The following is a 45,947-nucleotide window of genomic DNA, read 5'->3' on the forward strand; positions in this document are numbered from 1 at the left end:
AATTTTCATAAATTGTCAAGCCGAAATTATTCAATACGGTATAATTCTTAACATTATCAGGGTAGTCATAGAATGGAATGCATTTGGAGCTAATTATGTAGGAGATGAAGGGAGCGAAGAGTTTGTTTCAATAAAAAAGCTCCGAGGCATGTATCACCTCGGAGCTTTTTTATTAACGGATCAGGACCATCTTGCCTGATTTAACAAGGCCGTCAACTTGGAGTGAATAGATATAGACGCCGCTGCTTACCGGTTTGCCGGTCTCGTCTCTGCCGTCCCACTTTATTTCGTACCTGCCGGCCTCGAGCGGTCTGTTCATAAGCGTAGCCACTTTTTTACCCGAAAGGTTATAGACGCTCAACAGCACTTGGCTTCGATTCGGCACCTTAAAAACGATGACGGTTTCCGGATTGAACGGATTGGGATAATTACCCAACAGCTGGAACTCTTGAGGTGTAGATTCTTTCTCTTCGACCACCTCCGTTTTAAGAGCAAGTATGAAATTCACCTGTATCCGATTTGCTCCCAAAGTGATCGGCTTGGCGTCTTCGAAAGATTCTGCGTTGTTATTAAAGATCGATTTATATCCAAAACGTCCCGCCCGCAAAATGTAATTTCCGAACGGCAGGCCGCTTAATTCATAGTTGCCTTGGCTGTCGGTGAGGGCATCCGCAACAGGCTGGCGGCTTTCGTTAAATGCGATAATCCGCGCCCCTGCAATTGGCTCGCCGTCGCCGTCCGTCACGCGGCCGACCACTTGTCCGGTCATTACATTTCTGCCCCCGTCTTCCGGACCATTCCACAGCCATCGATACACGGGCAGCTCGATGTCTTTGAGCAGAGTTGCTTCGGGATAACCGGCACGCACCAGCGTCGCCTCTTCGGGGTCATAGACATTATTATAGTACTCGCCTATTGTCCATATCGAAAAAGCGTAGATTAAAAACTTTGTATTTTCCGGTAGTCCTGATAATATAAAGTTTCCGTTGGTATCGGCAACCGCAGTATAGAACATTTCGGATTGCGGCCATATCTGGGCGCGAATTGCCGGTTGAGCCGTTACAACAGCAATTTCGAACGGGGTCTGCGTTCCCTCCATCAGCACACGGCCTTGTATCATACCTTTGCCGTCGCGTCTGGGCGCAATTTTGACGGCGATTTCGCTTTTTTCGCCGCCGATCACTTTAACCCGCTTGGCCAACTCGACAACCGGTGCATTTTCATAGTACTCGAAAGCGCCGTTCGCATAAACCGAAACATGATAGTCGCCTTCATAGAGCCAATCTATTGCAAAACGACCGTTTTCATCGGTAATTGCCGCCATGCGTCGCCAATAAAAGCGGTGTGCAGCCGCAATGTTGTTACCCCACACCTCGTCTCTTTGGGCAGCGGTAATTTGCACAAGCGCCCTCTGCACCGGCATGCCGGTTAGCGAATCAAAAACGGCTCCGACGATTGCGCCGAAAACAGGTTTCACGGTCAAAGAAAAATCTATGTCGTTCCGCTCCTCTTCTGCTCCCAATACCAGAACATCTGCTTTTTCCTGGCTGTCTTTGTGGTTCCACCACTGTTCGCCGAATTTTTGGTCTTCCCAATAGCTGCAGTAAATCTGATAGCGGCCGCCCGGCAATTGCTTGACGCGATAATAGCCTTCGGAATCCGTAGTGGCCCAGGCCCAGACCGCATTGATCACTCCTTCGGGATTGTCACCGGAAGCCGGTATAATGGAAAGACTTGCACCTACCAAAGGGCGTCCGCTTGTATCGGTAACGCGGCCTGCGATCGAAGAACGGCCGACGATCAGCGGCAGCGTAAAATCCGCCGTTGCCGGTGCCGTTTTGCTCACAAAAATGGGCTGAGCTTCCTCGAATCGCTCCACTCCCGGCCACCAGCGGTAGATATATTGCCATCCGTTCTGCACTCCGACGGAAACGTAATAGCGGCCGTCCGGCAGCTCTTCAACGAGATACCTCCCCTCTTCATCAGTCGAGGCATAAGCATAAATCCATTGATTCGGATCGGCGGACTGCACGCCGATATAGGCGCTGAAAATCGGATTCCCCTCCGTATCTTGGACAATGCCTCTGATGCTGCCGGCTGCTTCCTGAATCGGCACGATAAAATTAATGTCGCCGGTATCCTCACCAATGACAACCCGCACCTTGTCCGCCTCGTCAGGGTTCGTTTTTTGGTTATACCAAAGAGTAAACCACTGCCATTTTGTGCGCGCCTGAAGTTCGACGATATAGTCGCCGCTGCGGAGGCCTTCAATGATGTAATTGCCGTTTTCATCCGTAAGGGCCTTGCCGAAAGTCGGTTCGGTTTCAGGGTCAAAATTGCCTACGGGCGTAGCAGTTAAATACGCTTCTACGACAGGGCGGCCGCTTTCATAGGTTACCCGACCGCTAATCGAGCCGCCGCGTTGCAGACGAAAATTGAAATTTTTGAGCACAACCGAGTCGCCTACGGCAATCTGATCGGCTTCAAGAAAGGAGCTTTTGTTATTATAGTATTGCTGAAGGTAGCCTTGGGCCCACGCGACGAGATAATAGGTGCCCGCTTTGAGTTTCGTCAAAGAATAGTTGCCGTTCTCATCGGTTTCAGCCCATCCGATTTCTCCGCTCACCACTCCGAAAGCACTGACGATTGCGCCGGCAATGCTTTTTCCGGTTGATGCATCCGTAACGCGACCGGTGATGGTCGATTTTCCCTCCTGAATTCGCCGCATGTAAAAATCAATGCCCTCGGTATCACGGTTAGCTGAAACCACTACCGGCAGGGCTAGAATGATATCCGTCGCATCGCGGTAAAAAAGCGGCTCATATCCTTCTGCATAGGCCAGCACATAATAGTTGCCTTCCGGCAGATCGGTGATGCGATAAAGCCCAGACTTATCCACCAAAGAAAGTCCCTTGGCAAAACCTTCCTGATCGGAGGAAAAGTCCGCCGAAAAGGCCTCCACCCAGGCATTCGCCAGAGCTTCAGGTTCTACATTGTATAATCGTCCGCTGATGCTTCCGACGCCCTGGTTCTGAAAAAAACCCAAAAGCTTTGCGTTGGATACGACATTCGTGGAATTGTCGTGGCCGGACTGCATTCGCCGAATCACTTCGGCCTGAAATCTCGCCTTTTGCCAGGCAAGGGAATTCTGCTCGGTCCGCGCCAAAGCACCTATCGACATGAGCAGTAAAAGAAAACTCAAACGAACTTTCATATGGACCTCCGCTCATTAGCGCTTTTTCGGGCAAGTTACAACAAAAATCAAAAAAAGAATATTCGCAAGGCGTTAATCTAAGCGCATTGATTTTAAGTTGCAATTTATTAAATTAATGCTATCACAACAAGTTCCCGAACCAGCCGTCAACCTAGAAAATTTTGAGGGATTATGGCGCTCTACGAAGAGTTCATCCGTACAGGCAACCGTTTGTTCAAACTGCGCGGTTATTTACCGCCCCTTCTGTTCTTTTTGATATTAGCAGGCCTTCCGCTCTTTAATTATCCCGGCAAAACGCAAAAAGAGAATTTAACTTGGGAGGTGGTTTGCGCTTCCATCGCGTTTTTAGGGCTTCTTATCCGCTTTTTTACCATCGGCTTTACGCCGGCAGGCACGTCCGGTACAAACCGCGGAAAGCAGGTGGCCGAATCTCTCAACACCACAGGCTTTTACTCGATCGTGCGGCATCCGCTCTATCTCGGTAATTTTCTCATGTGGTTCGGGTTATTTCTATATTTCCGCACCTGGTGGTTGAGCCTAACGATCGTTTTGATCTTTTGGCTTTATTATGAGCGGATTATGTTCGCGGAAGAAGAATTTCTGCGGGGCAAGTTCGGCCGACAATTTACCGAATGGGCATCCCATACGCGCTCTTTCTTCCCGACTTTTAGTCAATGGCGCAAGCCGGAACTCTCGTTTTCTCTGCGCAAAGCTATTCGTAACGAATACCAGAGCGCTTATTCCTTAGTGGTCAGCTTTAGCCTTGTCAACCTAATGATCGATTCCTATATCAATCGCAGGCTGACTCTCGGCAAATTCTGGCGGACGCTTTTGATTGTCGGCGGTATCCTCTTTCTCGTTCTTCGTACGATCAAGAAAAAAACCAATCTGCTTAAACAGGAAGGACGATGAACCGTCACTCAACGTCCAAAACTTGATATTGTCGTATGATCAAGTCAATGAATAGAAAACGCAGAATTGATTTTGCGGGCATCATTGCGCCGGCGGGACTGACTTTTTTGGTGCTGCTTTGGGTTTCCTGCGGCAAAAAGCCGGAGGCGCAAAAGCCGAGTCAACCGTTTACGCTGCGCTCAGTCGCCGGCTACAAATCCTCTCCTCTCAAAATACAGTTCAGTTATTACAGCGCGCTCTATTGGCATGGCGTACGCAGGCTTGGTATGTGGAACAGCACCCTCGATCCGAAAATGGAACCATGGTACCGACAATTATCGCCCCTTTTGATGGAATGCGGATCGACCAAGGCACTGTTCAACCAACCGCTGCAAAAGTTCCTCTACCATATGCCCGCTTATCTCGATCCTGAAAATCCGGAAGAGCTGCATCAACAGTTCAAAGTGATCCAAGAGTTTGTCGGCACCGGCTCGCTGGATGTGTTTACCCGCAATTATTCGGAGACGAAAAATTGGCAGCGATGGTATTGCGAGCCGTCTCTCCGTCTCCTCAAATCCTCCTATGCCGGACGCGAGGAAGTCGTGATCCGCATCATCGACGTTTGGGATGCCTACATGCGCGAATTATGGCCGCAATATCGTGATGAATACAAGAAAAAGATCTCGTCTATTGACATCGACGATTATCGAAAAGATTTGGAAGCGCTGCGCGTATTCGATTATTGGCAAAAAGCGTTCGAAACGACCTATCCGTACAACGAATTCTTGGTGATGCTCTGTCCGGAAACGCCGGCTTTGGCTGCACGCATCGGGCCTGAAAAGGTCATTCTGGGAGCTCAGCAGGACCGCCTCAGTCTCTATAACGGCTTTGTCCAGGAAGTCGGTATGCGCTATTTCGAGCCTGCCAAATTGGCCGAAGATAAAAACATCAAACCATTACTGCAATCAGACTATACAAATGTAATGAAATTAATTGAAGCCGAAGTCTGTCGCTTGAAAATGGAAAAACTTCCCGATCTGAAGGATGACCCCTATGTCACTGCTTTTCAGATACAAAAGTTGATCAATTTGCGGCCGCAGGTTTTCTTTGACACCACATTTGTCGGCGCCATCCCCAAGCTCTATCAGACCGCCAAGGAAAGATCCTGCTTTTAAAAAAAACGGCGCGTCGTGAACGCGCCGTTTTTCAAAGTTTATTGCATCATATCGAATCCGGAATAACCGTTCTCCTCTTCGCTTCCATTACGCTGCTGACGCTGTTGTTTGTAGTTGTTCAGAATATAGTTCAGCGTAAGACTGACCATCGGCGCTTCGCGCTTGAATCTGTTGTAACGATAAAAATCCGGTCCCTGGGCATAGAATTCAAACTTGCCGGTGCGCAGCAAGTCGTTGACCTGCAGAATCACCTCCAATTTATCGTTGAGAAATCCCCTTCTAACAGCTGCCGAGGCGATGAAAAAGCCTTCCCTCCGGCCTTGAGCCGAGACCGAAGGACTATTGTACATCAAGTTAACCTGCATACGAGTGGATTGGGACAAACGCAGCGTGTTGTTCATCCGCACATTCCAGTTAAAACTGTTGCGCTCAAAATTTTCGCCCCGCATGACGCCCTTGATGGTATAGTCGAAAAGGTTGGCCATCAAGTTGACGTTCCACAGGCGCTTCATATCAAAATTGAGCATGAGTTCTCCGCCGAGCATTTCATCGGTGCCGATGTTGGCCATGGTGGTCAACATGACGTTTTCCGCATAGACGCTCTGAATGCGGTCGATACGGTTTTCCGTAGTGCGATAATAGACCTCAGCCGAGAACAGGTTCCTCCCCAAGCTCTTTTGATAGCTAAGCTCATAAGAGTTGATGTACTCCGGCAATAGCGACGGATTGCCCCTTCGCACGTTATAGGCATCGATCCACACCAGGAAAGGCTCAAGGAAAAAGTCTCGAGGACGTTCGATTCTTCGCGTATAGCTGGCCATCACCTGTTGACCGGCCGGCAGTTCATAGGAAAAATGCAGCGTCGGGAAGTAATCCAAGCGATTGATGGTGTAACGCTCAGCCTGGTCTTTGGAGGCCAGAATGCGATAGGTATATTCACCGCGCAGCCCCGCCTGATAGCCGAGCTTTCCCAGCTTGTTTGCGTACATCAGATATGCGGCATGAATATCGTGGGTAAAATCCATGGCATAGCTGAATTGCGGCGCATACACATACTGCTGCAATGTCGGGGTATACTCATAAAGATCATTTCTCTCCTCCGACCGCGCAATGCGGCTCTGAAGGCCGGCTTCCAGGCGCGCGGCACCTCTCAAAGGCCGCACATAATCTGCCTTGAGACGAAGATCGTTCTGCGGTCCCTTTTCAGTTGCGCGGCGCCCGCTTTCCAGTTCGCCGATGGCATTCAGCAGCTCGTCCTTCGATTCTTCATCACTTGTCTCGTTTTCATAATTCGTCTCAAATGTAAGCTCATGTCCCTGATTGTCGAATTTGTGCTTGAAGCTTAGATTAACCTGTCCGCTCATGCCGCCGCGCTTTTCAAGTCCGGAGCTGGTGTAGCGAAACACATCGACGCCCGGAGTCGTCCACGAGGCATAGTTCGAGGTCTGATTGTTCTTCATCCCGCGATTGCCGAGGCGGATACCGAGCGTAAACAGATCCTGCTTGGTGATGTCCCAATCCAAACCGCCGCGCAGCCCGTAACCGCCGAAATTACGATTGCCGCTGCCGTCGGCAGTGATGAATGAAATCGTATCCGCCGCAAAGGTTTGATTGCGTTGGATCATCGTTCCAGGATTGTAGCGCCGCATATAATTGACGCCGAGATAAACGTTCACCCCGCCGGTTCGGCGGTTGAGAAGAATGTCGCTGCCGTAGCGGTCATTGATGCCTCCATTAAGGCTGATCATGCCGTTGATGCCCTGCAGCGCATTCTTTTTGAGAACCAGGTTGATGATTCCGGCTGTGCCGTCCGGGTCGAACTTGGCCGACGGGTTGGTGATGATTTCGATGTTTTCGATGCTGCTGGCGGGAATCTGCCGCAGCGCATCGGCAGCCTCCATAATCGTCGGCCGCCCGTCGATCAGCAGCCGAAAGTTCGAGCTTCCCCGCAAAGCGACGTTGCCTTCAAGATCCACCGTGACGGACGGAACATTTTCCAGCACATCGATCGCCGTTCCGGAGGCGGCCGTATACTGCTTGCTGACGTTGATGACCTTTTTGTCGATCTGATATTCGATGGGCGCCTTTTCCGCCGTCGTCTCCACGCCTTGGAGCATGATCACGGCCTGCATCAGCTCGATTTTACCGAGATCGATTTCCGGACTGTTCGATGCGACGCGGATATTCGGCAGCACTTTTTCATAGTAGCCGATGAATTTGACGTGCAGCTCATAGTTGCCGGGCTTGACATTGTTCAGCAGAAACGTACCGTCTTTGCGGCTGACCGTACCGTCTACCTGTTGTCCGCCGTTTGCGGTCATTAGCACGACGTTGGCATACTCGATCGGAACGGCCAACAAGGAATCCATGATTACACCCTTGATTACCGCCCCTTTTGCCGCTGCAGGCGGAGCCGGCATTTCCGGTGCGGGGGAGGCTTTTGTAATGACGGGTCCCAATAGAGTTAACGCCAGTGCTAATTTATAGATTACTTTTGCCGTTTTCATAATTTAAACTCCCTTTAATTGTAAAATTCACCCTTAAAAACGGAAGAGCCGAAATGAATGTTCGTCATTAAAAGCAAACAACTTGCACAATCGGCAATCCTTCATCACGTTTGAAAAATACGATTGAAATCGATAAATTGATTCATGAGCACAAGAGGCATCGTTTTCGACATTCAAAGATTTTCGCTCCATGACGGCCCTGGAATTCGGACGACAGTTTTTCTCAAAGGTTGTCCATTGCATTGCACCTGGTGCAGCAACCCCGAATCCCAGTCACCCTCGCCTCAATTAGCATTTGCCGAGCACAAGTGCTCGCACTGTCTGGCCTGCGTTGGCGAATGTCCGCATGGGGCTCATGTTACGGTTCGGGGAAAGCATCTTTGGGACGTCGACCGCTGTAAACGCTGCTTTGCCTGCATAGAGGCTTGCCCAAACGGAGCATTGCGGCGAATCGGAAAAGAGCTTTCGGTTGAACAAGTCATGGACGTTGTCAAGCGTGACTTTCCTTATTACGAAAAATCCGGCGGCGGCATAACGCTTTCCGGCGGCGAGCCGCTGATGCAGGCGCAGTTTGCCGAAGCGCTGCTCCGCTCTGCTCGCCGGCTCGGCATAAACACAGCCGTTGAGACGGCCGGAATAATGCATGATCCTCTTGTACAAATTGCCGATGCGGTAGACCTTTTCTTATTAGATTACAAAGCATCGGAAGAGATGCAACACCTAAATCATGTCGGAACTTCCCTTTCGCGGGTATTGGAAGGGCTTGAACGTTTGGCAACGATTGGAGCAAGAATACGGCTGCGCTGTCCCATTATTCCGAGCCTCAATGACACCGATGCGCATTTTTACCGCATTGCCGAGCTTTGCAGGGACTACGCCTGCATAGAAGCCGTCGACGTCCTGCCCTATCATGATTACGGCAGATCAAAAGCCAAAGAGATCGGAAAATCCTGGCCGCTTGTACAGACAAGCGTCGATGAAGAAACGGCAGCAAGGTGGATTGCCCGCATGGCCGCATTGGGCTGTCGAAACGTCGGCCTTGGATGAGCAGGAATCCTTACAGATAACTCGAATTTTTTTCGAATAAATTTGTAAAACCAGGCATTGCATGACACTTGAACACGCCGTCGATATTACCTTTGCGGCGAAAAACCGCGCAGAAAAAATTGCGCAACAAATTTTCGAGTTCACCCGCACCTATCTGGCGTTTAGTGAGGACGCTCCGCTTGAACGGGAACTCGCCTGCCTGCACGCTCAATATCCTGCCGTATTACTACCGCCGCAGTCCGGGGATCGGTTCGTCGGCCGCGTGCTGCATGCGCCGGTCGGCTTTTCGCCGCAGATGGGCAACGGTTTCGGCTATTACCTGAAAGAAGAGGAATTCCTTGCTTTGCTGCGCGAACCGGAGCTTTCTGAGGAACTGCGTTTTCGATTGACGGTTGTACTTGAATTTTGGCGGGAAAATCATACCGCTGCCAAAACGCGGCGAGCCTACTCGGGCGAACTAGCCAAACTCCTGCCCAGCGACAATTGGAACGGCGAATCGGGCATTGCTTTCCCTTTGTACCGCATGGCAGGTTCGACGTTGGATTACGCGAAATTGATGCGACTCGGCATCGGCGGCCTGCGTCGCGAGCTGGAGGAGCATATGCGGCGCAAACCTGCAGGGGCTGCGCTCTATCGTGGACTCATCGGCAGCATCAACCTGCTCGCCGAGGTCTGCCTTTGGTATGCTGAAAAAGCGCAGCAGTCCGATTTGCCCGCCGAGGTGCGCGCCGAGCTCGTCAGCTGCCTCCTGCACATTTCAGAAAAACCGCCGGAAACTCTGCATCAAGGACTCCAGCTGTTTTGGCTTTATGCTCTGCTCTCCGGCAATGCCAACTATGGCCGCTTTGATCGAACTTTTACCGATTTATTTGCTGCAGACACCGCGGCGGGCGTAACCGAAGAGAATGTCATTGAGCTGCTGAGCTCTCTCTGGCGCCTGATGGCCGAGCGCGAGGGCGGCGTTTGGATGTTCGACTCGCGCGTGATCATCGGCGGCAAAGATCGCCCGAATGAAGCGGCTGCAGATCGTTTCGCCCTCTTGTGCATTGAGACCACTCGGCGCATGCGCTTGATTATGCCGCAATTGTCGCTGCGCTTTTTTAATGGCCAGAACCCGCTGCTCTATCAACTTGCGCTCGACTGCATTTCCGGCAATAACCCTTACCCGATTCTTTATAACGACGACGTGAACATTCCGGCCGTTGCCGCGGCCTTTACTGTATCGGAAGACGAAGCGACGAACTATGTGCCGTTCGGTTGCGGCGAATATGTGATCGAGCATAAAAGTTTCGGCACGCCGAGCGGCGTCATCAATCTTTTGCAGGCTCTTCTCGTGACGCTGAATCACGGCATCGACCCCACGCGGCGGATTCCCATGGGAATCCCTGCCGATGAGCTGCCGAAAATTGACACCTTTGATTCACTTTGGGATGCTTATCGGCGCCAAGTGGAGCGGCATGTTGAAGCTCTGGCCGAACAGGAAGCGCTCGAATATCGCGTTGCCGCGCAAACGGCGCCTTTCCTCTTTTTTACGCTGCTTATGGACGATTGTCTTGAACGCGGCAAGGCGCTTTTCGACGGCGGCCTTCGATATTTAGGGGGCACATTGGAAACGTACGGCAACAGCAACACGGCCGACAGCCTGACGGCAATTCGGAAATTCGTGTTCCGAGAAAAACGTTTTTCGCTTGCTCAACTGCAAAAGATGCTTGAAACAAATTTTGTCGGTTATGCCCGAGAGAGACGACTTTTAGCGGAGGCGCCCAAATACGGCAACGATTTAATGGAAGCAGATGAAATGCTTGTTGCGGTAGATCGTCACGTTTTTACAACTACCCGCAATCAGGCACAGCGTGTGGGGCTTCATTCATACCTGGTGGTCGTCATTAACAACAATGCCAATACGGTCATGGGGAGATACACGGCGGCTTCGCCGGACGGTCGTCTTGCCTTTACGCCTATGAACAATGGTAACGCGCCGTCGAGCGGCGCTGACACGCACGGCATAACCGCCTTTCTCAACTCGATCGTCAAGCCGCCGGTCGATTTGCACGCCGGGGCGGTGCAGAATATCAAGCTGTCGCGTGAACTGTTCGCGCGCAATCGCCGCCAGGTGGAACAATTGCTCGAGGTTTACTGGGAACAGGGAGGCGCGCAGGCGATGCTCAACGTCGTAGGCCGCAACGAACTCGAAGAGGCGCTCGTTCATCCCGAAAAATATGCCAACCTCATTGTCCGCGTCGGCGGCTACAGCGCCCGCTTTATCGACTTGGCACCGGACATTCAGCAGGAAATTCTTGCACGAACTCTTTATTGAGGCAAGTCATGAAAATTTTTGTAGTTCTTTTTGCTCTTTCAGGTATTGTCGTCGCCGGAGAAAACGAATTTTTTCACTGGTTCGAAGACAAAACGCTGCGCGTCGATTACGTTCACTGTGGTGACGGCCGAGAAGAAGAGATCGGCCTGGCGGCGCTCATCGAAGAGGGAGCCTGGCCGGGCCGAACCGCGAGATTGACCGAAACGCTCGATCTCGGTCAGTATTGCGTGCAGGTGTATGATCAGGAAAGCGGTCAGCTCCTTTATGCACACGGTTTTTGCTCGGTATTCGGCGAATGGCAGACTACGGAAGAAGCCCTAAACGGACTACGGCGAGCCATGCATGAATCGGTGCGCATTCCGTTCCCGCGCAGGCCGGTGCGGCTGGAATTACTAAAGCGGAATCGCCGCAACGAGTTTATGCCGCTGTGGTCGCTGACCATTGATCCCGCCTCTACCGATATTCGTCGCGAGCTTCCTGTCGCCGGCCGCGTCCGCAATCTGATAATCAACGGGGATCCCAAGCATAAGGTGGATTTAGTGATTCTCGGCGACGGTTACCGACGCAACGAGACGGCCAAGCTGCGTCGCGATGCGCACCGATTCGTCGATGTCCTGTTTTCGGTTCAGCCGTTCAAAGAACGCCGTTCCGATTTTAACGTTCGCCTTATCGAAACGCCTTCGCAAGATTCAGGAATCGACGATCCTCGTTCGGGCGTCTGGAAACGAACAACTCTCGGCTGCCGCTACAACACGTTCAACGTCCAGCGCTACGTTCTTTGTCCGGACAATCAGGCCCTTCTCGACATCGCCGCAGCTGCACCTTATGACGCCATTTATGTGCTCATCAACTCGTCTCAGTACGGCGGAGGCGGTATTTTTAATCAATTCGCCGTGTGCTATGCAGGCGGAAAAACAAAGGAGCCGGAATGGTGGGCCGAGTATGTGTTTGTCCATGAATTCGGCCATTCCTTTGCCGGCCTGGCCGATGAGTATTATAATTCGGAAGTTGCTTACAATGACCTTTATCCCCTTGATGTCGAACCTTTGGAGCCGAACATAACGACGCTGAACAATGACGGCAGCTGCAAATGGCGTAACCTGCTTTCCCCGAACGTTCCGGTCCCCACGCCTTGGAACAAGAGTGCGTTCGATTCTCTCGCCCGGTTGCCGGTGAGAGAAAAAGACCCGAAAAGGCGTGCGGAACTGCAAGAGCAGCTTGATGCAATACTCAACGATCCTAATCTCACCGGAGTTGTCGGTTGTTTCGAAGGTGCAGGGTATGCCTCTACCGGAATTTACCGACCGGCATTGAATTGCCGTATGTTCAGCAAATCCCAAACAGATTTTTGTCCTGTTTGCCGACAAGCGATTTTGCAAATGATAGATTTAACCTGCGGAAGATAAAAGGAGCTAATTGACCTTTTCGTGGGGAAGCGTCACCAGCGAGTGCGAATTTTGATGCCTCGCATCGGCATAGGCTCTGCATGGCCGCTCGATGCGGTCGAATTCCAATCCCCGATACTCCTCATGTTGTGACAGGGGCAGGCGAATGGTAAAGCAGGCGCCGCCCGATTCTGCGTTTGCGGCTTGAATGCTGCCGCCGTGTTTTTCGATGATGTCGCGGCAGATTGCCAATCCCAGGCCGTGCCCGTTTGCCTTATCCGTAAATGGTTCTGCAAACAGGCGCTGCAGCTTTTCCGGCGAAAATCCTGGGCCGTTATCCTGGATGGTTAAAAGGATGCATCTTTCGCAGGCATCGATCCGGGTTGAGAGGAAAATTTGGGCGTCCTGGCGTGCCTCAACGGCGTTTTTGCAGAGGTTGAACAAAACCTGACTCAGCAAGCGTGGGTCAAGCCGCAACAGGGGCAGATTAGGCTGCAGCTGACAGAGAAATTTGACGCCGGAGCGCTGATAAATCGGCTTGATATACTCAATAAAGTCCTTAACGACATCATTAATACTCATCATTTCAAAAGCCGGCTGCATCATGCAGCTGCACATTAGGCCGCCGGTCAGCGGTGTGATCCGCATCAAAAGTTGCTGTGCCTTGAGTATCCTCTCTTGTATTTCGCCGGTTTCTCCGTCATTGTTGAGCAAATCCAATGCAAGCTCAAGGTTGGCGTTCACAGCAGCGACGAAATTATTAATTTCGTGACCGATTTTCGCTGCAGCAACGCCTTTATCCCCGGCCGATTGCATTTGCCGGGTAGGTTGAGTTATGTTCTTCTGATTATCCTTCGCTTTTGTAACCGACCGTTGACGGTTGCGAATGGTTCTGGCGGATAATTCGGCAAATGCATTCATTTGATCTGCCAAGCCGCGCTCAAAAGGCAGGGGCAGACAATCAATCAGATACAAAAGACCGATACATTCCTTATCGCAGCATAACGGAATCCACAGACATGGGCGGACACCCTCAGGAGTTGTCCGATCTGTTTGCACCCATTTACGATAACGAACGCATTCTTTGGCAGCGGCAAAGTCGAAAAGCTCCGCTTTCGGTGTAAAGGTCTCTCCCGCCCGAGTGGCGGCGTACGCAACTGTATATTTTTTTCCCCCCTCATCTTTGAGGAAAAGAATAACGTCCTCAGCCTGCAAAAATTCCATTGCCCTGAAGGTAATTCTCTTCAGGAGCATAGAGAGGCTATTGGTATTGGGCAAATAGAAACTGTTCGAATTCGAATTGTTCATGTGCATTGGCTGCAGGAGCAAACTGTTCTTTTGATGCAAGACAGCAAATTTAAAAGCTGCGTCGTTTATATTTATTTGCAATCATTATGCCTTATTTTATTGATTAAAGCTAAATTTAGCTTAAAAATAGCGCCAAGGAAACTCCAAAGTGTTTACATCAAGTTTTCTGATTCAAATATTTGTTTCATTATTGTATTTCAGTTTCAACTTTGTTATATTAGCATACTAAATTTTTAATTTTTCTTCATCGTTCAAAGGGCATATTAATCTTGCGTTTTCAAAATATTAAAGTTATTATTCCGTGCCTGCTTTTTCAGCAAGTTTTTCTCTAAATTTATCATCATTAGTCAAGTCGTCATAGTGTTTTTTGACAAATTCAAGGAAATGACCCTAATTTGTTTAGCGTATTGAGGGTCTTAAATTATGAAAAACGATATTTCGTGCATCACTCGATATATCGTGTCTAATTTTTAATTATTTTATTCAGCAAATATAAATATCGTTTTTCCTGCAATTTCTTAAGTTACTTTTTTTCAATATGTTATAACATCTTCTCATTCGATGGATTTAGAAATGATCAGTTTGGCATTAGCATTGCTAAAGTATTTAACCGAGAGCAATCAACAAGGGTTCAGGAGGCTTCGGTTGATTTTTTAAAGGTGTCAATTTGGAGCCGAAAACTTTAAACTAAAAAAGAAGGAGAGACGACCATGTTGCAGCTCAGAAACTTGTTTGTGAAGGAAGAGGGCCAGACGCTGTCTGAGTACGCCTTGGTTCTGGTGTTGATCGCCGTTGTTGCCATTGCCGCGGTTACGCTGCTCGGCAACCAGATCAGCCAGGTTCTGAACGACATCGCTGCCGCCCTGTAAGAGCCGAAAAGGAACAGGATCATTAAACTAAAAGGAAGGGGTATAAGCCATGTTGAAGAGCCTGTTTGTTCGTGAGGAAGGGCAGACGCTGTCCGAGTACGCGTTGATTCTGGTACTGATCGCCGTTGTTGCCATTGCCGCGGTTACGCTGCTCGGCAACCAGATCAGCCAGGTTTTGAACGACATTGCAGCTGCCCTGTAAGAGTTCCCTCCTACCCCATCCGTGTCCGCCCAAGTGCGGGCGCGGATGGGCAGGAGCCTACAAATGCAAAAACGGAAGAATTTGCTCAACAAAAGCAGGAAAGCGAACGAGCGAAGCCGTAAGGTGTTACATATGAATTCGGGTGGAGGTTAAAGTATGTTTGCGGCTTTTACAGCATGAGCGTAAATTCTTCCGCTTCTCAGCTTCTTATCTCTCCATCCCTTATCTTTCAATCCCCATAACAACCCTCGCGCTTCGCCGTTTTGGTCTATCGGTTTGATGATAGATGCTTTCATTCGCATTTTCAGAAAAAGAGCAATTTTTGATCTTTATGATTTGTAAGTCGAAAAAATCTGTTCTGAAAATTGGACATTCCTTTGTCTAAATTATCGGACATGCGCCGTCCAAGAATTACGACAAGCAAAAAGGACAATTTTGCATAAGGAGAGATGAAACCATGCAATCGTTATGGAAAAATCTGAAAGCAAGATGCGCTGTTTCCTTGATGTCGTTTCGGCTGCATCGGCGGAATGAAAAAGCACAGACATTGGGCGAGTATGGTCTTCTTCTGCTTTTAATTGCTTTGATTGCGATTGTCGGCTTGATGTTGATCGGCAATACAAATTCGGACCTCATTACCAGTATTGCAAATGCACTCTAAGCAATAAAACAGACAAAAAGTTTATATTGCAATATTAAAATATTCAATTTATATTCTTTTAAACAGCATTATTTTTTAGAAACTTATGCTTCTCATTACGCCGGTTCTCATTACTATTCCGATATTGACGGCCGCATATTTCGATTATTGTGAACGCCGGATACCCAACGCTATCACTTTACCGTTGTTCACTGCGGGATTGGTTCTTCAAGGAATCTTTTGCGGAATGAACGGTCTATTCAATTCTATTTTGGGAGCGATTGTGGGAGGCGGCCTTTTTATGTTGCTCTATTATTTCGATGCAATGGGTGCCGGTGACGTGAAATTGGGAGCCGCAGTCGGCTGTTGGCTGGGCATTCGCTTTGCTGCATTTGCACTGTTTTATACTATACTATTAGGCGGTCTCATGGCCATTGTTCAATTATCCTTTAAAAGAGGCCGGAAAAATTCGATGAAAACGAAATCGATTGATTCAAAAACAAGCGATGAGACGTCGATTTTTGAAGGCAAGTGTGAACCTAATGCAGCGACTCTCCCATATGGAATCGCCATATCGGGAGGCGTTTTTGCTCTTTTCATAAAAATTTTATGGGAAACCAGGCCATGAACAGATTGCGTAAAATTATTCGAGGCACAAAAGGCCAATCCGTGGTCGAATTTGCTCTTGTTGTGCCGATTCTTATGCTCATTATGGTCGCCATCTTTGAATTCGGCCGCATGTGGATGACCATGAACGTCATCACCAGTGCGGCGTACGAGGGAGCACGGGTAGCGGCGATAACGGCGCCTTCAGTTTCCCAAGCGACGGCGGCGGCTCAGAATGTACTCAATGCTGCACGCATTACCGGCGCCGTCATCACCATCAGCGGACCGAATGCCAATGGCGAAGTATCCTGCCAAGTAAGATTGAACTATGTTCCGCTCACACAGGGCATAATACCCGGATTCGGGCCTCGAGTACTTTCGCAAACCGCCACCATGCATTGGGAAAATTAAGGCAGCGGAGATGGTTGCATGCGCTTTTTCCAGCAAAAGATCCTCATCCCTTTAGCATTGGTGCTCAGTTTGTTTACCACCGTGCTGGTTATGCGCTTTATTCAAAAACAACAAGAGGCGGCACAAAAACCAAAGGTTGTGCTTACCTCGGCGGTGGTAGCGACAATGGATTTGGCCCCGGGAACCAAAATCACCCCGCAAAATGTCAAGGTCGCGGAATTTCCGGCCGAACTGGTTCCGATGGGTTCTTTCAGCGACCCGGCCGTTTTGAACGATCGCGTCGTAAAGACCTCCATTTTTACTGGCGAAATTATTTTGGAGGGTAAACTGGCGCCGCTCGGTTCAAGCGGCGGGGTCTCCGGTCTCATTCCTCTCGGCATGCGGGCCATGTCGGTTGCCATCGATCCGGTTTCCGGAGTCAGCGGGTTCATCTTCCCCAACTCGCGGGTCGATGTACTGGTCACAGTCTCCTCATCGATGGAAAAAGAAGCCGCCGCGACCAAAATCATCCTTGAGGATGTTCTGGTATTGGCAATTGATCAGCGGTTCGGACAAAGCGGCGGCGAAGCTCCTGCCGAAGGTCAGCACGCTACTCTCCTGGTGACTCCCGAGCAGGCGGAAAAACTGGCGCTGGCGGAAACGGAAGGTAGAATTCGGCTGGCGCTGCGGAATTCCGCCGATCACGACCAGGCTGCTACCCCAGGGGTCCGTCTCGGTCAGCTGATGCCTGCCGGCTATTTTGCTTCTACCGGCGGCAGCCTCAAAACGTCAGAACCGAGTTCCCCACCGGCAGCCAAACCCCCGGCACCTTCACCTTCATCCTCTGCAAAGCAGTCCCCTTCTAATACATCTGCCAAAGTAGAACCTGTCGTTGCCGGAAAAACAGTGGAGATTCTCTACGCAAATAAGCGGGAACGGATCACCTTCGGTGCGGATTAATAGGACTTTAATCAGCCGGTCATTACTACGGGAGCAGAAGCAGCATGGTTGGTCATCGACATTGCATCGGCATCTTGAGGGTTTTCGCAGCAGCGCTCCTACTCCCTTTATTCAGTTTAGGCGCGCAAGTTCAATCGCAGACCGTCACCGTAACCGTCGGTCAATCATTGATATTGGATTTTCCGACTTCCATTAAACGGATATCGTTGGCCAATCCTGAACTCATCGAGGCAACTGTGGTTTCACCTCGCCAGGTGCTCATAAACGGTAAAGCTTTGGGAAGCACCAGCGTCATTGTTTGGGATGAGGGTGAAATTTATAAAATTTATAAAGTGATGGTTGCTGAGCCCAGCTCGGGCAAGCAAATCATGTTGTATGTGCGGTTTGCCGAAGTAGATCGTAAAGCGCTGCGTGAATTCGGCATCAATATCTGGGCAAAGAACATTAAAACCTCGCAATCAGCCGGCAGTTCGGCAGATGTCGGCATATTTTCCGGCAAAGTCAATACGCCGAATGATCCTTTTATCTTGAATGAAATGGTGGATCTGTTTTTCAAAGTTCCGCAAAACAATATTTCCTCCATCATTCGTGCATTGGAAGAGAGGAACTTGCTCAAAACTTTGGCAAAACCGACCTTAAGTGCCATTGATAACGGTGAGGCCAGCTTTCTTGCCGGCGGTGAAGTGCCCGTGCCGGTTGTTTCAGGTTCTGGAATAATGCAGAGTGTTACCATTACCTATAAAGAATTCGGCATCAAGCTTAAATTTCAGCCTCATATTATCGATTCTTCTTTGATCAAAATCAAAGTTAATGCCGAAGTCAGTTCTTTGGATTATGAAAATGGCGTCATTTTAAGCGGTTTCAGAATTCCGGCACTTACAACCCGTCGCGCAGAAACAACAGTTGAATTAGCGGAGGGCAAGTTTCTTATCATTGGGGGGTTATTGAATCGTGAAACGACGGAAAAAATTTCAGGGTTGCCCTTTATCAGCAAAATACCGGTTCTGGGTACTCTGTTCGGGAGCCGCAGATATCAAAACAAAGAAACGGAATTGCTGATTCTTCTTTCGCCGGAAATTGCCCGACCGGTTGACAGAGAAGGGTTGCCCGCAAAAATTCGCAGCATTAAAAATTAAACGGGAGGGCATCATGTTGGGGAAATTTTGGAAAAGCCAAAACGGCAATACCATGGTTATTGTCGCTGCCTCGGTATTTGCGATCGCAGTTTTTGCGGCGATGGCTATGGATATCGGCTACATCCTGGTAGCCGACAAGCAGCTGCAGAGGGCGGTGGACGCTGCCGCCTTGGCAGGCGCCGCCAAATTAATCTACGGAACAAATGAAGCTCGAGACGAAGCCGTCAACATTGCGGCCAAGAATACCTGCATGGGCCAGCCGGTTCAACTGACAACCGGTCAGGTGACGTTTCCGACTCCAACGCAAATACGTGTCCAAACTGAGCGTAGCTTTAATACATTTTTCCTTCGTGTCGTCAATTTTCCCAGAAAGACTCTGCGCGCTGAAGCGACGGCGCAGATCTTTTACATCAAAGGTACGAGCGGATTGGCTCCGTTTTGTGTACCGAACGGCTTGTGGCGAAACGGCGATCGAGTTGTTCTGAAATCCGGCGGCAGCGGAGAAACAGGAATTTTCCCCTGCTGGCGTTACCCGGTCGACTTTCCACCGATCAACCGCGGCAATCCCGTAACCGGAGCAGCTGCTTTTCGAGACAATCTCATCAACGGCTGTCCCTCATACGTCGAAGTAGGCGATATCCTGCAGATCGAACCCGGAAATATGGACGGACCGACTTCCTCCGCCGTCAATGATATCATCAAACAGGACAAAGATGCTCAGTGGGTAAACGGACGCGTGATCAACTCGATGTTTCCCGGTTACACCAGTCCAAGAATCCTGATCGTGCCGATGTACGATCCGAACAACCCTCCGGAAGGAGGACGAGGCAATGTGCAGGTCAACGCCCTCGGAGCCTTTTTTCTGGAAGGCATGTCGGGCAAAGACGTCATCGGTGTGTTTATGGACATTATTATAAATGGTACGCGCGGAGAAGAATATTCCCTATTACATAAGGTGAGCCTTATCAGGTAATTGGGTACAAAGAGGAGAGGGATGATATTATGTTGGGGATCAGATTCTGCCGGGATGAACGGGGAAACGTTGTTATGTTTACTGCTTTCGCCATGCTGAGTTTTCTACTGTTTGCGGCGATGGCAACGGATATCGGATACATTTTAGTGGCCGACAAGCAACTGCAAGGTGCTGTGGATGCGGCGTCTTTGGCAGGAGCCGCAGCGCTGCTGCAAGGCCAAACGGAGGCGCGGAACGCTGCAATTCGTTATGCTGCTCTGAACACATGCGCCGGCCAGCCGGTGATCATAACTGCCGAAGACGTGAGCTTTCCCACTAACACACGTATACGTGTGCAGGCCAGACGGACTGTGAATACGTTTTTTCTACGTTTGGCCGGTAGGCCGCAAAAGTTGTTGACCGCTGAGGCAACGGCGGAGATGTTTTCCATCAAAGGGGTTACCGGCATGGCGCCGTTCTGCGTGCCGAACGGCTTGTGGCAAAACGGCGATCGTGTGGTGCTAAAGTCCGGTGCCAAGGGAGAGAGCGGCATTTCTCCCTGCTGGCGATATCCGGTCGACTTTCCTCCGGTCAACCGCGGCAATCCCGTAACCGGAGCCTCTGCTTATCTAAACAATCTCATGTACGGTACCTCCTCATATGTTGAAATCGGCGACATCCTCCAAATCGAACCTGGAAACATGGACGGACCTACTGCTGCCGGCGTCAACGAGATCATCAAGAAGGACCCGTTGGCCATCTGGTCGAACGGACGTGTAGTGAATTCGAGTTTCCCAGGCTACTCAAGCCCTAGAATCCTAATCGTGCCGATGTACGATCCTAACAGACCTCCATCAGGCGGCCGCGGCAACGTGCAGGTCAATGCCATCGGCGCCTTTTTCCTTGAAGGCATATCGGGCAAAGGCGACGTGAACGGCGTGTTTATGAACATTTTGATCAACGGTACGCGCAACGACGGCAATAATTACTCTATGCTGCGCAAAATTGTGCGTATCGGTTAAAACCATCTTTTAGGACAGTTGCAGGCACAATGGATTCCGTCAAAATACTTGTTATCGACCGTGACGAGCGTTCACGAACCCAGCTGGTCAATCTGCTCTCCTCTCGCAGCGGGTACGATGTCAAATCGGAGAGCAGCTGGGGTGAGGCGTTGTTCGAGAGCCTTCCGGTTTATGCGCCGGACATTATTATCATCAATCTGGTGCCGGAAGAGGGCGCCGGCTTGAGGCTGGCGGAAAAGATTATGCGGCTGCAGGCGGAGAGGCAGCCGTACATGATCATTACCTCGCCGCAGCTGCGGCCCGAACTGATCCGCAGCGCCATTCGCATCGGCATCAAGGATTTCCTTTCGCAGCCCTACGACGCCGAGGAGATCAATTCGGTCATCCAATCGGCCGTTAAATTTCATGAAGAACTCGAACGCCAGATTAGCGGCAAAGGACGCATTTTCAGCTTTTTCGGCGCTAAAGGCGGGGTAGGCTGTACGACGCTTTCGGTCAATGTCGGCGTGGTGTGCGCTCAGGAATTGCCGGAATCCAAGGTTCTGTTGATCGATCTGAATCTGCAGTCCGGACATGACGCGCTGTTTCTGAACCTGCGCAGCAAATATTCTCTCTTTGATGTAGTTCAAAATATCGAAAAGTTGGACATCGACATTCTGCTCAAAACGTTGCCTCGGCATGCATCCGGACTATACCTCCTCCCCGGCCTTTTCCGCATCGAAGAAGCCGAAATGGTGACGGCTCAACAGGTCGGCAGCCTATTGGAAGTTCTTAATACAAATTTTGAGCTTATTTTAATCGATAATCATCCCTTCTTTAATGATATTTCTCTGAAAGCTTTGGATGCTTCGGACAAGATCCTTTTGATTTCCACGCTCGATTTGCCGACGATCTATAACAGCAAGCGGTGCTTGGAGCTATTTAATAAGTTGAATTATCCGCAGGACAAAATACTAGTCGTTCTCAATCGCTATGAACATTACGCCGGTCTGAATCCAGCAGAGATGGAAAAAGTTCTGCATTGGCCGGTGTTCGGACGGGTAACGGAGCACGATATCGGCGTGGTGACGGCGTGCGTCAATCACGGCGTGCCGATTGTGCTCAAGTCGCCCAATTGCAAGATGAGCGAAGATTTGGTCGATATTGCGCTGCAACTGATTGGAAAGGAAAGGGAGATCAAGGTAAAACCGCAGCAAAAGCCAGGACTTTTTTCAGGTATTTTTAAGCGTCAAGGGTAAAGTACTATGGGACTTTTGGAAAGAATTCGTCAAATAACGCCTACGGCGCCTACGCCTACGCCTTCACCTTCGCCTCCCAAACCTGCACCGCAGCCGCAAACGGCGCCGCCAACTCCCAAACCGCCGACAGTCAGCGCCGTTAGGCCGGTTCCGGAAACCGTGCGGCAACAGCAGGTTCGCGCAGCCGCGCAGTCTATCGATCTAAAGGAAAAAATTCATCTTCGTCTGATAGACCGATTGGATTTAGCCAAACTCGACAACATCCCGCGGGAGCAGCTGCATCAGCAAGTGCGCGAGGTGATCGAGCGATTGTTGGCGGAAGAGCAGGACATTGGACCGGACATCAACACCAATCAATTGATCGAAGAGGTTCTCAACGAAACGTTCGGTCTGGGTCCATTAGAGCCGCTGTTAAAGGATCCTACTATTTCGGATATTTTGGTGAATACTTCGCGGCAGGTTTATGTAGAGCGGTTCGGTAAGCTTGAAAAAGTCACGGTCGGTTTTAAAGATGATGCGCATTTGATGTATATCATCGACCGCATCGTATCCAGCGTTGGTCGTCATATCGACGAAGCCAGCCCGATGGTTGACGCGCGCTTGCCCGACGGCTCGCGCGTCAACGCCATCATTCCGCCGCTCGCCATCGATGGTCCGATGCTCTCGATCCGAAAATTCGGCACCAAAAAGCTGTCTGTTGATGATCTGCTGCGCTTGGAGAGCTTGACGCCGGGCATGGCCCAGATGCTGCAGGCGGCGGTAAAGGTGCGCCTAAACATTCTGATTTCCGGCGGTACGGGTTCCGGTAAAACCACCCTTCTCAATGTTCTGTCCAGCTTTATCCCCAACACCGAGCGCATCATTACCGTCGAAGACGCGGCGGAATTACAGCTGCAGCAGGAACATGTGGTTCGGCTGGAAACTCGGCCGCCGAACTTGGAAAACAAGGGAGCCGTAGAACAGCGCGACCTTATCCGCAACGCGCTGCGTATGCGGCCGGACCGGATCATCGTCGGCGAGGTGCGCGGCGCCGAAGCGCTCGACATGCTGCAGGCCATGAACACGGGACATGACGGTTCGATCGCCACCCTGCACGCCAACTCGCCGCGCGACGCCTTGCGGCGCTTGGAGACCATGATCCTGATGGCAGGCTTGAACTTGACCGATAAGGCGATGCGCGAGCAGATCGCCTCGGCGATTCACATCGTCGTTCAGGCTTCGCGTTTGAGCGACGGAAGCCGCAAGATTGTCAAGATTGCCGAAGTCACCGGCATGGAAGGCGATACCGTTTCCATGCAGGATATTTTCGCATTCGAGAAATTGGGCGTTCGCGAAGACGGCAAAGTCATCGGTGCGTTCCGCACCACCGGCATCCGGCCGCGGTTTGCCGAACAGCTGGAGGCCTCCGGTATTCGCCTCCCGGCCAACATTTTCGAACCCAAGCTGGAGTATTGTTTGCGGGAGTAACCAAGATGACGATTCTGATTGTCATATTTGTATTCTCTACCTCTTTTGTGCTCTTTGCTGCGATTCTGCTCAAGCTTTCACACCGGTTCGGGAGTGGACCGGTCATTAAAAAACGAATGAGCGAATATGAAAAAGCGGTAGTGGAAATCAAGGAAAAAGAAAAGGAACTTTCGCTCATTCGCGATGAAAGCCTGAGCGAAATCCCGTTGCTCAATAAAATTCTCGAACATTTGAATTTGGCAAAGAAACTCAGTCGATTAATCGAACAGGCGGGTTTGAGCATTCGCGTCGGTCAATTGGTGCTGTTAATGTTCGTCAGCGGCGCCGTCGGTTTTATGCTCACGCTGCGCAGCACCAATATTTTATTCAAGGGCGCGGCAACCGGAGCGATGTTTTATGCACCCATGATTTATGTTCTGACAAAGCGTAAAGCCCGTCTGCATGCGTTTATTCGGGGATTCCCCGACGCCATCGATATGATTAACGGGGCACTGCGGGCCGGTCATGCATTTCCGCGCGCCCTGCAGATGGTTGCCGAGGAAGCCACGGACCCGATCAGCGTAGAATTCCGCCGTACAGTCGAAGAATATAACCTCGGCGCCACCTGGCAGCTTGCCTTCAATCATCTTCTCGAACGTATCGACAGTGCGGATTTGCGACTTTTTGTGACGGCGGTTCTTCTGCAGCGGGAGACAGGCGGTAATTTGAATGAGATACTCGAAAACATCGGTACAACGATCCGAGAGCGGTTCAAGTTAATGGGCAAAATGCGAACATTTACGGCGCAAGGCCGGATGTCGGGCTGGATATTAGGCGCTCTGCCCATCGCCTTTATTCTCATCATTTCCATGATGAGTCCGGGGTATTTGTCGCCGATGTTTCATCGGAAAATAGGCCAGTATATGTTGGTCACCGCCGGAATTTTGCAGGGAATCGGGTTTTATATGATTAACAAAATTATCGAAGTGAAATATCAATAAACGGGTCGGGAAGATGGGTGCGATTCTGTTATTGGTTTTCCTTTCTTCTTTTGTGATCTATTATCTCGGTTTGAACTTTTTGGCAACCCACTTTAATCCTGCTCTTTCGCGCATGAAGGCGATCGAAAACGGTAACCTGGTTCGTTCGTCGCAAAGCACGAATGATGTCGATTCACGCAAGTGGCCGCGCCATTTCGACACCAAAGAGCTTTTGGAAGAACTGGGACGCGTCGCCAAAGGCAGTTTGAAAAAGGAATCGCAGCTGAAAGCGGATCTGATTGCGGCAGGCTACCAAGGGGAGTCGGCCTATCTGCGATTAATGGGCATTAAATTAGCGTCATCTGCCGGTGGTTTCCTCCTGATCCTTTTGCTGGGCATGTTCAGCACGCGTCCGTTAAGTTGGATTCTGCTGATGGCTTCCGCCTCCGCCCTCTCTTTGTTTATGATGCCGGATATTTTGCTGCGTTTTAAGGTGGACAAGCGGCAGCGGGAAATAGCCATGGGGCTTCCCGACGCATTGGATCTTTTGGTCATCTGTGTTGAGGCCGGTTTAGGGCTAAATGCGGCGATTCAACGCGTCGGGCAGGATATGGGCATTCGCAACAAGTCCCTTAGCCAAGAATTGCTGCGCGCTGCTCAGGATTTGAGAATAGGCCAAACACGTGAAAAGGCGCTGCGCGGAATGAGCGACCGCAATCGAGTTGAGGACCTGCGCATTCTGGTCGGCGCATTGATCATGGCCGATAAATTGGGTACCAGCATCGCAAGTACTCTACGCGCCCAAGCCGAAGCGTTGCGGAATAGGATTCATCAACGCGCGGAGGAAAACGCCGCCAAAGCCAGCGTTAAAATGCTGCTGCCGCTGGTTATGTTCATCCTGCCGGCCCTGTTTATCGTCCTCATCGGTCCTGCCGTAATCATGATTCTCGACACCTTTGCTAAATAAAGCTGATTCTGCTTATGCCGCTTGCACTTCAGTCGGATAAGAAAGTTCTGCCCTTTATCATCGCTCACGCCGCCAATCCTGTTAGTCGGGCGGTCGGTTTGTTGGGAACCAATGAGCCGTTGCGCAATTTTCTATTGCTCTTTTCGCCTTGCCGCAGCATTCACACCTTCGGAATGAGGTATCCTCTCGACGCGATTGCCGTAGATGCTAATGGGAAAATACTTGAAATTGTCCCAAACATAGCGCCGAAGAAAATGGTATTCTTTCCCCAAGGTACACGGTCCGTTATTGAGGGAGCGGCAGGTTGGACAACGGAAGCCGGACTAAAGCTCGGTTCCCGCGTGCAGATTGAGATCGACAGGCGTCATAAAATTCACCCCGATTCTCTACGCAGCCTGCTCCATTGGCCGCTGAATTTTCTCTTGGCAGTGTTTTGGTTTCGCCTGGTGTTAGCTTTGACATCTGCCTTACGGCAGGACGTCACTTTTCTGAATACGGCTGTTTTAGTTCATAACTCATTGCTGATGTTTTTTTTCCTCATTCGAAGGGAAAGCAGGCAGACTTCACGTAAGGTTTTAGATTGGCTCATTCCATTTGCGGTTCTGTTGGCGGCAATGAGCTTTCGACCATTTCATTCCGCTGTTGTTCCTCTTGCGATTGCGATCGGCGTACAAAGCATCGGCATCATCGGCGTCATCTTTTCTCTCGGGAGCTTAGGACGAAGTTTCGGCATTATTCCGGCCAACCGGTCGATACAGCGTTGCGGCGCTTATCGGATCGTTCGGCATCCGCTTTACAGCGCGGAAATTTTCTTCTATTTTGGCTATGTATTGGGTAATACCAGTCTTTGGAATATTGCTCTTTTATTTTTCATAATGGCAGGGCAATTTTGGAGGGCGATCGCTGAAGAAAAATTGCTTTTGCAGGATCCCGCCTATCGGGACTATGTTTCTGCTGTCAGATACCGGTTCATTCCCAAGGTTCTCTAAAAATTCCCAACATACTTAAAAGATCTATAATTTTTTGATCACTCGGATTGTTTTCAAGTCGAAAAGGATTTCGAGCTTGCTTTTAACAATCCGCTTTTGTAATATAAAACGGTATTCCAAGACTACACTTCGCTCTTTTTGATTCGTCGATTGGGAAACGTTTTTTTTCAGGTTTCATCAAGATTATTCTCTATTCTTTTAAATCTCACTATGGTCATATTGATTTGGTCTATGCAAAACCAGGTAGCTCGATATGCCTAAAGACTCCAAGATCTTTATAGTCGAAGATGAGCCGGTCGTTGCTGAGGACATTAAAAGTCGACTTATCCATCTTGGTTATCAGGTATTAGGTCGAACAACGAGCGGCGAAAAAGCCGTGGAAATAGTCGGCGATCTTGCGCCCGATTTGGTATTGATGGACATTCGCCTCAGCGGCGAGATGAACGGCATCGAGGCGGCAATCAAAATCCGAGAATTGTACCACAGACCGGTTGTTTTTCTCACCGCCTATGCTGATGACTCTACGTTGTTTCGCGCCAAAGAAGCCGAAACTTTCGGTTATATCGTCAAACCCTTCGATGATCAGACACTGCGGACGACCATCGAAATGGCGCTCTATAAACACAAGATGGACGAGGTGGTGAGGCTCAGCGAACTGCAGCTCAGACGTTCACAGGCGATTGCTCATCTCGGGCACTGGACTTGGGATTTAGCTGCGAATCAATTTAGCGGATCAGAAGAATTTTTTCGAATCTTCGGCATCGACGATGGGAAATTTTCAGGAAACCTATACGACCTCCTTGCGGCAACCGTTCATGAAGAGGATAAAGAGACTGTTTTGAATGTGCACCAGGCTTTTATTAAAGAAAACAAGTTTCGGGAGTGTGAGTTCCGTCTGCGACGCGGAAAAGATCAGATCATCCATGTCTGGGCTCATCCCGGAGATCGAATCGAAAACAGCAAAGGCGAGGTTATCTTTGCCTCCGGGATCGTTCAGGATATTACCGAACGTAAGCAAGCCGAGCAAAAGCTTCGTGACGCGTTGGAAGAGATCCGTTTTTTGAAGGAAAAGCTCGAAGCGGAAAATGTTTATCTTCTCAATGAGATTCGTATGGTGGCCGAGCACGGCAATATTGTTGCCGAAAGCAAGGTCATGCAAAACATTTTGGCTCAGGCGAAGCAAGTCGCACAGACCACCTCTACCGTTCTAATTTTAGGCGAGACCGGAACCGGCAAGGAGCTTTTGGCGCGATACATCCACAGCATGAGTCCCCGCAAGGACCGCCCTTTGGTAGTGGTCAATTGCGCTGCGATGCCGGCCTCGCTGATGGAAAGCGAGCTTTTCGGTCGTGAGAAAGGCGCTTACACCGGGGCACTTACGAGGCAGATCGGGCGCTTCGAAGTGGCCGACGGCTCGACAATCTTTCTGGACGAAATCGGTGAAATGCCCATTGAAACTCAGGCCAAGCTGTTGCGCGTGCTGGAAAACGGTACCTTTGAACGGCTGGGCAGCACAAAACAGATCAAGGTGGACGTGCGTGTTATTGCCGCCACCAACCGTGACCTACAGGAAGAGGTGAATAAGGGCAATTTTCGCTCCGATCTCTTTTATCGGTTAAATGTCTTTCCGATCCGTATCCCTCCGTTACGCGAGCATCGTGAGGATATTCCTGCACTGGTCTGGTCGTTTATAAGGGAATTTCAGGAAAAAATGGGGAAAAATATCGAGAGCATCCCCAAGAAGACAATGGATGCTTTGATGAGCTATCCGTGGCCGGGCAATATTCGCGAACTTCGCAATGCCACGGAACGAGCCATGATTCTGTGTCAAGGGCCGGTCCTCCATTTTACTTTCCCCATAGGGGATATGGGCAGCACCGCCGAAAGTCCGGTCGGAATGTCACTCGAAGAAATGCAAAGAAAGCATATCATTGATGTTCTCAACCGTACCGGCTGGCGAATTCGCGGCAAAAACGGTGCTTCTGAAATCCTCAAAGTCAAACCGTCGACGTTGGAATCAAAGATGCGCAAATTGGGTATTCGAAGAGATAATAGCTGAAAAATATCGGACACGATATTTCGTAGTTTGCATTGAATTTCGGGGTTTTTGTACGAAATATTGTCGCGAGAGTCTGTATTTAATTCTACCCTATCTTATTAATTTTTATTTAATAATAAAGGCAGTGCACTTTCTTATCATTTAAGGCATTATTTTTGTCGAATCAAACTCGATTTAAAGCGCTGATAAGGCCGTTTCGAGAGAGCCTCGCAATTCTAATTTTTAAGGAGCGCTGGAAAAATGATCTTTTGCACGATCAAGTTATCCGTTTCACGGGATAATAAAGGCGAAGTGCTCAGGCTGTTGCGTCCTTTAGTCGATCCGACGCAAAGTTTTTCAGGATGTACAGACTGCCATTTGGCCGTCGATGCAAAGGACGAACACTTGGTCTACTTTACTATGAGCTGGTCTAACCGCCAGGATCTCGAGCGCTATATTTGTTCCGATTACTTTCTTGCCGTGCTTACGGCTATGGATCTGTGCAACAAACCCCCGCAGGTTTGCTTTCAAAATGTCAGCGGCATTCAAGGAATGGAATATATTCGCAAAGTAAGACGAATCATCCCGATCATGAACCGCAAATTTACCGTCCGTTCGTTAACAACGGCGCTCAGCACATGAGCAACAATATCCGCAAGGATGTTGATCAGCAAATTTAATATTCCAGAAGTTCAAAACTTTTTCAAAATCAAACAATCTGCCCGTCCATTACTAAATGCGGTTGTGGCGGCTGCTCTTTTTTCTTTAATAGGGGGAACGCAACCCGGCGAACTGAAAATAAAACGTTTTTTTAATGGCCGCATAGGAACTTCGAACTGGTCACAAGATGGAGAAGGCGGAAAGATGTCGTTACAGTCCTCTATCCTGATTATCAACCTAATAGAAAATAATTGACTTTTGCGAGATTTATTTAGAAATTTAATAAATAAGAGAAAGATATTTTTCGGCACGGCTGATCAATTTGCATAAGGTTCTGCAGGGTTTATCTAACCAATAATCCAGAGGAAGTATAATGATGACGGGAATGGATCTCAGGCCGGTAGAGATTTTACTGGTTGAAGACAATCCGGGAGATATTCGGTTGGCGCAGGAGGGTCTGCGCGAAGCCAAAGTGCTCAATAATCTTCATGTAGTAAAGGACGGCGAGGAAGCCCTGGCCTTTTTATATCGACAAGGTCAATATCAGAATGCCCCTAGGCCGAATATTATTCTACTTGATTTGAACCTGCCGCGCCGAAACGGCCGTGAAGTTCTGGCAGAAATCAAAAAAGATGAATCTTTGAGACAGATTCCGGTCGTGATTTTGACCTCGTCGAAATCTGAGGAGGATATCGCCAAGTCCTATGATCTGCACGCCAACAGCTATGTCTGTAAGCCGGTTGATTTGGACAAGTTTTTTCAAATTTTAAAAGCATTCGAGGCGTTTTGGCTGACGGTGGTCGAGCTGCCCAGCGGAGATGCATAAAATGAAGTTATTGTTCCTGGAGGATAATCCGGGCGACGTACGGCTGATTCTGTTGATGCTTAATGAAGCACCTTCCAAACGCTTCGAAATTCACCATGTAAAAAGATTATCAGAAGCCCTGCCTCGCCTGCAGGAAGAATCGTTCGATGCCATTCTTTCCGATTTGGGTTTGCCTGACAGCCAAGGGCTCGATACGCTGATTTCTTTACGCGAACAGGCTCCTTTTCTTCCGATCGTGGTATTGACCGGCAATGATGATGAAGCGATGGGGGTCGCCGCCGTGCAGGCAGGAGCTCAAGACTATTTGGTCAAAGGCAACATCACCACCGATCTTCTGGTCAAATCGCTCAACTTTGCCGTCGAGCGCAAACGCGGCGAACAGACAATTTTAGAGGAGCGCAATCGCGCCGCCTTTTTTAAAGATCTTCTCGTTCACGACATCAACAACATTAATCACGGCTTACTCTTTCATCTTAAACGCCTCCTGAAAGATGATACGCTGGGAGAAAAACAAAAGGAAGGCGTAAGCACCTGTCTTTCCCTCGTCGAAAAAATTGCACAATTGATTACCAACGTTCATCTGCTTTCGGAAATCGACAAGGGCGATTTAAATCTGGAGGCCGTAGACTTTAAGTCAGTGCTGAATGCCTGCGTTGAAAAGGTCAAGCAGATGTTCATCCAAAGTAAAGAGGTGGAGGTTCATCAACATTTACCGGAGGATCCTCTTTTCATTCGCGGTAATTACCTGCTCGACACCGTCGTTACCAATATTTTGATCAACGCGGTCAAATACAATCGTCAGCCGATAGCAACGATATGGGTGGAGGCGAAGGCAACAGAGGACGGCCGATATTACAAAGTCGAATTTAAAGACAACGGCATCGGTATACCGGACAGTGCCAAATCTGCAATGTTCCGCAAGAGCGAGCGGTTCAACGGGGATACAAGCAGCGGCCTGGGCATCGGATTGACCTTGGTGAAAAAAGTGGTCGAAGGTTACGGCGGCAAAATATGGCTCGAGGATCGGGTGAAAGGCGACTTTACTCAGGGCAGCAATTTTGTTCTGCTCTTGCCGAGAGCATGATATAACTATAAATTAATTATATGCTCAATAAATCACCAATTGTCGTTTACATCAGCATATAAATGGGAGGAGGAGTCATGGCGGAAAAAACTGCACTGGTTGTAGATGATTCGGAAATCAATCGTAATATTCTCAGTCTTTATTTGGAGCTATACGGTTATAAAGCCGTCTGTGAAGACGACGGTCTGAAAGGTTTTGAAACGTTCAAGAGCATCCATCCCCAACTCACCTTTTTGGATGTCGTAATGCCGGGTATTTCCGGAATCGAGCTTTTGAAAAAAATCAAGGAATATGACCCGCGAGCCAAGGTCATCATGGTGACCTCGCATATTTCGCAAAATACGCTCAAACAGATCAAAGATGCACAGGCAGACTGGGTCTTACAAAAGCCGTTTGATGAGGCGAAACTGGAAGAGATCATTCAGCGCATTGAATCTGCGTGATTGCGCAGCAATTCCGGCTGGTTTCCAAAGAAAGGAAACGCTATGTTTTGTACAAATTGCGGAGCGCCGCAACCAGAGCTAGTTCCCCCTTTTTGCGGAGTTTGCGGAGGGCCTTGGGGTTGGTTGTGTACGTGCGGCAACATCAATTCTCCGGAAGGAAAGTTTTGTGCGGCTTGCGGTGTCGGTCGTTCTATTCCCCAATCTGCTAAACATGAAGCGGCTGCGGATGAATCGCTTCGCTATTCCATGAGCAGTGTTGCGCCCGAGAGTGTTCAGAAAAAGCCGAGCACTACTCTTTCGATCGAACAATTGAGTCCGGAAGAAATCGATCAACTCCTTGCCGAAAGTCGGACGCTTGCAATTGCCCAAAAGCAAACCATTACGCAGGCTGATATCGACAAACTTTTCGAAAACAAATAGCTTAAAGATCGATGTACCGGCAGGAAGACATACGCTATTTTCAAGCGCTCATCAACAGCGGACACCTCAAAGAGGTTGACTTTGTTTTTCTCGATCAGCATTCTACCGATTTTCGCCAGGAATACGGTTTGACCAAAGCGCTGCTCACTCAGGCCGGCATCGACGAAATGGTGTTGGCGCAGACCTTGGCCAAAGAATTTCATCTGCCGTTGATGGAATCTATCGAGGGCGAGACATGGATCGACGTTGAGGGTCTGGATCGGCAGGAGCTGCTAAAGTATCGAGTGATCCCTTTTTTCGTGCAGCGCAAAGAGCTCTCGGTCGCATTCGTCGATCCTCCCTATCAAACAGTGATCAGTTTTTTGGAAACGGCCACTGGGAAAAAGATCCTGCCCGTCATCGTTCCGCTTTCGGTTTTTGAGGAGCTGCTGCGCGGCTCGCAAAGTGCTCAAAAAGATCTGCCCAATTTGCAAAAGTTGCAGACAATTCTGGAAAAGTCGCAAAGAGATCTTTATACAGAGCAGCCGGTTTCGCCGATCATGCCCAATTTGCTCGTCGAAGGTGCGTTGGAAGCAGCTCTCGAGACCACAGCGGAACGATTTCAATTCATCACACAGCCGGATCAACCGACCGATCTTAGGCTATGTTTGGCCGGAGCTTGGCAAAGTGTCGGCAGACTGCCGCGCGCTTCAGCTCCTCCCCTCTCCTCCTATCTGAGGCAATTGGGCGGACTCTTGTCTTCAGCCGCCAAAGGATCATCCGTCGTCACGTTACGAGCTTTCGACAAGCTGGTCAAAGTACATCTTGCAGCCGAACTGCAGGATGGGACTGAAATTTTCACATTAACACCGTTCAAAAAGGAACTCAAACCGCGCAATTTAGATGAACTGGGATTTTCTTCTTACGCTCTAGTCTATGCAACTCAGCTTTTTTCGCCGCCTAAAGGTTTGGTGCTGATAGCCGGTCCCCCGAAAAGCGGCAGGACGACGACTTATTATTCGGTTCTGAATCATTTGAAAAATGTAAAGCGCTCGATAGCCTCTGTTGAAAACCCGATTGAGATGGAGCTGGAAGGTATCAGTCAAATCTCAATGGATGTCGATCACGGGTTGACCTTTACTGAGGGGGTGAGAGCGTTGTTTCAAAATCCGGTACACATTTTGGGTGCCGGCGAAGTAGCCGGAACTGAACAGGCGGTGCTGCTGACCAAAGCCTCAAACGCCGGTATTGCCTGTATCGGGGTTATGACCGCTGCCGATGCTCCCGACGCCCTAGAGAGGCTGTTATCTATGGGTGTTGCACGGGAAGAGGCGGCAAAAGCGCTCCGCGGTATTATCGGCAGGCGCTTTGTGCGCAAACTTTGTCCGGCCTGTTCGGCCGACTATCGACCCGATCACAGTGAGCTAATCGCAATCGGCCTGTCAAATCTGCCGAAAGAGGTTTTTCTCAAGCGCGCCGTCGGTTGTAAAGCCTGTCTAAATTCCGGATATATAGGCGTGGTACCTCTTTTTGAAGTACTTCATTTTACCGAGCAGGAAAAGGAAATGGTAAAGAACGGGGCTTCGGCCGAAGAGATTTGCCGCTCGGCGCGAAAAAGCGGTTATCGGCCGTTGCGGATTGACGGCATTCTGAAAGTATTGGCCGGCTTGACAAGTCCCGCAGAAATCCAACGAATTCTCTATCCAGAAACCGAGAAACAAGGATAAAGCCTATGAAGCAAGAGAAAAAAGCTCCTGCAATTCCCTCTCAACCTGGGAATTTGCCCGATACGCTCACCGGTCAGATCGTCCTTGATTCCGTCCAAACGCCTACGCTCATTCTTGCTGCCGACATGACGATTACGACGGCAGGGCGTTCGTTCTATGAGGCGTTTCACCTGCAGCCTGCGGACGTCGTAGGGAAATCGATCTTTGAAATCCGCAATCGTCGTTGGGACATTCCGGCGCTTAAGACGCTCCTAAGCGACATCATTGAAGAGCGCAAAGAAAGCGGCAGCCTGCAGGTGGAAAAAAAGCTCGGTGACCCGAAAAAAGGCAGCATTCGCTTCCGCGTCCGCCTGATGCGGGCAACGGACGGCGCCAAATTCATTTTTCTGAAAATATACGATACCGATCGCATGCGGCCGGAAGATCACGTCATCCGCGAAATGCACCTGCTTACGGCGCTTCTCGATTCGGTTCCTGATCACATTTACTTTAAGGACAAACAAAGCCGCTTTATCAAAATTAACAAGTCTATGGCCGAGTGGGTCAACCTCAAAGACCCCGAAGAGGCGATCGGCAAAACCGACTTTGATTTTTTTACCGAAGAACATGCGCGCCCGGCTTTTGAGGACGAACAGCGCATCATAGCAACCGGTGAGCCGATTCTCAACATCATAGAAAAGGAAACTTGGCCCGACGGACACGAGACGTGGGTCTCCACCTCAAAAATGCCGCTGCGTGACCAAAGCGGAGAGATTATCGGCACGTTCGGCATCTCGCGTGACATTACGCAGCAAAAGCTTGCCGAGCTCGCTCTGCAACAGAGCGAAGAACGCTATCGCATGCTCGTTGAGAATCAGGGGGAAGGCGTTGCGTTTGTCGATCCGGATGAGAAATGGACCTTTGCCAATCCGGCCTGCGGCCGAATTTTCGGCGTGCCTGCAGAACAGCTCATCGGACGCTCCTTGAGGGATTTTACCAGAGAAGATGAATTTGCCCGCATTTTGGCGGAGACGGAACACCGCAAAAAGGGAGAAAGCAGCACTTACGAATTGGAAATTTTGCGGCCGGACGGCGAGACCCGCTGGATTATGGTTACAGCTACGCCGCGCTTTGACGATAACGGCAACTTTGTCGGCTCATTCGGCGTTTTTCGCGACATCACTGAAATGAAAAAAGCGGAAGATGCCATTCGCAGAAACGAGGAGCGGTACCGCAAGTTCCTGGATGCCGTGGATGATTTGGTCTTTATAAAGGACGAAGAGTTCCGCTATCAATTGGTTAATAGAGCACTTTCCGAGCTGCTCGGTAAAAAGCCGGAGGATATCATCGGCAAAACGGATGATGACCTGCTGCCGTTTCGTGAAGCCAAACAGGCGTTGCGAAGCGACAAGCACGCTTTGGCGGCCGGAAATATTGTTGTCAGCATCGAAAAGATCGGCGACCGTACCTATGAAGTCCGCAAGTTCCCTATCCCGCTCGAAGACGGCCGTATTGGAATCGGCGGCATTCTGCACGACATAACGCAGAGACTCAAGTCCGAAGAAACCATCCGCAACGAGCGCAACATGTTGCGTACTTTGATCAATATGCTGCCGGATACCATTTATGCCAAAGACCTTGAGGGACGCAAGATCTTGGCGAACTTGATGGATATGAAGTACGTAGGCGTCGAAAGCGAAGCCGATCTGATCGGCAAAACCGACTTTGATTTTTATCCGATTGAAATCGCGCAAAAGTTTTTTGAAGATGACAAGAACGTTTTGATGAGCGGCGAGCCTTTACTGAACCGTGAAGAGATCGTCCGCTTTGTAGACGGCAAGCCGCGCTGGCTGTTGACCTCGAAAGTGCCTTTCCGAGATGCGGACGGCAACGTGATCGGCCTTGTCGGCGTAGGTCGCGATATTACGGCGCTCAAAGAGGCGGAACAGGCGTTGGAGATAGAACGCAAAAAGTTGGCCGAATCGAACGAAAGACTCAAAGAATTTGCTTATGTCGTATCGCATGATCTTCAGGAACCGCTGCGCATGGTCATCAGCTATATGGGTTTGATTTCATCGCGCTATCGCGATAAATTGGACGAGACGGCGATCGAATTCATCAACTATGCCGTCGACGGCGCCCAAAGAATGCGGCAGTTGATTAATGCGCTACTCGACCTCTCACGTCTGGATACGCGGCCGCAAAACAACGTACCGCTGGAGGCGGAGCATGTACTGAATCTCAGCCTGCAGAACCTTCAGGTGGCCATTGAAGAATCCGGCGCCGAGATTACTCATGATTCTCTCCCCCGCGTGCTCGGCGATGAGACGCGGCTGGTTCAGCTGTTTCAAAATCTTATCAGCAATGCCCTTCGTTATCGGAGCGAGGCTCCGCCCAAGATTCACATCGGCGCCGAAGTCAAAGACGATATGGTCGAATTTTACGTCCAGGACAACGGCATCGGCATTGATCCGCAATACCATGAGCGTATTTTCCAGCTCTTTCAACGGCTGCATTCGCGGGATGAGTATGAGGGAACGGGCATCGGCCTGACCATGTGCCGGCGGATTGTCGAACAGCACGGAGGCAGAATTTGGGTCAAGTCTGAGTTGGGCAAGGGCGCGCGTTTTTATTTTACTTTGCCGATCGCTCCCCGAGGGGGTCAAGAAGGCGCAAGTAATTAAGCAAGGTTTTTTATCTTGTGGGTCAGGCAAATATTGGAGAGAACAAAAATCAACCGCGGGCGTTTAAAAAGGCCGCATCTCAGGCCTCGAGAAAGATATATGAATACTTTATTTTAAGCAAAACTTGCGGACATTCATGGCGGTTTCGGGTTGGAAAAATAACGGTCAGTTCGAGTTAACGGCGCTGATTGTCGAAGACAGTTCAGGCGATTATGAGCTGATCAAAAACATCCTGACGTCGGAGGGTTTTAATCTCGAATGCAAAAGGACCGACAATCAACGAGAATTTGTCGATCTTTTGAAGAACGGCTCTTTTGATATCATCCTTTCCGATTACAAGCTGCCGGGCTTTGATGCATTTGTTGCTCTTCGGCTGGCGCAGCAATTCAACCCTGATATTCCCTTTATTTGCGTTTCCGGTAATATAGGTGAGGAAACCGCAGCCGAGCTGCTTAAGCAGGGGGCTGTCGATTACGTTTTGAAGGATAATCTCTTTCGTCTGCCCTATGCAGTAATGCGGGCGATCAATGAGGCCCATGAGAAGCGAAGCAGACTGGCAGCCGAAGCCGCGCTGCGAGAAAGCGAAGAAAAGTTTCGCACCGTCGTTGAAGCGCTTGCATGCGCCGTTTTTATTTATCAGGATGAAGAATTCAAGTGGGTCAATCGCTATGCTCAGCAGCTGACGGGCTATTCCTCGCAGGAGCTGTTGAAAATGAAATTTTGGGAGTTTGCTCACCCTGATTTTCGCGATGTGGTGCGCGAGCGCGGGTTATTGCGGCAAAAAGGTGACGCAACCATCCCGAATCGATACGAGTTCCTAATCATCACCAAAGACGGGCAAGTGCGCTGGGTCGATTTTTCCGCCGGCATGATTCATCTAAACGGTCGGCCGGCCGGGCTCGGGACGGCATTCGACATTACAGATCGAAAAAACGCGGAAGCTGCCCTGCAGAAATCTTTGGAAGAAAAGACGTTTCTGCTTAAAGAGGTTCACCATCGCGTTAAGAACAGCCTCCAGATCGTCAATAGCGTATTGAATCTTCAAGCATATCGGCTGCAAAATCCCGAGGCACTGGCTGTGCTGCGTGAAACCAGCAACCGAATTTTGGCCATGGCGTTGCTGCACGAGACGCTCTATCGTGCCAATGTGCTCTCGCGCGTGCAGTTTGCTTCATACGTTGAAGGCGTCTGCAACAGCATCATGCACTCGTTCGGCATCAACGCTACCCGCGTTACCCTGGAAAATCGGGTTGAGAATGTGATGATGGATATCGATCAAGCCGTCTCCTGCGGCTTGATCATCAATGAGTTGGTATCCAACGCGCTGAAACATGCTTTCCCGACCGGACAGGGCAGAATTTTGATCGAGGCCAAACAGCCGGAACCCGAAATGTTGGAGCTGATCGTTTCCGACGACGGCATAGGGATGCCGGAAAGCACTGAAGAGCGTAAAGAGACTCTGGGGCTGCATTTGGTAGAGCTTTTGGCCGAAAAGCTGGGGAGTACCGTCGAAATCAAGAGACACCCAGGCACAACTTTTCGTTTTGTTTTCAAACTAAAGCCGTTACGTCAAAATACTCTTGAGTAAGTCCATGAAAGGTTATCCGAAAATTCTCATTGTCGAAGATGAACCGATCGTCGCAGAAGATCTGATGATTAATCTGCGCATGATGGGGTATGATTCGCTGCAAAAAGCTGCAACCGCAGAAGAAGCCCTCAAGATCATAGCTGTGCAGCCGCCGAATGTTGTGTTGATGGACATACGCTTGGGCGGCGAACTCGACGGAATCGATGCGGCCATCGAAATTCACGAGCGATGGCACCTGCCTGTTATCTTTATCACCGCTTATGCGGATGACCATTCTTTGGAGCGTGCCAAAGCATCCGACAGCTTCGGCTATATTCTCAAGCCGTTCGACGCCATGACCGTCAAAACGACGATCGAGATGGCTTTGTATAAGCACCGCATGGCCGAAGCGTTACGAGCCAGCGAAAAGCGTTACCGCTCCATTTTTGAATATAGCCCGATCGGCATTTTTCAGGCGGATAAAAAATACAACATCATTACGGCCAATCCTTCGCTGGTCAAGCTTTTCGGCTGCAAATCCGAGGAGGAGTGCCGCAGTTATTTAAAAAGATTCGAGGGGATGTGGCACTTGGATGAGGATCGCGAGGAGTTCCTCAAAGCGTTGGCGGAAACCGGTTCCGCAGAAGGTGAATACCGAATGCACACCAAAGACGGCCGTAACATTTGGGTGCTGATCAGCGCACGCTACAATGCCGAAGAAAACGCAGTCGAAGGCTTTATGCGGGATGTGACCAAACGCAAGGAGGCTGAAGAGCAGCTGCAGCGTGAGCGCCAGGAGCTGGCCAAATCCAATGCCGAGCTCAAACAGTTTGCCTATGCGGCTTCACATGATCTCCAGGAGCCCCTGCGGATGGTGGTCAGTTACGTTCAGATGCTCAAACACAAGTATTATCACAAGCTGGACGCGGATGCCGATCAGTACATTGATTTTGCCGTCGAAGGTGCCAAGCGCATGAAGCAGCTGATCGCCGATCTATCGGCTTATTCGCACATCAGCATGAGCCGCCGGCCTTTCCGCTCCGTGCCGGCGAGAGAGATGGTGGACCGGGCGATGGAAGCGTTACGATTGCGCATCAAAGAAGCCGGCGCCAAAATCACCTGCGGCAAGCTTCCGACCGTTTACGGCGATGCCGAACAACTCGAAACGTTGTTTCGGCACCTTATTGATAATGCGCTTAAATTTCGCAGAGACGAACCGCCCCGTATTCGAATCTCGGCTAAACAATCCAAAGAGGGCTGGCTTTTTTCCATACACGACAATGGTATCGGCATAGAAGAGCAGCACAGCGACCGCATTTTCGAGCTTTTTCAACGGCTCAATGACCGCAATCAGTACAGCGGCAGCGGCGTCGGTCTGACCATCTGCAAAAAGATCGTTGAACATCATCAGGGACGCATCTGGTTTACTTCGGAAATCGGCAAAGGAACCACCTTCTTTTTTACTTTGCCGTTTGAAAAGACGGGGGTATCGCCGAAACATAAAATGGCCGAATAGGGAACGCATAACGCTCCTTCCTTTTTATCACATCCTCTCCCCCCGCCCTTTTCTTTCATGTCAAAGAATTACTTGCCTTTTTGTAAGAATCCTGCCATATTTGCTTTAGACTCATTTTAAACCTAATTCAGCACCAAAATGCGTCAGATGGGGGAAAGGATGCAATACGCTGCGTTTTATTGGCTGGTGTAAGGCTATGGAATGGAAATTCTTTAAAAGCACACAGGAAAGGCTGGTACTTTTCATGTCTTTGCTTATCCTGGTGCTTATCACCGGTTTATATCTCTTTAAAGTTTCGGAAGAGCGAAAATTTGCCGTACTAGTCGAACAATTGGCGGTTGAAAAAACCAATTTGACTAAAAACTTCCTGGAATTGCAGAGCGCGCCTTTGCGGGGTCTGGTTGACGATTATACCTATTGGGATGAAATGGTGCGCTTTATTCGCACCGGCGATCGCAAGTGGGCAAATGAAAACATTACTGCGACGCTCAATAACTTTCGCGCGGATTTTGCTTGGGTATTTTCAAAAAAACTTGACCTTGTTTACGCGGAGAATCATCTTCAGCCCGATTCCTTTTTTTTGCCGCTTCTTTTCAATACAAGTCTACACCGCATAGTGGAAAAAGGTCCGTTTTTTCATTTTTTTATGGATTCTCCCTACGGTCTTGTCGAAATTCACGGTGCTTCCGTTCATCCGAGTTCAGACCCTAAACATCAAACACCTCCTCATGGATATTTTTTTATTGGTAAGCAATGGGGAACCGAATTTCTGCAATCTTTTTCTGAAAGGATAGGCGGCAATGCTGCCATCCATCCTCCCGAATGGCAACAGCCGTCACCTAAAAATTCAGTTCAAAATTATATTATTACCACAACTATCCCTCTCCTTGGCTGGGACGGTTCAAGAGCAGCCGTGCTTAACGTGAACTTTCCAATTGCCGTAGCTCAGTCTCTGCGCCGTCAGGCAGATATTCAATATTCCCTTATCATTCTATTTTCAGTCGTAATTATCGAAGCAGTCTCCTTTTTTATTTACCTGCTCATTTTTCGACCGTTGCGCATGATTTCACAAAGTTTAGAGGAAAAAGACCTAAAACCGATTGCAAAGCTTTTAACCAAACAGAACGAATTCGCCCGATTGGCGCAGCTCGTTGCAGAGTTTTTCAGCCAACAAGAGAAACTCATTAAAGAGATTAATGAGCATAAAACCGCCGTTCAGGCGCTTGCCGAGAGCGAAAAAAAGTACCGCAACCTAGTCGAAAGTCTGCTTGATGGGGTCTACAAGAGCACACCGGACGGCAGATTTATCGACGTCAACCAGGCGATGGTAAAAATGCTGGGTTATGAAAGCAAAGAGGAGCTGATGGCAGTAGACATTCAATCCCAGCTTTATTTTCAACCTCAAGATCGTCTAAGCGCCGTTCTGCAGGAAAAACTGGAAGAGATGGCTGTTTTTCGGCTGCGTAAAAAGGACGGCACTGAAATTTGGGTCGAAGATCACGGCAGACTGGTGACCGATGAAAACGGCAATGTCTTATACCATGAAGGAATCCTTCGTGATGTGACCGATCGCATTCATGCCGAAGAGTCGCTGCGGCAGAGCCGAGAATGGATGCGGATCCTAATCGAAGGTTCACCGGAATTCTTTTTCTATACCCAGGATGCAGAGGGTAAAGTCACTTATACCTCTCCTTCGGTCGAAAAAATAACCGGCTACACTGTTGAGGAGTGGCAGGGACAAACACATTGGTTTACAACGGAATCGGACATCAATCGAATTGCCCGTGAGAGGACGCAGGCGCATCTGCGCGGAGAGGACAGCCATGAACCTATGTACGTTGAAATCATGCACGCCCAAGGGAGACCGATTATCCTTGAGCTTGCCGAACATCCCGTTATTCGCAACGGAAAGGTCATCGGCATACAGGGATTGGCGCGCGACATTACGCAAAGAGTCCGCGCCGAAAAGGAGCAGCAGGAACACCTGAAAAGACTGCAGAAACAACAGGAAGCTATCGTAAAAATATCCACTCGTCAGGCCGGCTCCGATGAAACATTGCTGGATTCTCTGCAATTCATAACAGAAATTGCGGCGGAGGGTATTCAAGTCGAGCGATGCAGCATCTGGACCTTTGACGAAAAACATGAAAACTTGATCTGCCAGGATTTGTACCTTTTGTCCGAAAACAAACATGAGCATGGATTACAACTTTCGTCCGATAATTATCCAGCGTATTTCGAAGCGGTTCGCAGAAATCGGACCGTCCCGATTTCCGATGCGCGCACCGATCCACGATCAGCTGCATTTCTCGATAACTATCTCATCCCTCACAATATTTATTCCATGCTCGACGCCGGCATCCGCATTTCCGGCAAACTGGTCGGGGTAATCTGTTTCGAACATGTCGGTGAAACCCGTTTTTGGCATGAAGATGAGATCAGTTTTGCGGCCCAAATCAGTGATCAAATCACGCAGGCCATTCTAGACGACGAAAGGCGCAAGGTGGAAAGAGCGCTGCGCAATTCGATCGATGAAATCACCATTCTGCTCAAAGAAGTCCATCACCGTGTAAAAAATAATCTCCAGATCATGTCCAGCCTGCTCAATCTGCAGGCGGCACGAACCACGAATCAAGAAGTTTTGGCTGCTCTGCGCGACGCCGGCAGCCGAATTCGCTCAATGGCTTTGCTGCATGAGACCTTGTATCGCACTGGAAACATGGCTCAAGTCAACTTTGCTGAATATGTGGAAATTATTTGCGGTGTGCTCGTACGGACTTTTGGATCTTCAATTTCTCACATTTCCATCGAGCGCAAAATTCCGCGCATTACCTTGAACATTGACGACGCCGTATCGTGCGGCTTGATCATCAATGAGTTGGTATCGAACGCAATCAAGCATGCTTTCCCCAATAGAAAACACGGAAAAATTTTGGTCGAATTTAAGAAAATTAGAGGCACGGCCGAACTGATCGTAGCCGACGACGGCATCGGATTGCCCCCTTCCTTTGCTCTGAACGATCAGGAGTCTCTTGGACTGCGCCTGGTGCAGATGATGGCTGAAAAATTGGACGGCAAGCTCGAATTTTTGACACAAGGAGGGACGACCGTAAGGATCGTCTTTAAAGCGGATCTATTTGCTGCCTGACCTGCCCCCTTTCAGCCTTAGTAACAACATTGCCGCATACCCCATACCGCTTTAGCTGCGATTATTCAATCAAGCCTCAAGACGTCTCGTTCATTTTCTCATTAATCAACTCTATTCCCCATTATAATCTATCTTGTACCCCAAAACCCACGAAATATCGTGTCTTCTTTGATATTTCAGAGAACTATAATTTCGGCGTTAAAATTCGGACTGAATTTGCCATGTTATTAGTTAATGTTATTTTTTGATTTATAATTTTTTCATTTTCACAATAAAGCCGGCACACTAATTGGTAAATTGTTATTGTCCAAAAGGTATATCTTTAGAGTAAGGTTAAGGAGCAAAATAATCATGAATAAATTTAGAGGATTGCTGCTGAGCTTAATGGTTTTGGCGCTGCAGTCTATCCTTTCGGCGTCGATGGTTCAGCTTGGAGATAGGGAACTATTCCAACAAGCTGAAAGCGTTGTCGTCGCTCGCGTGGAAAAGGTAGTTTCGTATTGGGATACGGAACATAGAAATATCTACAGTGATGTAACGGTATTTGTAGAGTATCAGTTAAAAGGTGCGTCGTTACAACGGTATCGGACTTTTCGCGTTCCCGGCGGCAGAGTCGGCGACATCATTCAGGAAGTCAGCGAAATGCCTTCTTTTAACCCTGGAGAGAGGGTATTGTTGTTTTTGGGAGACAAGGTCCAGCCGATCATCGGCGGGCTGCAGGGCAAGGTGCAGCTGGTCGGCAATCGGATCGTCGGCCGTGAAATGACGGTGGAAGAATTTTCCGCCAAGATGGCCGAGATTCAACCGATCAGGCAGGGTGTTCCGCTTCCCTCCGGTCAGACGTCTTTGCTGACGCCGTTTGAATTTGAACAATGCACTATGCCTAAGAATAAAATGCGGGATTCGATGCAGAACATCGGTTCCAACCGCACTACTTCGACCTCTACAATTTTTTCCGACGGCTTTGAAGCCGGTTTTCCTACGGGCCAATGGACGCGTTCAAGCGGCAGCAACGGATATACGTGGGGAGCGGAAAGCTATAATCCTTATGCAGGGAACTATGCCGTCTGGTGCGCCGGGGCCAGTCTAAACGGACAGCCCGATTTAAACCCCGCAACAAACAATTATGCCAACAGCATGAACGCATGGATGCGTTGGGGGCCTTTCGATCTCAGCGATGCGGTTTCAGCACAGATGACTTTTTACCTTTGGCTGGAGTCAGAGAGCGGCTACGACTATTTCAAATGGGGGTCTTCGATCGATGGTAATGCTTTTGCAATGACCAAAACTTCAGGCCAAACCAGCGGATGGATGCAGCTTACGCTCGATTTGTCCGGTCGGGTCGGGCAAAGCCAAGTATGGATTGCATTTAATTTCACAAGCAGCGTCAGCAATACTTTTAAAGGAGCGTTCGTTGACGAGATCGTCATCAGCAAAACGCTTCCCAATGCCTCTTCGCCGGTTATTTACAACATCACACCAGGCAAGACCTCTGCCGGAACCAACACCCAAGTGACCATCACCGGTAATAATTTCGGCAATGTACAGGGAAACGGTTATGTAGAGTTTTTTTACCGCGCTGATCAGCCGAAGATTAAAGCACCGATCATCAGTTGGAGCAACACGACGATTGTTTGCACAGTGCCGATTGAAACCGTCAATGGTTACCCGGCATCAGCCTCCAGTGGTCCGGTAACCGTCACGACCAATGGGGGGCAGACCAGCCTGGGCTATGATTTTATCGTATCCTTTGGGTACGGCCAACGTAAGTGGAATACCAACAACGTGCCCTTTTTTATCAACGAAAACCTCGCCGGCGTAGACGGGGAAGGAGCGGCAATTCGAAATGCCGCCGATACTTGGACCTATGATGGAACAGCTAATTTCAGCTTGACATTTGCCGGCTATTGCGGTGCAACCTCCGCCTCCTATAACGGCAAAAACGAGATCACATGGGCAGCTTTGGGAACCAACGGCATCATTGCCCAAGCCTCGTGCTGGTTCAACACAAACGGCATCATTTTGGAAAGCGATATCGTTTTCAACAGTTCCTGCCCCTGGGGTATTGGAACAGGCAATTATTACGACATCGAGACGATTGCTCTGCACGAGTTCGGACATTGGCTCCATCTACGCGATATTTACGGCGATTTGGGCGATTCCGTAAATGACCGCGCCAAGGTTATGTACGGCTTTGGCTTTGTTAATTCGACCAAACGCAGCCTGCATCCCGATGATCGCGACGGCATTCAATACATCTATCAGCAGGCACCGGTTTTCGACGACTCTTGGGATACTCACGAATTGGATATTTCGGCCGTTCAGGCGCAGATCAAGGCTGCCCAGGGATATACACAGGGAACCGCGGCTGTATATAACGAAGTCTCGCCGTTAGTCACCAATCAGCGCAGTTTGCGGCGATGGTGGGCGATGCATGCTCTCGACCATGCCATGATTCGTTTGTACTTTACTGCTTCTATGTTGGTGGAAGCAAATTTCAGCGGCAATCCGACTATTTATCACTATAACGGACAAGCGTGGGTGCCAATTGCGACCAGCCCGGCGCAGGTGGAAGGAAATCTGCTTTATGTTGAATCCCTGGAACCGGTTACTTCCTGGTCCCCCTTTGCGCTATTCGACACCGGTCCGATAGCCGTCAACCTGACTTCTTTTATCGCTCAGGAAACTGCACAAGGCGTCGAATTGGTCTGGGAGGCAGCGCAAGAGATCAATTCTGCGGGATATGAGATTCAACGTCGCGCTGAAGGAGAAGCAGAGTGGCGAACGATAGCTTCGTGGACAACGCATGAAGAGCTGCGGGCTTTGGGCGGACTCGAAAGCCGTCTTTATCGGTGGGTTGATACGGATGCACCTCTGGACGGCCGCATTTTATATCGCATTCGAACCGTTTGCCTGAACGGTCAGAGTGAAACTTGGTGCGAAACCTCGATTCAACGGCTTTCCTCTTCCGTTTCTCAGCGCAAAAGTGTACCGACGACTTTTGCCTTTCATCCGGCGTATCCGAATCCCTTTAATCCGGTCACAAATTTTACTTTCGATCTGCCGCAAGAATCCATGACAACCATAACGGTTTTGGATATCTCCGGGCGGGTAAAGGACAAAGTTTATCAAGGTCACCTTCCTGCCGGGCGGCATCATTTCAGCTGGCGTGCGGACAACTTTGCTTCGGGTATTTACCTGCTTTGCATAGAGTCTGGATCCTATTCCGCCGTTCAACGGGTTGTTTTGGTAAAATAATCAAATCTGTTGTCGATCAGATTTGATAAGATAGACCCCCAAATATTGTGTTATCGAGTTTGTAGTTCTGCAATATCATCATCGATCGCCTAATTTTTTGCTAGTCCATATAAGGGGAGGATGCTATGAAGAACCTGCAAAAAGTTGCGGCCATTTTTCTCATTGCCCCTACCCTTTTGGCGCAGGGATCGCGCAAGGCGATTAATTTTTACGACAAAGAGAAGGAAAATCGTACTATTTTTGTCGGATATTGCGACGTAAATTTTAATTTGACCACTGCACTTACAGTAACGGCATGGGTCAAATGGGCCGATACCGTTAATGTCCAAGACCGATGGGCGAATATATGTTCCAACAACAGCCAAACGACCAGCGAC

35 protein-coding genes are annotated in these 45,947 nt (G+C 49.5%); 32 read left to right on the plus strand and 3 right to left on the minus strand.

Features of this window, described 5'->3' with window-relative positions; translation table 11 throughout:
* Window positions 1–199: hypothetical protein (locus tag ONB24_11720; GenBank protein MDZ7316784.1), on the plus strand; the 199-nt coding region annotated here is incomplete at its 5' end.
* On the opposite strand, the gene ONB24_11725 is transcribed toward ONB24_11720, so the two are convergent.
* The gene (locus ONB24_11725) at window positions 173–3,214 is read right to left on the minus strand and encodes a carboxypeptidase regulatory-like domain-containing protein (GenBank protein MDZ7316785.1); all 3,042 of its coding nucleotides are present in this window, start codon (window positions 3,212–3,214) and stop codon (window positions 173–175) included. The two genes, ONB24_11720 and ONB24_11725, sit on opposite strands and share 27 nt — an antisense overlap.
* Window positions 3,215–3,385: 171 nt before the next feature.
* Here ONB24_11725 and ONB24_11730 point away from each other — a divergent pair, with 171 nt between their 5' ends.
* Window positions 3,386–4,126: an isoprenylcysteine carboxylmethyltransferase family protein gene (locus ONB24_11730; protein ID MDZ7316786.1), complete on the plus strand. Its 741-nt coding sequence runs from the start codon at window positions 3,386–3,388 to the stop codon at window positions 4,124–4,126.
* A gap of 47 nt (window positions 4,127–4,173) precedes the next feature.
* The gene (locus ONB24_11735; protein ID MDZ7316787.1) at window positions 4,174–5,280 is read left to right on the plus strand and encodes a hypothetical protein; all 1,107 of its coding nucleotides are present in this window, start codon (window positions 4,174–4,176) and stop codon (window positions 5,278–5,280) included.
* A 38-nt stretch (window positions 5,281–5,318) separates the two neighbouring features.
* Here ONB24_11735 and ONB24_11740 read toward each other — a convergent pair whose 3' ends face one another.
* Window positions 5,319–7,787 (minus strand): TonB-dependent receptor, encoded by a 2,469-nt coding sequence (locus ONB24_11740; GenBank protein MDZ7316788.1) that lies wholly within the window; start codon window positions 7,785–7,787, stop codon window positions 5,319–5,321.
* A 144-nt stretch (window positions 7,788–7,931) separates the two neighbouring features.
* On the opposite strand from ONB24_11740, the gene ONB24_11745 reads away from it, so the two are divergent.
* The 3 genes from ONB24_11745 (at window position 7,932) to ONB24_11755 (ending at window position 12,557) form a co-directional block, all read left to right on the plus strand.
* Window positions 7,932–8,834, plus strand: coding sequence for a glycyl-radical enzyme activating protein (locus ONB24_11745; GenBank protein ID MDZ7316789.1), 903 nt, complete (start codon window positions 7,932–7,934; stop codon window positions 8,832–8,834).
* A gap of 61 nt (window positions 8,835–8,895) precedes the next feature.
* A complete protein-coding gene (locus ONB24_11750) occupies window positions 8,896–11,151 on the plus strand; it encodes a hypothetical protein (protein MDZ7316790.1) in 2,256 nt (751 codons plus the stop codon).
* 8 nt (window positions 11,152–11,159) lie between these two features.
* Complete coding sequence (locus ONB24_11755) at window positions 11,160–12,557, plus strand: IgA Peptidase M64 (protein ID MDZ7316791.1); 1,398 nt, start codon at window positions 11,160–11,162, stop codon at window positions 12,555–12,557.
* 6 nt (window positions 12,558–12,563) lie between these two features.
* On the opposite strand, the gene ONB24_11760 is transcribed toward ONB24_11755, so the two are convergent.
* Window positions 12,564–13,790 (minus strand): HAMP domain-containing histidine kinase, encoded by a 1,227-nt coding sequence (locus ONB24_11760; protein MDZ7316792.1) that lies wholly within the window; start codon window positions 13,788–13,790, stop codon window positions 12,564–12,566.
* A 764-nt stretch (window positions 13,791–14,554) separates the two neighbouring features.
* Here ONB24_11760 and ONB24_11765 point away from each other — a divergent pair.
* From ONB24_11765 to ONB24_11890, 26 genes are all read left to right on the plus strand, one after another.
* Window positions 14,555–14,713, plus strand: a complete 159-nt coding sequence (locus ONB24_11765) for a Flp family type IVb pilin (protein MDZ7316793.1) — start codon at window positions 14,555–14,557, stop codon at window positions 14,711–14,713.
* 49 nt (window positions 14,714–14,762) lie between these two features.
* Entirely contained in the window at window positions 14,763–14,915 is a 153-nt protein-coding gene (locus ONB24_11770; GenBank protein MDZ7316794.1) for a Flp family type IVb pilin, read from the plus strand.
* A 746-nt stretch (window positions 14,916–15,661) separates the two neighbouring features.
* A complete protein-coding gene (locus ONB24_11775; GenBank protein ID MDZ7316795.1) occupies window positions 15,662–16,183 on the plus strand; it encodes an A24 family peptidase in 522 nt (173 codons plus the stop codon).
* Entirely contained in the window at window positions 16,180–16,572 is a 393-nt protein-coding gene (locus tag ONB24_11780) for a pilus assembly protein (GenBank protein ID MDZ7316796.1), read from the plus strand. Before ONB24_11775 ends, ONB24_11780 begins: the two co-directional genes overlap by 4 nt.
* A gap of 18 nt (window positions 16,573–16,590) precedes the next feature.
* The gene (cpaB, locus tag ONB24_11785) at window positions 16,591–17,511 is read left to right on the plus strand and encodes a Flp pilus assembly protein CpaB (protein ID MDZ7316797.1); all 921 of its coding nucleotides are present in this window, start codon (window positions 16,591–16,593) and stop codon (window positions 17,509–17,511) included.
* A gap of 44 nt (window positions 17,512–17,555) precedes the next feature.
* Window positions 17,556–18,647 carry a pilus assembly protein N-terminal domain-containing protein gene (locus ONB24_11790; GenBank protein MDZ7316798.1) on the plus strand — a complete coding sequence of 364 codons (1,092 nt, stop codon included), beginning with the start codon at window positions 17,556–17,558 and terminating at the stop codon, window positions 18,645–18,647.
* Window positions 18,648–18,660: 13 nt separating this feature from the next.
* Window positions 18,661–19,620, plus strand: a complete 960-nt coding sequence (locus ONB24_11795) for a pilus assembly protein TadG-related protein (GenBank protein ID MDZ7316799.1) — start codon at window positions 18,661–18,663, stop codon at window positions 19,618–19,620.
* Window positions 19,621–19,694: 74 nt separating this feature from the next.
* Window positions 19,695–20,621, plus strand: a complete 927-nt coding sequence (locus tag ONB24_11800) for a pilus assembly protein TadG-related protein (GenBank protein MDZ7316800.1) — start codon at window positions 19,695–19,697, stop codon at window positions 20,619–20,621.
* Between the two features lie 29 nt (window positions 20,622–20,650).
* Complete coding sequence (locus tag ONB24_11805; GenBank protein ID MDZ7316801.1) at window positions 20,651–21,859, plus strand: AAA family ATPase; 1,209 nt, start codon at window positions 20,651–20,653, stop codon at window positions 21,857–21,859.
* Window positions 21,860–21,865: 6 nt separating this feature from the next.
* Window positions 21,866–23,326, plus strand: a complete 1,461-nt coding sequence (locus tag ONB24_11810) for a CpaF family protein (GenBank protein ID MDZ7316802.1) — start codon at window positions 21,866–21,868, stop codon at window positions 23,324–23,326.
* Between the two features lie 5 nt (window positions 23,327–23,331).
* Window positions 23,332–24,306: a type II secretion system F family protein gene (locus tag ONB24_11815; protein ID MDZ7316803.1), complete on the plus strand. Its 975-nt coding sequence runs from the start codon at window positions 23,332–23,334 to the stop codon at window positions 24,304–24,306.
* Window positions 24,307–24,319: 13 nt separating this feature from the next.
* Complete coding sequence (locus ONB24_11820; GenBank protein MDZ7316804.1) at window positions 24,320–25,252, plus strand: type II secretion system F family protein; 933 nt, start codon at window positions 24,320–24,322, stop codon at window positions 25,250–25,252.
* Between the two features lie 14 nt (window positions 25,253–25,266).
* Window positions 25,267–26,241, plus strand: coding sequence for a DUF192 domain-containing protein (locus ONB24_11825; protein MDZ7316805.1), 975 nt, complete (start codon window positions 25,267–25,269; stop codon window positions 26,239–26,241).
* A gap of 253 nt (window positions 26,242–26,494) precedes the next feature.
* Window positions 26,495–28,300 (plus strand): sigma 54-interacting transcriptional regulator, encoded by a 1,806-nt coding sequence (locus tag ONB24_11830; protein ID MDZ7316806.1) that lies wholly within the window; start codon window positions 26,495–26,497, stop codon window positions 28,298–28,300.
* A gap of 240 nt (window positions 28,301–28,540) precedes the next feature.
* Window positions 28,541–28,921 (plus strand): antibiotic biosynthesis monooxygenase, encoded by a 381-nt coding sequence (locus tag ONB24_11835; protein ID MDZ7316807.1) that lies wholly within the window; start codon window positions 28,541–28,543, stop codon window positions 28,919–28,921.
* A gap of 18 nt (window positions 28,922–28,939) precedes the next feature.
* Entirely contained in the window at window positions 28,940–29,194 is a 255-nt protein-coding gene (locus tag ONB24_11840; GenBank protein ID MDZ7316808.1) for a hypothetical protein, read from the plus strand.
* A gap of 121 nt (window positions 29,195–29,315) precedes the next feature.
* Window positions 29,316–29,765: a response regulator gene (locus ONB24_11845; protein ID MDZ7316809.1), complete on the plus strand. Its 450-nt coding sequence runs from the start codon at window positions 29,316–29,318 to the stop codon at window positions 29,763–29,765.
* A 1-nt stretch (window position 29,766) separates the two neighbouring features.
* Window positions 29,767–30,849, plus strand: a complete 1,083-nt coding sequence (locus tag ONB24_11850; GenBank protein ID MDZ7316810.1) for a hybrid sensor histidine kinase/response regulator — start codon at window positions 29,767–29,769, stop codon at window positions 30,847–30,849.
* A 77-nt stretch (window positions 30,850–30,926) separates the two neighbouring features.
* Window positions 30,927–31,292: a response regulator gene (locus tag ONB24_11855; protein MDZ7316811.1), complete on the plus strand. Its 366-nt coding sequence runs from the start codon at window positions 30,927–30,929 to the stop codon at window positions 31,290–31,292.
* A gap of 431 nt (window positions 31,293–31,723) precedes the next feature.
* Window positions 31,724–33,418, plus strand: coding sequence for an ATPase, T2SS/T4P/T4SS family (locus ONB24_11860; GenBank protein ID MDZ7316812.1), 1,695 nt, complete (start codon window positions 31,724–31,726; stop codon window positions 33,416–33,418).
* A 5-nt stretch (window positions 33,419–33,423) separates the two neighbouring features.
* The gene (locus ONB24_11865; GenBank protein MDZ7316813.1) at window positions 33,424–36,081 is read left to right on the plus strand and encodes a PAS domain-containing protein; all 2,658 of its coding nucleotides are present in this window, start codon (window positions 33,424–33,426) and stop codon (window positions 36,079–36,081) included.
* A gap of 136 nt (window positions 36,082–36,217) precedes the next feature.
* Window positions 36,218–37,669: a PAS domain S-box protein gene (locus tag ONB24_11870; GenBank protein ID MDZ7316814.1), complete on the plus strand. Its 1,452-nt coding sequence runs from the start codon at window positions 36,218–36,220 to the stop codon at window positions 37,667–37,669.
* A 4-nt stretch (window positions 37,670–37,673) separates the two neighbouring features.
* Complete coding sequence (locus tag ONB24_11875; GenBank protein ID MDZ7316815.1) at window positions 37,674–39,164, plus strand: ATP-binding protein; 1,491 nt, start codon at window positions 37,674–37,676, stop codon at window positions 39,162–39,164.
* Window positions 39,165–39,408: 244 nt separating this feature from the next.
* Window positions 39,409–42,312 (plus strand): PAS domain S-box protein, encoded by a 2,904-nt coding sequence (locus ONB24_11880; protein ID MDZ7316816.1) that lies wholly within the window; start codon window positions 39,409–39,411, stop codon window positions 42,310–42,312.
* A gap of 351 nt (window positions 42,313–42,663) precedes the next feature.
* Complete coding sequence (locus ONB24_11885; GenBank protein MDZ7316817.1) at window positions 42,664–45,570, plus strand: T9SS type A sorting domain-containing protein; 2,907 nt, start codon at window positions 42,664–42,666, stop codon at window positions 45,568–45,570.
* A gap of 125 nt (window positions 45,571–45,695) precedes the next feature.
* The coding region (locus tag ONB24_11890; GenBank protein MDZ7316818.1) for a hypothetical protein at window positions 45,696–45,947 on the plus strand (252 nt) is incomplete at its 3' end.

The sequence above is a fragment of the candidate division KSB1 bacterium genome, assembly GCA_034505495.1.
In the GTDB taxonomy this organism is placed as follows: Bacteria; Zhuqueibacterota; Zhuqueibacteria; order Residuimicrobiales; family Krinioviventaceae; genus Fontimicrobium_A.

Excerpts from the sequence above, each read along its gene's own strand:
- ONB24_11815 (MDZ7316803.1), top strand. The coding sequence starts at position 23,332 with ATGACGATTCTGATTGTCATATTTGTATTCTCTACCTCTTTTGTGCTC.
- ONB24_11770 (MDZ7316794.1), top strand. The coding sequence starts at position 14,763 with ATGTTGAAGAGCCTGTTTGTTCGTGAGGAAGGGCAGACGCTGTCCGAG.
- ONB24_11855 (MDZ7316811.1), top strand. The coding sequence starts at position 30,927 with ATGGCGGAAAAAACTGCACTGGTTGTAGATGATTCGGAAATCAATCGT.
- ONB24_11725 (MDZ7316785.1), bottom strand. The coding sequence starts at position 3,214 with ATGAAAGTTCGTTTGAGTTTTCTTTTACTGCTCATGTCGATAGGTGCT.
- ONB24_11845 (MDZ7316809.1), top strand. The coding sequence starts at position 29,316 with ATGACGGGAATGGATCTCAGGCCGGTAGAGATTTTACTGGTTGAAGAC.
- ONB24_11800 (MDZ7316800.1), top strand. The coding sequence starts at position 19,695 with ATGTTTACTGCTTTCGCCATGCTGAGTTTTCTACTGTTTGCGGCGATG.
- ONB24_11740 (MDZ7316788.1), bottom strand. The coding sequence starts at position 7,787 with ATGAAAACGGCAAAAGTAATCTATAAATTAGCACTGGCGTTAACTCTA.
- ONB24_11865 (MDZ7316813.1), top strand. The coding sequence starts at position 33,424 with ATGAAGCAAGAGAAAAAAGCTCCTGCAATTCCCTCTCAACCTGGGAAT.
- ONB24_11840 (MDZ7316808.1), top strand. The coding sequence starts at position 28,940 with ATGTTGATCAGCAAATTTAATATTCCAGAAGTTCAAAACTTTTTCAAA.
- ONB24_11760 (MDZ7316792.1), bottom strand. The coding sequence starts at position 13,790 with ATGCTCCTGAAGAGAATTACCTTCAGGGCAATGGAATTTTTGCAGGCT.
- ONB24_11805 (MDZ7316801.1), top strand. The coding sequence starts at position 20,651 with ATGGATTCCGTCAAAATACTTGTTATCGACCGTGACGAGCGTTCACGA.
- ONB24_11875 (MDZ7316815.1), top strand. The coding sequence starts at position 37,674 with ATGAAAGGTTATCCGAAAATTCTCATTGTCGAAGATGAACCGATCGTC.
- ONB24_11790 (MDZ7316798.1), top strand. The coding sequence starts at position 17,556 with ATGGTTGGTCATCGACATTGCATCGGCATCTTGAGGGTTTTCGCAGCA.
- ONB24_11885 (MDZ7316817.1), top strand. The coding sequence starts at position 42,664 with ATGAATAAATTTAGAGGATTGCTGCTGAGCTTAATGGTTTTGGCGCTG.
- ONB24_11750 (MDZ7316790.1), top strand. The coding sequence starts at position 8,896 with ATGACACTTGAACACGCCGTCGATATTACCTTTGCGGCGAAAAACCGC.
- ONB24_11780 (MDZ7316796.1), top strand. The coding sequence starts at position 16,180 with ATGAACAGATTGCGTAAAATTATTCGAGGCACAAAAGGCCAATCCGTG.
- cpaB (MDZ7316797.1), top strand. The coding sequence starts at position 16,591 with ATGCGCTTTTTCCAGCAAAAGATCCTCATCCCTTTAGCATTGGTGCTC.
- ONB24_11810 (MDZ7316802.1), top strand. The coding sequence starts at position 21,866 with ATGGGACTTTTGGAAAGAATTCGTCAAATAACGCCTACGGCGCCTACG.
- ONB24_11730 (MDZ7316786.1), top strand. The coding sequence starts at position 3,386 with ATGGCGCTCTACGAAGAGTTCATCCGTACAGGCAACCGTTTGTTCAAA.
- ONB24_11870 (MDZ7316814.1), top strand. The coding sequence starts at position 36,218 with ATGGCGGTTTCGGGTTGGAAAAATAACGGTCAGTTCGAGTTAACGGCG.
- ONB24_11765 (MDZ7316793.1), top strand. The coding sequence starts at position 14,555 with ATGTTGCAGCTCAGAAACTTGTTTGTGAAGGAAGAGGGCCAGACGCTG.
- ONB24_11795 (MDZ7316799.1), top strand. The coding sequence starts at position 18,661 with ATGTTGGGGAAATTTTGGAAAAGCCAAAACGGCAATACCATGGTTATT.
- ONB24_11735 (MDZ7316787.1), top strand. The coding sequence starts at position 4,174 with ATGAATAGAAAACGCAGAATTGATTTTGCGGGCATCATTGCGCCGGCG.
- ONB24_11775 (MDZ7316795.1), top strand. The coding sequence starts at position 15,662 with ATGCTTCTCATTACGCCGGTTCTCATTACTATTCCGATATTGACGGCC.
- ONB24_11860 (MDZ7316812.1), top strand. The coding sequence starts at position 31,724 with ATGTACCGGCAGGAAGACATACGCTATTTTCAAGCGCTCATCAACAGC.
- ONB24_11820 (MDZ7316804.1), top strand. The coding sequence starts at position 24,320 with ATGGGTGCGATTCTGTTATTGGTTTTCCTTTCTTCTTTTGTGATCTAT.
- ONB24_11830 (MDZ7316806.1), top strand. The coding sequence starts at position 26,495 with ATGCCTAAAGACTCCAAGATCTTTATAGTCGAAGATGAGCCGGTCGTT.
- ONB24_11835 (MDZ7316807.1), top strand. The coding sequence starts at position 28,541 with ATGATCTTTTGCACGATCAAGTTATCCGTTTCACGGGATAATAAAGGC.
- ONB24_11850 (MDZ7316810.1), top strand. The coding sequence starts at position 29,767 with ATGAAGTTATTGTTCCTGGAGGATAATCCGGGCGACGTACGGCTGATT.
- ONB24_11880 (MDZ7316816.1), top strand. The coding sequence starts at position 39,409 with ATGTCTTTGCTTATCCTGGTGCTTATCACCGGTTTATATCTCTTTAAA.
- ONB24_11755 (MDZ7316791.1), top strand. The coding sequence starts at position 11,160 with ATGAAAATTTTTGTAGTTCTTTTTGCTCTTTCAGGTATTGTCGTCGCC.
- ONB24_11745 (MDZ7316789.1), top strand. The coding sequence starts at position 7,932 with ATGAGCACAAGAGGCATCGTTTTCGACATTCAAAGATTTTCGCTCCAT.
- ONB24_11825 (MDZ7316805.1), top strand. The coding sequence starts at position 25,267 with ATGCCGCTTGCACTTCAGTCGGATAAGAAAGTTCTGCCCTTTATCATC.